At 65.4% G+C, this 56880-nt stretch carries 45 protein-coding genes and 8 pseudogenes (1 of these 53 only partly in view); 23 read left to right on the top strand and 30 right to left on the bottom strand.

The features are described 5' to 3' along the window. From ACFQI8_RS12025 to ACFQI8_RS12010, 4 genes are all read left to right on the top strand, one after another. Positions 1–211, top strand: partial view of an SDR family NAD(P)-dependent oxidoreductase gene (locus tag ACFQI8_RS12025; RefSeq protein ID WP_390245068.1) — the 3' end only. It extends 563 nt beyond the left edge of the window; the window shows 211 of its 774 coding nt (coding positions 564–774); the start codon falls outside the window, past its left edge; it ends in the stop codon at positions 209–211. Positions 212–805: 594 nt separating this feature from the next. After that, positions 806–1675 (top strand): fumarylacetoacetate hydrolase family protein, encoded by an 870-nt coding sequence (locus tag ACFQI8_RS12020; RefSeq protein WP_390245066.1) that lies wholly within the window; start codon positions 806–808, stop codon positions 1673–1675. After that, positions 1672–2790: a D-xylose 1-dehydrogenase Gfo6 gene (gfo6, locus tag ACFQI8_RS12015; RefSeq protein ID WP_390245064.1), complete on the top strand. Its 1119-nt coding sequence runs from the start codon at positions 1672–1674 to the stop codon at positions 2788–2790. The genes ACFQI8_RS12020 and gfo6 overlap by 4 nt, the downstream gene beginning before the upstream one ends. 60 nt (positions 2791–2850) lie before the next feature. Continuing rightward, complete coding sequence (locus tag ACFQI8_RS12010) at positions 2851–3828, top strand: D-xylose 1-dehydrogenase (protein ID WP_390245062.1); 978 nt, start codon at positions 2851–2853, stop codon at positions 3826–3828. Positions 3829–3885: 57 nt separating this feature from the next. Here ACFQI8_RS12010 and ACFQI8_RS12005 read toward each other — a convergent pair whose 3' ends face one another. Further along, positions 3886–4647 carry an SDR family oxidoreductase gene (locus tag ACFQI8_RS12005; protein WP_390245060.1) on the bottom strand — a complete coding sequence of 254 codons (762 nt, stop codon included), beginning with the start codon at positions 4645–4647 and terminating at the stop codon, positions 3886–3888. A gap of 155 nt (positions 4648–4802) precedes the next feature. Then, complete coding sequence (locus ACFQI8_RS12000) at positions 4803–6041, bottom strand: xylonate dehydratase (RefSeq protein ID WP_390245058.1); 1239 nt, start codon at positions 6039–6041, stop codon at positions 4803–4805. Between the two features lie 156 nt (positions 6042–6197). Between ACFQI8_RS12000 and xacF the strand changes: the two genes are divergently transcribed. Next, a complete protein-coding gene (gene xacF, locus ACFQI8_RS11995; protein ID WP_390245056.1) occupies positions 6198–7646 on the top strand; it encodes a 2,5-dioxovalerate dehydrogenase in 1449 nt (482 codons plus the stop codon). Positions 7647–7932: 286 nt separating this feature from the next. Here xacF and xacR read toward each other — a convergent pair whose 3' ends face one another. The 11 genes and pseudogenes from xacR to cobN form a co-directional block, all read right to left on the bottom strand. Further along, positions 7933–8688 carry an HTH-type transcriptional regulator XacR gene (gene xacR, locus ACFQI8_RS11990; protein WP_390245054.1) on the bottom strand — a complete coding sequence of 252 codons (756 nt, stop codon included), beginning with the start codon at positions 8686–8688 and terminating at the stop codon, positions 7933–7935. A gap of 529 nt (positions 8689–9217) precedes the next feature. Next, complete coding sequence (locus ACFQI8_RS11985; protein WP_390245052.1) at positions 9218–11056, bottom strand: IucA/IucC family protein; 1839 nt, start codon at positions 11054–11056, stop codon at positions 9218–9220. Between the two features lie 8 nt (positions 11057–11064). Next, on the bottom strand, positions 11065–12438 hold the full coding sequence (locus ACFQI8_RS11980) for a lysine N(6)-hydroxylase/L-ornithine N(5)-oxygenase family protein (protein ID WP_390245050.1): 1374 nt from the start codon (positions 12436–12438) through the stop codon (positions 11065–11067). After that, entirely contained in the window at positions 12435–13076 is a 642-nt protein-coding gene (locus ACFQI8_RS11975) for a GNAT family N-acetyltransferase (RefSeq protein ID WP_390245048.1), read from the bottom strand. The genes ACFQI8_RS11980 and ACFQI8_RS11975 overlap by 4 nt, the downstream gene beginning before the upstream one ends. Then, positions 13073–14854: an IucA/IucC family protein gene (locus ACFQI8_RS11970; RefSeq protein ID WP_390245046.1), complete on the bottom strand. Its 1782-nt coding sequence runs from the start codon at positions 14852–14854 to the stop codon at positions 13073–13075. Before ACFQI8_RS11970 ends, ACFQI8_RS11975 begins: the two co-directional genes overlap by 4 nt. Then, entirely contained in the window at positions 14851–16401 is a 1551-nt protein-coding gene (locus tag ACFQI8_RS11965; protein WP_390245044.1) for a pyridoxal phosphate-dependent decarboxylase family protein, read from the bottom strand. Before ACFQI8_RS11965 ends, ACFQI8_RS11970 begins: the two co-directional genes overlap by 4 nt. Then, positions 16398–17801: pseudogene (locus tag ACFQI8_RS11960) on the bottom strand (diaminobutyrate--2-oxoglutarate transaminase); the annotation flags it as partial. The pseudogene ACFQI8_RS11960 and the gene ACFQI8_RS11965, both read right to left, overlap by 4 nt. 421 nt (positions 17802–18222) lie before the next feature. Next, positions 18223–19431 (bottom strand): ABC transporter substrate-binding protein, encoded by a 1209-nt coding sequence (locus ACFQI8_RS11955; protein WP_390245042.1) that lies wholly within the window; start codon positions 19429–19431, stop codon positions 18223–18225. Between the two features lie 88 nt (positions 19432–19519). Continuing rightward, entirely contained in the window at positions 19520–20350 is an 831-nt protein-coding gene (locus ACFQI8_RS11950) for a cobalt-precorrin-7 (C(5))-methyltransferase (RefSeq protein ID WP_390245040.1), read from the bottom strand. Then, positions 20343–21023 (bottom strand): precorrin-8X methylmutase, encoded by a 681-nt coding sequence (locus ACFQI8_RS11945; protein ID WP_390245038.1) that lies wholly within the window; start codon positions 21021–21023, stop codon positions 20343–20345. The genes ACFQI8_RS11950 and ACFQI8_RS11945 overlap by 8 nt, the downstream gene beginning before the upstream one ends. Further along, the gene (gene cobN, locus ACFQI8_RS11940) at positions 21016–24864 is read right to left on the bottom strand and encodes a cobaltochelatase subunit CobN (protein ID WP_390245036.1); all 3849 of its coding nucleotides are present in this window, start codon (positions 24862–24864) and stop codon (positions 21016–21018) included. Before cobN ends, ACFQI8_RS11945 begins: the two co-directional genes overlap by 8 nt. A 44-nt stretch (positions 24865–24908) precedes the next feature. Between cobN and ACFQI8_RS11935 the strand changes: the two genes are divergently transcribed. Further along, positions 24909–27083: a VWA domain-containing protein gene (locus ACFQI8_RS11935; protein ID WP_390245034.1), complete on the top strand. Its 2175-nt coding sequence runs from the start codon at positions 24909–24911 to the stop codon at positions 27081–27083. Positions 27084–27119: 36 nt separating this feature from the next. On the opposite strand, the gene ACFQI8_RS11930 is transcribed toward ACFQI8_RS11935, so the two are convergent. Genes ACFQI8_RS11930 through cbiT form a run of 11 tightly spaced genes read right to left on the bottom strand, consistent with a single transcriptional unit; the run spans position 27120 to position 35933 of the window. Then, positions 27120–28358, bottom strand: a complete 1239-nt coding sequence (locus ACFQI8_RS11930) for an outer membrane protein assembly factor BamB family protein (protein WP_390245032.1) — start codon at positions 28356–28358, stop codon at positions 27120–27122. Positions 28359–28364: 6 nt separating this feature from the next. Continuing rightward, positions 28365–28748 carry a DUF3209 family protein gene (locus ACFQI8_RS11925; RefSeq protein ID WP_390245030.1) on the bottom strand — a complete coding sequence of 128 codons (384 nt, stop codon included), beginning with the start codon at positions 28746–28748 and terminating at the stop codon, positions 28365–28367. 2 nt (positions 28749–28750) lie between these two features. After that, positions 28751–29971, bottom strand: coding sequence for a CbiX/SirB N-terminal domain-containing protein (locus ACFQI8_RS11920; protein ID WP_390245028.1), 1221 nt, complete (start codon positions 29969–29971; stop codon positions 28751–28753). Further along, positions 29968–30690, bottom strand: coding sequence for a cobalamin biosynthesis protein (locus ACFQI8_RS11915; protein WP_390245026.1), 723 nt, complete (start codon positions 30688–30690; stop codon positions 29968–29970). Before ACFQI8_RS11915 ends, ACFQI8_RS11920 begins: the two co-directional genes overlap by 4 nt. Beyond that, entirely contained in the window at positions 30687–30944 is a 258-nt protein-coding gene (locus ACFQI8_RS11910) for a ferredoxin (protein ID WP_390245024.1), read from the bottom strand. The genes ACFQI8_RS11915 and ACFQI8_RS11910 overlap by 4 nt, the downstream gene beginning before the upstream one ends. Position 30945: 1 nt before the next feature. After that, positions 30946–31971 (bottom strand): precorrin-3B C(17)-methyltransferase, encoded by a 1026-nt coding sequence (cobJ, locus tag ACFQI8_RS11905; RefSeq protein WP_390245022.1) that lies wholly within the window; start codon positions 31969–31971, stop codon positions 30946–30948. Positions 31972–31974: 3 nt separating this feature from the next. Continuing rightward, positions 31975–32847, bottom strand: a complete 873-nt coding sequence (locus ACFQI8_RS11900; RefSeq protein WP_390245020.1) for a precorrin-3B C(17)-methyltransferase — start codon at positions 32845–32847, stop codon at positions 31975–31977. Then, positions 32844–33836: a cobalt-precorrin 5A hydrolase gene (cbiG, locus tag ACFQI8_RS11895; RefSeq protein ID WP_390245018.1), complete on the bottom strand. Its 993-nt coding sequence runs from the start codon at positions 33834–33836 to the stop codon at positions 32844–32846. Before cbiG ends, ACFQI8_RS11900 begins: the two co-directional genes overlap by 4 nt. Further along, on the bottom strand, positions 33833–34678 hold the full coding sequence (gene cobM, locus ACFQI8_RS11890) for a precorrin-4 C(11)-methyltransferase (RefSeq protein ID WP_390245016.1): 846 nt from the start codon (positions 34676–34678) through the stop codon (positions 33833–33835). The genes cbiG and cobM overlap by 4 nt, the downstream gene beginning before the upstream one ends. Then, complete coding sequence (locus tag ACFQI8_RS11885) at positions 34675–35382, bottom strand: cobalt-factor II C(20)-methyltransferase (RefSeq protein ID WP_390245014.1); 708 nt, start codon at positions 35380–35382, stop codon at positions 34675–34677. The genes cobM and ACFQI8_RS11885 overlap by 4 nt, the downstream gene beginning before the upstream one ends. Further along, positions 35379–35933 (bottom strand): precorrin-6Y C5,15-methyltransferase (decarboxylating) subunit CbiT, encoded by a 555-nt coding sequence (gene cbiT / locus ACFQI8_RS11880; protein ID WP_390245013.1) that lies wholly within the window; start codon positions 35931–35933, stop codon positions 35379–35381. The genes ACFQI8_RS11885 and cbiT overlap by 4 nt, the downstream gene beginning before the upstream one ends. Before the next feature lie 170 nt (positions 35934–36103). Here cbiT and ACFQI8_RS11875 point away from each other — a divergent pair, with 170 nt between their 5' ends. The 4 genes from ACFQI8_RS11875 to ACFQI8_RS11860 all read left to right on the top strand — a co-directional run bounded on the left by ACFQI8_RS11875 (position 36104) and on the right by ACFQI8_RS11860 (position 38088). After that, positions 36104–36289, top strand: coding sequence for a CbtB domain-containing protein (locus tag ACFQI8_RS11875; protein WP_042664716.1), 186 nt, complete (start codon positions 36104–36106; stop codon positions 36287–36289). Positions 36290–36291: 2 nt separating this feature from the next. Beyond that, entirely contained in the window at positions 36292–37128 is an 837-nt protein-coding gene (locus tag ACFQI8_RS11870; protein WP_390245010.1) for a CbtA family protein, read from the top strand. Then, positions 37128–37469, top strand: a complete 342-nt coding sequence (locus ACFQI8_RS11865) for a (2Fe-2S) ferredoxin domain-containing protein (RefSeq protein ID WP_390245008.1) — start codon at positions 37128–37130, stop codon at positions 37467–37469. The genes ACFQI8_RS11870 and ACFQI8_RS11865 overlap by 1 nt, the downstream gene beginning before the upstream one ends. Positions 37470–37593: 124 nt before the next feature. Continuing rightward, on the top strand, positions 37594–38088 hold the full coding sequence (locus tag ACFQI8_RS11860; RefSeq protein ID WP_390245006.1) for an Lrp/AsnC family transcriptional regulator: 495 nt from the start codon (positions 37594–37596) through the stop codon (positions 38086–38088). Positions 38089–38218: 130 nt separating this feature from the next. Here the strand turns inward: ACFQI8_RS11860 and ACFQI8_RS11855 are convergent, their stop codons facing one another. Beyond that, positions 38219–39631 (bottom strand): APC family permease, encoded by a 1413-nt coding sequence (locus ACFQI8_RS11855; protein WP_390245004.1) that lies wholly within the window; start codon positions 39629–39631, stop codon positions 38219–38221. A 276-nt stretch (positions 39632–39907) separates the two neighbouring features. Then, the gene (locus ACFQI8_RS11850; RefSeq protein WP_390245002.1) at positions 39908–41287 is read right to left on the bottom strand and encodes an NAD-dependent succinate-semialdehyde dehydrogenase; all 1380 of its coding nucleotides are present in this window, start codon (positions 41285–41287) and stop codon (positions 39908–39910) included. Between the two features lie 258 nt (positions 41288–41545). Here ACFQI8_RS11850 and ACFQI8_RS11845 point away from each other — a divergent pair, with 258 nt between their 5' ends. Next, the gene (locus ACFQI8_RS11845; RefSeq protein ID WP_390245000.1) at positions 41546–42856 is read left to right on the top strand and encodes an aspartate aminotransferase family protein; all 1311 of its coding nucleotides are present in this window, start codon (positions 41546–41548) and stop codon (positions 42854–42856) included. Between the two features lie 164 nt (positions 42857–43020). Here the strand turns inward: ACFQI8_RS11845 and ACFQI8_RS11840 are convergent. The 3 genes and pseudogenes from ACFQI8_RS11840 to ACFQI8_RS11830 all read right to left on the bottom strand — a co-directional run. After that, positions 43021–44004, bottom strand: a pseudogene (locus tag ACFQI8_RS11840) (zinc-binding dehydrogenase); the annotation flags it as partial. 18 nt (positions 44005–44022) lie between these two features. Beyond that, positions 44023–45264: an RNA-guided endonuclease InsQ/TnpB family protein gene (locus tag ACFQI8_RS11835; RefSeq protein ID WP_390244998.1), complete on the bottom strand. Its 1242-nt coding sequence runs from the start codon at positions 45262–45264 to the stop codon at positions 44023–44025. Positions 45265–45431: 167 nt separating this feature from the next. Beyond that, the gene (locus ACFQI8_RS11830; protein WP_058365185.1) at positions 45432–45920 is read right to left on the bottom strand and encodes a helix-turn-helix domain-containing protein; all 489 of its coding nucleotides are present in this window, start codon (positions 45918–45920) and stop codon (positions 45432–45434) included. Positions 45921–46035: 115 nt separating this feature from the next. Here ACFQI8_RS11830 and ACFQI8_RS11825 point away from each other — a divergent pair, with 115 nt between their 5' ends. Together ACFQI8_RS11825 and ACFQI8_RS11820 are read left to right on the top strand one after the other, a co-directional pair. Further along, a complete protein-coding gene (locus ACFQI8_RS11825) occupies positions 46036–46836 on the top strand; it encodes a DUF8170 family protein (RefSeq protein WP_390244996.1) in 801 nt (266 codons plus the stop codon). Positions 46837–46940: 104 nt separating this feature from the next. Further along, positions 46941–47353 (top strand): annotated as a pseudogene (locus ACFQI8_RS11820) (PadR family transcriptional regulator). A 33-nt stretch (positions 47354–47386) separates the two neighbouring features. On the opposite strand, the pseudogene ACFQI8_RS11815 reads toward ACFQI8_RS11820, so the two are convergent. Continuing rightward, a pseudogene (locus ACFQI8_RS11815) lies at positions 47387–48202 on the bottom strand (transcriptional regulator TrmB); the annotation flags it as partial. Between ACFQI8_RS11815 and ACFQI8_RS11810 the strand changes: the two are divergent. The 10 genes and pseudogenes from ACFQI8_RS11810 to ACFQI8_RS11765 all read left to right on the top strand — a co-directional run. Further along, positions 48188–48631: pseudogene (locus ACFQI8_RS11810) on the top strand (DUF7342 family protein); the annotation flags it as partial. The pseudogenes ACFQI8_RS11815 and ACFQI8_RS11810 overlap by 15 nt on opposite strands. Next, the gene (locus ACFQI8_RS11805; protein WP_390244994.1) at positions 48632–49081 is read left to right on the top strand and encodes a toxin-antitoxin system TumE family protein; all 450 of its coding nucleotides are present in this window, start codon (positions 48632–48634) and stop codon (positions 49079–49081) included. A gap of 63 nt (positions 49082–49144) precedes the next feature. Beyond that, positions 49145–49422, top strand: a pseudogene (locus ACFQI8_RS11800) (IS6 family transposase); the annotation flags it as partial. A gap of 108 nt (positions 49423–49530) precedes the next feature. Next, a pseudogene (locus ACFQI8_RS11795) lies at positions 49531–50457 on the top strand (IS630 family transposase). A 149-nt stretch (positions 50458–50606) separates the two neighbouring features. After that, complete coding sequence (locus tag ACFQI8_RS11790; RefSeq protein ID WP_390244992.1) at positions 50607–51779, top strand: outer membrane protein assembly factor BamB family protein; 1173 nt, start codon at positions 50607–50609, stop codon at positions 51777–51779. A gap of 783 nt (positions 51780–52562) precedes the next feature. Further along, the gene (locus ACFQI8_RS19485; protein ID WP_465261714.1) at positions 52563–53015 is read left to right on the top strand and encodes a DUF8071 domain-containing protein; all 453 of its coding nucleotides are present in this window, start codon (positions 52563–52565) and stop codon (positions 53013–53015) included. A gap of 265 nt (positions 53016–53280) precedes the next feature. Continuing rightward, positions 53281–54654 carry an ATP-binding protein gene (locus tag ACFQI8_RS11780; protein WP_390244988.1) on the top strand — a complete coding sequence of 458 codons (1374 nt, stop codon included), beginning with the start codon at positions 53281–53283 and terminating at the stop codon, positions 54652–54654. Positions 54655–54781: 127 nt separating this feature from the next. Further along, positions 54782–56065 (top strand): outer membrane protein assembly factor BamB family protein, encoded by a 1284-nt coding sequence (locus tag ACFQI8_RS11775; protein WP_390244986.1) that lies wholly within the window; start codon positions 54782–54784, stop codon positions 56063–56065. 101 nt (positions 56066–56166) lie between these two features. Then, complete coding sequence (locus ACFQI8_RS11770; protein ID WP_390244984.1) at positions 56167–56679, top strand: metal-dependent hydrolase; 513 nt, start codon at positions 56167–56169, stop codon at positions 56677–56679. Then, positions 56660–56880 (top strand): annotated as a pseudogene (locus ACFQI8_RS11765) (GDP-mannose 4,6-dehydratase); the annotation flags it as partial. The gene ACFQI8_RS11770 and the pseudogene ACFQI8_RS11765, both read left to right, overlap by 20 nt.

Here is a 56880-nt window from a genome sequence, read left to right as displayed (position 1 = left end):
TCCGGGCTTCGTCATCACCCCGCAGAACGCCGACACCTACGCCGAGGGGACCGACAAACGCGAGCGAATCGACGAGCGAACGCCGCTCGGCCGGGTCGCCGAGCGAGAGGAAATCGTCGGCGCGGCGGTGTTCCTCGCGAGCGACGCCGCGTCGTTCGTGACCGGAGAGGTCGTCACCGTCGACGGCGGGTTCGCGGACAGCGCGTTCTGACCGGTCGCTTCGCTTTTGCGTCGCGGATCGTCACTCGTGACCGCGGCCGCCTCTCGGTTTGTCCACGGCCTCGGGCTTGCCCGCCAGTGATGGAGCGTCGCCGCTGACTCCGGTCGTCGCTGGCCGGCAGTTCTGTCATAGGGAACACGCTCGCCGGAGCGCATTCCCACGCCTGCGTGTGCTCGCCGCCGCAAGCGCTGAACCGCACCTTGACTCTCCGTCGTCGGCCGTTTGAATTACAGAATTAGTCGCGTAATCTTAGCCGGAATTACCGCACGTCGAACGCGGTGGTCCCGCGATTTTCTGTTCGAGTCCGGCGGGGTCCTGTTCTGAGATACGAAATACGGTTAGTGCTGTACTCTCCCGCCGATTAGCCCCGCTACCGGCGTCTGTGGACGACACAGTCGAACGCCTCGGTCCAGCGAGTCCCGGTCGGCAACGGCCTTTCGACTCTCTGTGGTGTGCCGGGACGGCCGTATCCGAAGTCGCCCGGTCGACGATTCCCGTCACGTCAGTCCGTTCTGTCTCTCACCTCGCGGCACGTTGTGACGCCGAAACGTACCTTTATCACAATTGCTAGTAATATGCTACTGAATGCATTACCACCAGCTAGCGGTGTCGGGAGAGCGCCGCCTCACGGTGAGCCGCGACTCCACGACGTACGACCTCACGAGCGCCGACGCGGACCTTCAGACGTTCGGGGATTTGGCCCGAGTTGCGAGTATCGCCCGGACCCCCATCGACCGTCTCGCCGCCGAGCTCACCGAGGACGCCGACGAAGTCGACGACGCGTTCGTCGACCGGCACGCGACTGTCCCCGTCGACGCCGAGGAGGTCTGGGCCGCGGGCGTCACCTACCAAATCAGCGAACAGGCGCGCGAGGAGGAGAGTTCGATGCCCGATATGTACTTCGACGTGTACGACGCCGACCGGCCGGAGATTTTCTTCAAAGCGACGCCCTCTCGCATCGTCGAACCGGGCGACGCCATCGGCGTTCGAGACGACTCAGAATGGGACGTGCCCGAACCCGAACTCGGTATCGTCCTGCGGCGCGGCGAAATCGTCGGCTACACCGTCGGCAACGACGTGAGCAGTCGGTCGATAGAGGGCGAAAACCCGCTGTATCTCCCACAGGCGAAAGTGTACGACCGCTGTTGTTCTATCGGTCCGTCCGTGGTCACGCCCGAAGACATCGACGACCCCCACGAGTTGGAGATGCGCATGACTATCGAGCGCGAGGGGGAGGTCATCTACGACGACGCCACGAACACGAGCGAGATGGTCCGCAGTTGCGACGAGCTCGTGTCGTACTTCACGCGTCATAACACGGTCCCGGAACTGGCGGTCATTCTGACGGGGACATCGATTGTGCCTGACCACCCGTTCGACCTCCAAGAGGGCGACCGCGTCGACATCACCGTCGAGGGAATCGGCACCCTCTCGAACTCCGTCACCACCGTATGAGTTCCACACCCACCGACATCACAGAGGCGTTCACGCGCCGCGATTGGCAGGACGACGACGTGACGGGCACCGTCAGGGTCGCCATGATCGGCCTCGGCTGGTGGACCCGCGACGAGGCGATTCCCGCCGTCGAGGCGTCCGAGTTCTGCGAGACGACGGTCGTCGTCAGTGGCTCGAAGGAGAAGGCGGAGAGTGCGACGGAGTTGGCCGAGTCGATAACCCGCGGGCTCACCTACGACGAGTTCCACGAGGGCATCGCCGCCGACGCCTACGACGCGGTGTACGTCGTCACGCCGAACGGGTTACATCTCCCGTACGTCGAGACCGCCGCCGAGTTGGGGAAGGCGGTCCTCTGCGAGAAACCGCTCGAAGCGTCGGTCGAGCGGGCCGAGAAGCTCGTCGCCGCCTGCGACCGCGCCGACGTGCCCCTGATGGTCGCCTATCGGATGCAGACCGAGCCGGCCGTCCGGCGCGCCCGCGAACTCGTCGAGGCCGGCGTCGTCGGCGAGCCGGTGTTCGTCCACGGCCACATGTCCCAGCGCCTGCTCGACGAGGTCGTCCCCGACCCCGACCAGTGGCGGCTCGACCCCGAACTCTCCGGCGGTGCGACCGTCATGGACATCGGGCTCTACCCGCTGAACACCGCGCGGTTCGTCCTCGACGCCGACCCCGTTCGCGTCAGGGCGACCGCCCGCGTCGACGACGAGGCGTTCGCGGCCGTCGGCGACGAGCACGTCAGCTTCGGCGTCGACTTCGACGACGGCACGCTCGCGGTCTGCACCGCCAGCCAGTCGGCCTACCAGTCGAGCCACCTCCGGGTGACCGGCACCGAGGGGGAACTCGAAATCGAGCCGGCGTTCTACAACCGACAGGAACGCGGCTTCCGGCTGTCGTGGGGAGACCAGTCCGCCGACTACGACTTCCAGCAGGTGAACCAGATGACAGAGGAGTTCGACTACTTCGCGTCCCGGCTCCTGACGGAGACCGACCCCGAGCCCGACGGCGACCACGCCCTCGTGGACATGCGCGCGATGGACGCGATTTACGCCGCGGCGGAGCGCGGTACCGATGTCGCTGTCGACGCCGACATCAACTCCGCCTCCGACGAGGCGTAGGCCCCGATTCGGCGCGTCGTCGCCCGCAGTTTTATCTGCTGGGTCGCCACAGTTCCCCGTATGCAGTTCGGCATCCTCGGCACGGCAGGCATCGGCGTCAAATCGGTCATCCCCGCGGTGCAGGCGAGCGACCACACGGCGGCCGCCATCGCGTCCCGCGACGAGGCGCGGGCGAGCGCGGTCGCCGACGAACTCGGCATCCCCACCGCCTACGGCAGTTACGAGGCGCTGTTGGCCGACGACTCCCTCGACGCGGTCTACATCCCGCTCCCCAACGGCCTCCACGCCGACTGGGTTCGAGCGGCCGCCGACCGCGGTCACCACGTGCTCTGTGAGAAGCCGCTGACCGCCAGCGCCGACGAGACGGCGGCCCTCTTCGACTACTGCGAGGACGCGGGCGTCACGCTGATGGAGGCGTTCATGTACCGCTTCCACCCGCGGACCGAGCGGGCCGCGGAACTCGTCGCGTCGGAACTCGGCGAGGTCGTCTCTGTCACGTCGAACTTCTCGTTCCGCCTGCCCGACGGGGCCGAGGACATCCGCATCGACCCCGACCTCGCCGGCGGGAGCGTCATGGACGTGGGCTGTTACGCCGTCAGCGCGGCGCGGCTCTTCCTCGGGACGCCCGACCGGGTGTACGCGACCACGACCGACACGCGCGACTGCGGCGTCGACACGCGGATGTCGGGCGTCTTGGAGTACGACACCGGCGCGACCGCCCGCGTCGAATCGTCGTTCGACACGCCCGAGACGCAGTACTACCGTGTCCAGACCTTCGACGGCTGGCTGGAGGCGAAGCCCGCGTTCAACGTCGGGCCGACGGCCTCGGCCGAACTCACCTACGCCACCGACGGCCGCGTCGTCACGGAGACGTTCGACCCGACCGACAGCTACCGCCGCGAGGTCGAGGCGTTCGCCCGCGCCGCCGAGACCGGCGAGACGCCGCGGGTCGACCGCGAGGAGTCCGTGGCGGTCATGCGGACTATCGACGCGATTTACGAGAGCGCCGACACCGGGCGCGCGGTCGAGTTGGACTGACCGGACCGCCCGCAGAACGCGCGACCCGGTCGTCAGATTCCCCGACTTTCCGTCTCGCTAGAAGTGTGAGAGCTTGTCGCGCCGGTAGAGGTCCAGCGACAGGACCGTGTTCGGCGACCGCTGGCGGACCGCGTAGGCGATGGCGTCGGCGACCTCTATCGCCTCCGTCACCTCACCCTCGTCGAACGACTCCGCCTGCGTCTCGCCGCTCTCGGAGCCGAACTCGGTTCGCACCTCGGTCGGGTTGACGCAGGTCACGCCGACGTTCTCCTCGCCGATGGACCCCTGCAGGCTCGACGCGAACCCGCGGACCCACCACTTCGTCGCGGCGTACACCGGGTTGTGGGGTCGCGGGTGGTTCCCGGACATGCTCCCGAGGAAGACGAGGTTGCCCTCCGACTCTTCGAGGTGCGGAATCGCCTCTCTGGCCGTGTAGAACATCCCGTCGACGTTGACGCCGGTCATCAGCCGGTACTCCTCGTCGGTCAACTCCGCGACCGACTTGTCGATGCCGAGACCGGCGTTGCAGACGACGATGTCGAGCGATCCGAACCGCTCGACGGTCGCGTCGACGAGCGCCCGGACCGCGTCGGAGTCGGTCACGTCCGTCGGCACGACGCTCACGGCGGCGTCCGTCGTCTCGCGAATCTCGTCCGCAAGCGATTCCAGTCGTTCGACTCGGCGGGCGGCGAGACACACGTCCGCGCCGTCCTCGGCGAGCACGCGCGCGGTTGCCGCGCCGATTCCCGAACTCGCGCCCGTGATGAGCGCCGTCCGTCCGTCGAGCGGGTCTTCCAAAGCGGTTGGTCGGTCGACCATACCCCGTGATTATCACCCTGTGTGATACGTGTTTCCCCGTGACGCTCACCGGTCGGGTGGCGAAAATCCGTTTCGGGGGCTCGATTCAGACGAGGCGCCGGAGGGTTGTCAGGCTGTCGCGGCCGCCGTGGGAGAGTCTCGCTCTCGGTGGCGGATTACTCCTCGTCGAAGAGGGTCTCCCCTTCGACCATGTGTTCTTCGACGGCGTCGAGGTCGAGCGTCAACCCGAGGCCGGGCGTTTCGGGAATCTCCATCCGACCGTTCTGAATCAGGCCGTCTTCCTCGACGAGGTCTTCCCACCAGCCGAGTTGGTAGGAGTGGTACTCGACGGCCAGCGAGTTCGGGATGGCCGCGGCGACCTGCGCGGAGGCCATCGTCCCGATGGGCGACGAGACGTTGTGCATCGCCACGGGGATGTAGTACATGTCCGCGAGGTCGGCTATCTTCCGCGTCTCGCGCATGCCGCCGACGCGGGGCAGGTCGGGCGCGACGATGTCCACCGCCTGGGGTTCGAGTAGCGTCCGCTGGCCGAACTTCCGGTAGACGTTCTCGCCGACCGCGATGGGCGTCGTCGTGGACTGGGTCACGAGCTTCTGCACGTCGTGGTTCTCCGGCGGGACGGGGTCTTCGAGCCACCACACGTCGTAGTCTTCCAACTCGGATGCGAGGCGCTTGGCGCTCCCGCCGGTAAAGGACCAGTGGCAGTCGAACGCCACGTCCGCGCGGTCGCCGACGGCCTCGGTGACCGCCTCGACGATTTCGACCTTGTGGTCGATTTCGGGGTTGCGGAGGTGGCGGTTCGCGCGGTCCTTCTCGTGGCCCGAGGGCACGTCGAGGTCGAATTTGATGGCGTCGTAGCCGAGTTCCTCGACCACGCGGACGCCCTCCTCGGCGCAGGCCTGCGGGTTGGCCTCGTCTTCGGTGTGGAGGTCGCAGTAGACGCGCACCTCGTCGCGGTACTTCCCGCCGACGAGCTGATAGGCGGGCACGTCGAGGAGCTTCCCGGCCGCGTCGTGAAGCGCGATTTCGATACCCGAGATGGCGGAGACGGTCTTGCCCGAAATCGACCCCTCGCCGGACATCTTCTGGACGAGGTGCTCGTACAGGCGGTCGATGTCGAGGGGGTTCTCGCCGATGATGAACGGCTTCATCCGCTCGATGATGGCGGTGTCGCCGCCGCCCCAGTAGGCCTCGCCGGTGCCGACGACACCCGCGTCGGTGTAGACGCGGACGAGAATCCACGGGTAGGTGCCGTCGACCATCGTCGTCTGTACGTCCGTGATTTCGGCGTCGCGGACGCCGCCTCGCGGATTCGTGATATTCATCGTCTCCGCGGACAGGTCGCGCATCGTGTACTCCGCGTTCGGGTCGCTAAGCTTCGCTTGCTCAACCATTTCGCACGTATATGCCGAAAGCCACTACAAAAGTGTGTGGGTCGGTAGTCCGTCGCTCACCCCGACGCGCGCTCCCGAACTCGCCCCGTCGACGACAGCCAACAAATAGTGACCGCTTCGCAAGAGTTGTATGTCGGAAGACAGAACGTGTACTCGATGACGGACCCCAGTAAAAACTACGTTAACGGCGAGTGGGTGACCTCGGAGACCGGCGAAACGGCCGAGGTAACGAACCCCGCGAACCCGAGCGACGTGGTCGCGACGTATCAGCACTCGAACGAGAACGACGCCGCCGCGGCCGTCGACGCCGCCGCCGCGGCCGAAGACGAGTGGCGAAACACGCCCGGTCCCGAGCGCGGGCGCATCCTCCGCGAGGCGGGCACGCTCCTCGCCCAGCGCAAGGAGGAACTGACGGAGATTCTCATCGCCGAGGAGGGGAAGGCGCGGCCCGAAGCGGCGGGTGAGGTACAGCGCGCCATCGACATCTTCCACTACTTCTCGACGAAGGCGGCGGACCTCGGCGGCGCGAAAAAGGGTGCGAGCGGGCCGAACACGAACCTCTACACGCGGCAGGAGCCCGTCGGCGTCGCGGCGCTCATCACGCCGTGGAACTACCCCATCGCCATTCCGGCGTGGAAGCTCGCCCCGGCGCTCGCCGCCGGCAACACCGTCGTTCTGAAGCCCGCCTCCATCGCGCCCGGCGTCGTCGTCGAAATCGCCCGCGCGCTCGACGAGGCCGGCCTCCCGGACGGGGTCCTCAACGTCGTCACCGGCCCCGGAAGCTCGGTCGGTTCCGAGTTCATCGCCAACGAGGGCACGGACCTCGTCTCCTTCACCGGGAGCAGTCAGGTCGGTGAGATGGTTTACGAGCAGGCCACAGACGCCGGCAAGCGCGTCCAGACCGAACTCGGCGGGAAGAACCCGACGCTCGTCGCCGACTCCGCGGACCCCGCCGAGGCCGCCGACATCGTCGCCAACGGCGGGTTCGGAACCACCGGCCAGTCGTGTACGGCCTGTTCCCGCGCCATCGTCCACGAGGACGTGTACGACGACTTCGTCGCCGAGCTCGTCGACCGCGCGGAGTCCCTCGACGTCGGCCCCGGAACCGACCACGAGATGGGGCCGCAGGTCAGCGAGTCCGAACTCTCCTCGACGCTCGAATACATCGACATCGCTGAAGGCGAGGGCGCGACGCTCGTCGCCGGCGGCGGCGTCCCCGAGGGCGAGGCAGTCGAGACGGGTCACTTCGTGGAGCCGACCGTGTTCACCGATGTCGACCCCGACATGCGCATCGCACAGGAGGAAGTCTTCGGCCCGGTCATCGCCGTCATCGAAGTGAGCGACTTCGACGAGGGGCTGGCGGTCGCGAACGGCGTCGACTACGGCCTGTCGGCCAGCGTCGTCACCGACGACCACACCGAGGCGAACCGCTTCGTCGACGAGGTCGAAGCCGGCGTGGTGAAGGTCAACGACAAGACGACTGGCCTCGAACTCCACGTCCCCTTCGGCGGGTTCAAGCGTTCCTCGTCCGAGACGTGGCGCGAGCAGGGCGACGCCGGCCTCGACTTCTACACCATCGAGAAGACCGTCTACGACAACTACTGAGCGTCCGCACCGGTCGCCCGCGGCGACCGCCTGACCACCTGCTCTCGTTTCGTTTTCTTGCTCTCTTCTCCTCTCGTCTCCTCTCGTATACTCGATAGTGGCAACCCACTCACCGCCAATCAAATTCTCTATAACAGAACACGATTCTGGACTCGGGCGCTGTATTCGTTACGGGATTAGCTGTGTAATCTCTGACCGCGATAGCACAGCGAAAACTCTGCGACTTCGACTCAGAACCGACAAATCGGTCGTCTCGAATCTCGTTCCGAGATAGCGAACGGAAGCGTCAGTAGTTGATGTTGAGTTCGACGACGTTCGCCGCGCTCAGGACGCGCTCGGGGAGCGCCCCGTGGAGGTCTTCGTCGCTGACTCGGCTGGCGGGAGCGGAGACGCTGATGGCACCGAGCACCTCGCCGGACGAGGATTTGATGGGTGCCGCGAGACAGCGCAGGCCTTCGAGACGCTCGCCGTCGTCGATGGCGTAGCCCCGCTCGCGGACCGCTTCGAGCACCTGAAATAGCTCCTGTCGCGTGCCGATGCTCTTCGGCGTCTTCTGTTCGAGTCCGTGACGCTCGATTATCTTGTTGACCCGAGACTCCGGGAGATTCGCGAGAATCGCCTTCCCGAGCGCCGTCGTGTGCAGGTTCGTTCGCAGGCCCGCGTAGGTATCGAGGTCCACGGCGTCGTCGCCTTTCGCCCGCATCAGGTAGACGCCCATCCCCTGTTCTTCGACGAGGAGGTTGGCGAGTTCGCCCGTGTCGGCGGCGAGCGACTTGACCTCGGGTTCGGCGATTTGATACACCTCCATCGACTTCCGACTGTGGCCGCCGACTTCGAGGAACTTCAAGCCGACCCGGTAGTCGTCGCCGTCCTTGAGGACGTACCCGTGTTTCTGGAGCGTCGTCAAGTGGTTGTGCACCGCGCTCTTTCCCATGTCGAGGTCACCGGCCAGTTCCGTGACCCCACAGGGTCCCTTCCCCATCAACTCCTCGACGAGCGCCAGCGTCTTTTCCGTGGTTCGAACCGGGTGTTTGGCGTCCATGATTATTCGTTATTAACTATCTGAATAAGTGTTCTGGTCGGGAGAACAGAAGACTGTGAACGTGGAACGTCGTTTCAGCGGGCCCTCGTCTGTCACGCAACTGCTCTGACTTTTCGACTGTTGTTCTGTTATGGTGCAATACTTCGTGCGGTACTTCTTCACTTTCTCTATCTTACGTACTCGTCGTCTGTTCTCTGCCGCTCCCTCGAAACGAGGTTGTATTCGGACTCTCTAATTTGGAATTTTTTTTGTTAACGCTTCGGGGCGTCCATAAAAACGTCAGTTCCGTTCGCCTCTGAGGCCGCTGTTTTCGTCTCGACGACCGGTCGTGACTGGCGGACGCCGACGTTCCGTCTTCTTCAGATAGTTGTTCAATATGTACAATATCAATTCGCGTTCTCTCGCGGATCAGTTCCACGGTTCGCACTCGTCGTGTCTCACGGCCGAGGACGAACGGGGAGGGCCACAACGGGTCGGCGTCGGTGACGACCCGCCGTCGGAGTCCACGGTCCAGCCTCTCGTTATCGGTTCAGTCGTCCGCCGTACTCGTCTGAGTCGCGTCGTCAGCTCGCTCGCCCGCGACTTCGGCGAGGGCGTTCGTCACCGTTCCGTGTTCGGCGGCGTGCGGTCGACCGGACGAGTCGTCGTAGCCGTAGTCGAAGATGCGGTTCCGGTTGAGACTGAGCTTCGTGAACTCCGGTCGGAGCATGTCGAACAGGTCGAACCGCGCTTGGAGTTCGGGGAACTGCGCCTGATAGTCGAGAACCGCGCGTCGCGCGTGCGCCCAGAACTCCCGCTCGGCGTAGTCTTCGTGCTCTTCGAGCACGTCGGCGACGTACCGGAGGACACAGACGAACAGCCCGGAGAAGATGAACTGGCAGAGACCCTCCGGCGGTTCTTTTCGGAGTACGTCGTGCACGTCGTCGGGAAGCGATTCCAACTCCGGGAGCGACTGGTCGCTCACGTTTACGTCGTCCGCGAAGTCCTTGACCGCGAGTCGGGTGGGAACGCCGTCTTCGACGACGAGGATGGTGTTTTGGCCGTGTGGAGAGAACACCGTTCCGTAGCGGTAGAGGAAGTGCAACAGCGGTGGCAAGACGGTGTCGAAGAACTCGGCCAGCCACTCGTCGAGAGTCAGTCCCGACTGTTCGACCAGCCGCGAGACGAAGGGTTCGCCGGCGCCGTCGACGTGCATCAACGACGAGAGCGTAATCGCCCGCTCGCCGTCTTCGAGGAACGTGTCGATGGACTCCCGCCAGACCGCGCCCAACAGTTCGTGGTACTGGTACGGCGAGCCGTCGATGTCGGTGAACTCTCTGTGGTCGTAGTTGAGGCCCGCAATCTCGCCGGGGAGAATCAATCCCTGTTCCTGCAGGAAGTCGTCCCGCTCGTAGATGCCCTTGATGTATTCGGTGACCGTCGGTGCGAGTTCGGTCCGCTCGCCGGGAAGTCCCCGCCAGACCAGCGTGTTGAGAATCCGCATCGGCACCTTCACGTGGTGCTTGTCGGCGTCGTCGACGTTGACGAAGGTCCGGACCGACTGTTGCGGGAGGTACTCGTCCGGCCCGTCACCGAGCGGGACGATGTCACCGGCCGCGATGTGGTCGGGAAACAGCGGGACGACGCTGTGTTCCCACTGCCAGTCGTGGACCGGCATGAAAAAGTAGGCGTCCGGGTCGTACCCCTTCGCGTCGAGACGGCTTCGGAATCGCTCGTAGTAGTCGCCGAGTTCGCCGCGGACGAGCGAGTCGTGGTCGACCCCCTCGGCTCCGACGAACGTCGCGTGTCCCTTGCGGACCGCCGCCCACGAGAGCGTCACCGGCGATTTGCGCTCCGGTGCGTACTGCTTGTAATCGTCGTACCCCCAGCCGAGCCGCCCCTTGTTGTACGTAATCCACGGGTGGCCCTCCATCTCGCCTTCGAGACGGGCGTAATCGAGATCCGTCGGGTCGAACCCCTCCCGGTCCCGTTTTCGCGACTCGATGTGGGCGTCCGCGAGTAGCGTCCGCTTGTACTCGCGGACCAGGTTTCCCTCGGTGAGGCCGTCGAGGGCCGTCGTCTCGCCGAGGTCGCGCAGTAGTCGAAGGGGGTCGCCGAGCGGTTTCCACGGCCCGACGGTCCGCCGCTCGACCGTGTCGCCGTAGACGTGGAGACTGTCCATCAGTCGGTCGGCGGCCTCGAACCGGTAGCTCATCTCGCCGAGGTCGAACCGGTAGACGTGGCGGTCGTCGCCGGCGTCGACTTTCCGCGGCTCGATTATCTCCTCGTAGGCGAACTCTTCGAGCATCTTCGTCAGGAGGCGGCGCTCGACCGTCTCCCAGACGTCTGCGTCTAGTGCGTCCCGTAGCGTGGTGTCGTTCGGATTCATCGGTATCGTTAGTCGTTCTGCGTCGGCGTGAGTCGCGTTTCGATCCCGCCCGCGCGGGTGGCGTTCGGTGCGTGTTCGAGGAACTGCGCCACCGAGAAGTCCTGAAAGACCGTGTCGACGTCGTCGGGATAGACCTCGCGCCCGACGAGTCGGTTGACGAACTTCGCGTTCCGGTGGCATCCGAGGCCGAGGTCCGGAACCCCGACGCCGTGGGTGTGGACCTCGGCGTTCTGGAGAAACACGTCTCCGGGCACGTCGACCGCGAGTCGGTGGTCTTCGGTCACTTCGAACCGGTTCTTTCCGTCCCATTCGATGACGCCTTCCATCGGTTCGAGGAACTCGGGAATCGGCCGTTCGTAGCCCGTGCCGAGAATCACGACCTCGCTTTCGTGGACGAACGGCTCCTCGGCCTGCCACTGGCGACAGTCGAGGGCGTACGCGTCGCCGACGGGCTCGATATCTCGGACCTCGGTCATCGCAAAGAGGCCGACGTCGGGGTGCCGACCGCCGATGGAGCGCCGGTAGAGCAGGTCGTATATTTCGGCGCTCGTCTCCGGGTCGATGCCCTTGTACAGCAGGTCCTGATTCGGGATGAGGTCGTCTCTCACCGCCTGCGGCAGGTCGTAGACGTACCGCTCGTACTCGGGCGTGAAGTGCTGGAGACCGAGCTTCGAGTACTCCATTGGGAAAAAGCCGTCCGAGCGAGTCAGCCAATCCAGCCGGTAGCCGTGGTCGGACTGTCGCTCCAGGAGGTCTTGGAACACTTCGGCGGCGCTCTGTCCGGACCCGATGACGGTGACTGTATCCGCGTCCACGACGCGCTCGCGGTGGTACCGATACCGCGCCGTGTGGTGGACGTCTTCGGTCGGGTGTCCACGAAGGTGTTCGGGGACGTGCGGCCGAGAGCCGATTCCGAGCGCGAGGCTCTCGGCGCGGTACTCGGAGCGGTCGCCGGTTTCCGGATTCCGAGCAGTGACCGCGTAGCACCCCTCGCGTTCGTCCCAGCGCACTTCGGTGACCTCGCGGCTGAACCGGCAGGCGTCGAGTCGGTCGACCACCCATCGGAGGTAGTCGTTGTACTCCCGCCGGGGAATCTGGAACGTCTCGTAGAAGTAGAACTCGTAGATGCGACCGGTCTCCCGCAGGTAGTTGAGGTAGCTGTGGGGACTCGTCGGGTCGGCCAGCGTCACGAGGTCCGCGAGGAACGGGACTTCCAGCGTCGTCCCCTCGATGAGCATCCCCTCGTGCCACGCGAACTCGGCGTCCCGTTCGAGGAACGCCGCGTCCACGTCCTCGGGCGCGCTGTCGAGCAGGGCCGCCAGTCCGAGGTTGAACGGGCCGAGACCGATTCCGACTACGTCGTGGACGTGCGACTCGCTCATCGGCTCACCTCCGCCTCTGCGTTCTCGACCACCGTATCGAAGAACCGGTCGCGCTCGCAGTGCATCAACAGCGCCTCCTTGTCGGGGAGGTCGATGCGTTTCTGCGCCTCGTAGCCGCACCGCTCGAAGACGTGGATGACCCGTTCGTTTCGCACGTCCGGTTCGCTGACGACGCGAGTCGCGTCGGTCGCGCGGAACTGAAACGCCGTCATCGCCCGCAAGAGCGGTATCGAGTAGCCCCGCCCGCGATACTCCGACGGCCCGATGAGCAGGTGGACGCCTCGGTCTTCGGGAGCGGCGTCGTAGCACTCCGCGACGACGTCGTCGGCCGCCCGATACGCCTCCCAGTAGCTCATCGGCGTGTGATCGAGCAGGCCGACGTACGGCGTCAGGTGGTCGTCGGCCAACTTCTCGTCGAGCCGTTTTCGAAACGTCGGTTCCGGGAGGTCGAGTTGCCAGTACGGCTTCACGTGGTCGGAACCGAGCCACGCGTGAAGACTGTCGAAATCGAGGGCCGGGTCGACTTCCGCGAAGCCGATGGTCCGGTCGATGGTTTCGTCGCGGACGCGATACGCGTATTTGCGGCCTGCGTCGTCCGTCGCGGGGTCCGCCGCGGCGTTTACCGACGCGTCGGTCATGGCGCTGGCACCTCCAGTTCCGTGACGAGCGGATTGTCGATGTCGGCGTACACCGACTGGTTCGCCAGCGACCCCTCCAGTTCGTCCATGTCGTGGAACCGCGTGAGTAGGTTCGCCTTGCATGGAACCGTCGCTTTCGTGAGGAGGTCGTCGAGAAGCGACGACGATGGCCGGTCGTACCGGCGAAGCGATTCGAGCTCGTCGCGGAGGACGCTCAAGAGGCGTCGCTCGTCGACCAGACCGGCCGTGCCGAAGGCGTTGACGAGGCCGAAGGCGTTGTTGATGACGACGTAGTATCGGATGCGCTCGTCGGCGACGGCGTCCGGGCAGACGGTGTCGGCGCGCTCGCCGATGCCGGGCAGGAGCGCGTCCACCTCGTCGCACATCGACTCGGGGAGGTAGTAGCCCTGGTTGTCGCGGTAGCGGAACGTCTCGGGGTAGCCGCCGTCGAGCGTCAGCACGCTGTTCTGCTGGTGGGCCTCGACACCCAGCCCGCGTTCGAGATACAGCCACAGCACCGGCCGAACCGACAGTTCGAGGTACTGTCGGAACCAGTCTTCCGCCACCGCCGCAGTGGTTCGTCCCTCGTGATCGGCGATACCCTCCACGAGCGTCGCCAGCCGCGACGAGCCGTCGCCGAGGTGGTCCTGGCAGAGGCCGACCACGGGCGTCGCGTTCGTCGCCGCGTTGCCGCGGAAGGGATTCTCGCGGAGGACGGTCTCGAAGCCGGACTCGCCGTCACCGAGGTCCACCGTCAGGTACGCCGGGTCGCGGACGACGTCGAACGCCGGGAACCGGGATTCGAGGTCGTCGCCGAGCTCGGTGTCCAGCAGTTCGGTGACGGCGACGCCGCGCTCCAGTTCGGGGCGTTTGTTCGTCCGCTCGGAGTTGGTGATTTTGACGTTCAGCGACGCCTTGACCATGAACGGCGAGTCGGGGGCGTACAGGGTCCGCACCGACGAGGTCGGGTAGAACTCCCGGCCGACTTGGCCGACGTATTCGAGGCCGTCGCCGAGGTGCGCCCGCACCTCGGGTTGCCCGCGGAGGTAGTCCGCCTGCCACGGGTGGACGGGAATCAGCACCTCGTCGCTATCGACGCGTTCGGCGACGAACGCTTCGGAGACCGAGTCGTCCGCGCGGAGGGCCGACGCGACCCACTCGGCCGCCGAGTCGTCGCGGGCGGAGTCCTGTGAGACGAGTTCGGGGTCGGCGCTGAAGTACGCCAGCGGGAACGACCCGCAGAGCTCGGGCGCGTAGCTCCGCGACTCGTGGGCCGGGATGCCCTGTCTGCTCTTGGGCGTCGGGTGGAGCGGGTGGCCGAAGACGAGCGACTGCTCGGCGTCGCGGAAGGTGGTGTCGAAGCCGTACAGTCGCTCCTCGTCGCCGCGGCGGGCCTCGACGAACCGCTCGATGTTCTGGCAGCTCTTGACGACTCGCAGGAGGAGTTCGTCGGCCGCGCCGGTGTCGTCGCGGTCGAGTCTGAGTTCGGTCGTGACGAGCGTCACGAGCATCGTGTACTCGAGGGGGAACGCCTCGCCGTCGGGGAGTCGGTAGACGCCGGGCAGGTCGAACAGGTGGCGGTCCGTCGCCGAGCGGTACGAAAGCGGGACGTAGAGGTCCCCGCCCTGCCGGGAAAGCGGCGCGTGGACGACTTTCTCGACGTCCGTCCCGACCGGCGCGTCCTCAGCGGGGACGATGGCGTAGTCGCCGGTCTCCCGGAGGTAGCAGTTCAGGAAGCTGTGTATCGTCGCTGACTCGGCTGTGTCGTTCGGGTTCATTCGTGTCGGTCGTCGGTCGTCGTTTCGAGTGCGGTGCCGCGAGTCGAAATCTCGCGCAGGAGGTCTCGGAGGTCCTCGCGCGTCGTTCGGGGGTTCAGGAGCGTCAGCTTCAGGCACGTCTCGCCGTCGACGGTGGTCCGGGCCACCACGGCCTCGCCGTCGTCGAGGAGGGAGTCGCGGATGGCCTCGTTCAGGTCGTCGGCGCTCGGGCCGTCGGCCGAAGCGCCGCCGTCTCGTTCGTGGTCGGGGACGTACCGGAAGACGACGACGTTCAGTTCGGACTCGTGGACGAGTCGGAGGTCGGGGTCGGCCTCGACGAGCCTCGCGCCGTCGTCGGCGAGGTCGACGGTGTACTCGACCATCGACGCCAGCCCCTCGCGGCCGAGCGCCTGCATCGTGACGAAGGGTTTGAGCGCGTCGAACCGCCGGGTGGTCTGGGCCGACTTCGAGACGAGGTTCGGCACGCCGGCGTCGTCGTCGCGCTCGGGGTTCAGGTAGGCCGCGTTGCGGTCGATGAGGTCGTACACCGACGCGTCGCGGACGAGAACCGCGCCGCAGCTAATCGGTTGGTAGAACAGCTTGTGGAAGTCGACCGCGACTGAGTCCGCGGCCTCGATGCCGGCGAGCTTGTCGGCGTGGTCGTCGCTCAGGGCGAGCGCGCCGCCCCACGCGGCGTCGACGTGGTACCAGCAGTCGAGTTCGACCGCGCGCTCGGCCAGCGGGCCTAACGGGTCGATGCTTCCGAAGTCCGTCGTCCCCGCGGTGGCGACGATTGCGAACGGGCGTTTGCCGCGCTCGCGGAGGTCCGCGACCGCCTCGTCGAACGCTTCTATCGACAGGCGGCGATCGTCGTCGGTCGGGACGGTGACGACGGCGTTCTCCCCGAGACCGAGGTGCGAGGCCGCCTGCGTGGCGGTGAAGTGGGCGTCGGCTGAGCAGAGGATTCGCAGGTCCCGCGCTTCCAGCGGGAGGCCCGCCTGTTGTACGTCGACGCCGTACTCCTCCAGGACGACCCTGTTGCGCGCGAGGAGCAGGCCGACGAAGTTCGACTGGGTGCCGCCGCTGGTGAACACGCCGTCGCCGTCCTCGTAGCCGAACAGGTCGCACAACTCGTCGACGAACCGCCGTTCGAGTTGCGTCGCGGCGGGACTCTGGTCCCACGAGTCCATCGACTGATTCGTCGCTGTCAGGAGCACCTCGGCCGCGAGCGCCGGAATCGTCGGCGGACACTGGAGGTGCGCGACGCAGGTCGGGTCGGAGACGCCGACGGAGTTCCGCAGAATCGGCTCGGTGCGGTCGAGCGCCGCGGCCACGCCGTCGCCCTCGTGCGGGAGCATCTCGAACCGGGCGAGCGCGTCGTCGAGTTCCTCGGGCGTCGCCCCCGAGTACGGCGTCGCCTCGTCGGCGAACTCGTCGAGGACGAGGTCGCGTGCCCGCCGAATCGCGTCGCGGTAGCGCGCTCGGTCGCCGTCGTTGCCGCTCAGGAACCACTTCGCGGCGTCCGGTCGCGGGTCGCGGCGCTCGCCGACGCCGCCGACGCCATTCATGCGGTGACCTCCCGGCGACCGCCGGCGTCGACTTCCTCGATTGCGGCCTCCACGGCGTCCGCGAAGATGCTTCCGATGGCGTCCACGTCGCTCGGGGTGACGACGAGCGGCGGGAGGAACCGGACGACGCTCCCGTGGCGGCCGCCGAGCTCGACGATGAGGCCGCGGTCGAAACACGCCGCGCGGACGGCGTCGGCGAGGTCAGGATGCGCCGGGAAGCGCCCGCAGGCGTCGGGTTCACCCGCGGGGTCGACGAGTTCGACGCCGAGCATCAGCCCGCGACCGCGCACGTCGCCGACGGCGTCGTGGGCGCGTTTCGTCGCGTCGAGGTGGCCGCGGAGTCGGTCACCCATGCGCGCGGCGCGGTCGTCGAGGTCGTGTTCGAGCACGTGTTCGATGGTGGCGATGCCGGCGGCCATGGCGAGTTGGTTCCCCCGGAAGGTGCCGGCGTGCGCGCCCGGCTCCCAGACGTCGAGCGACTCGTCGTAGACGACGACCGAAAGCGGGAGCGACCCGCCGATGGCCTTCGAGAGCGTGACCGCGTCGGGGACGATGTCGGCGTGTTCGAAGGCGTACAGCTCGCCGGTCCGGCCGAGGCCGGTCTGAATCTCGTCTACGACCAGTGGGATGTCGCGCTCGCGGGTCATCCGCCGAATCTCGCGGGTCCAGTCGTCGGGCGCGGGAATCGCGCCGCCCTCGCCCTGCACGAGTTCGACCACCATCCCCGCGGGTTCGGTGATGCCGCTTTCGGGGTCGTCGAGGGTGCGCTCGACGTATCGGGCGGCGAGTTCGCGGCACTCCTCGCCGCCGACGCCGAACGGACACCGGTACTCGTACGGGTACGGCAGGTGGTGTACGTTGGGCATCAGGCCGGGTACGTCCGCCTTCGGGTCGGTGTCGCCCATCAGGCTCAGCGCGCCGTTGGTCATGCCGTGGTAGCCGCCCTGAAACCCGAGGACGCTCCGGTTGCCCGTCGCGGTCTTGACGAGCTTGAGCGCGGCCTCGACGGCGTCGGTCCCGGCGGGGCTACAGAACTGTACCCGCGCGCTGTCGGCGAACTCGTCGGGGAGGCTGTCGAACAGCGTGTCGACGAACCGCTCCTTGACGGGGGTCGTGATGTCGAGGGTGTGGAGCGGCCGGTCCTCGGCGAGGACGCGCTCCATCGCCTCGACCACCTTCGGGTGGTTGTGGCCGAGCGCGAGCGTGCCGGCCCCCGCGAGGCAGTCGTAGTACTCTTCGCCGTCCATGTCGGTGACGGTGACGCCCGAGGCCTCCCGTATCGCGTGTGGGAGGTGTCGGGGATAGGTCCGCGCGCTCGACTCGCGGGCGGCCTGCTGTTCGAGTAACGCCTTGTTGCCGGCCGTCGGGTCGGTCATCGCGCTTCCCTCCGTTGATTCGTCGTCGGTCTGTCGCTGTCGAGCATCAGATTTTAGGTTGGCCTAAACATACAAAAGTTTTACTGCAAGAAAAATATTAGTGAAAATATCTGGACAGCGCAGTGGCTCGTCGGCCGCGGCAACCGACTCGCGGCGGCCGGTCCCACGGCCCAGCGGCGCGCTCCCTCGCGGACGCCGCCGGCGGTCGGACGCGTGCCGAGGTCCGCTTCGCCGCGAACTCACCTCGTTTCCGCTCGGCGGAACACCTCCATGAGCGGGGGTTCACCCTCGGCGAACCGCGACGCGGTGGCCGCCGGGACCCCGCCTATATCTCGGCTCACTGCTATATTTTTAGGCTAGCCTAAAACATCATAAGCGTTCTGGCGGGACGCGCCGCTCGACGGCTGGGCGAAGAGAGAAAGCGGGGCCGCGAGCTCGGGGCGAGTTACAGGTCGCCGTTAACGATGTCCGCGACGCGCTGGGCGTCGAACAGGCGCTCGTCGGCGTCGTACAGCGCCCGTGCGAGGCGGTCGGTCACGACGAGGTTCGTGATGGGGCCCTGATAGAGCGCGCCGGCGCGGTAGACGTCGCCGTTCTGGACGGCGGTGAGTTCGCTCGCCACCTCGTGGTTCTCCATGAACGAGATGACCGTGTTCTGGAACTCCTCGCGGGTCTTAGCCTCCTGTCCACGCACGAGGAGCACTTCGGGGTCGACTTCCAGAAGCGTCTCGAAGTCGACCGCGCCGCGGTTGCTGTAGAAGTCCCGCACGTCGGTCGCCGCGAGCGCGTCGTTTATTTGGAGGTCGTTGAGGTGCTTGAAGCTCGTTCCCTCGTCGATGACGTAGGGGTAGAACTCCTCGGGTTCGTCGCCGCCGCCCCAGACGACGGCGGCCGAGGGCCGCTCGCCCTGCGCGGGGACGACCGGCGCGAGGTTCGACTGGAACTCCTCGTGGACCCCCTCGAACGCCTCGAAGCGGTCCTCGCGCTGGAACACCTGCGCGAACTTCTCGAACGCCTCGTAGAGGCTGTAGTAGCGGTAGTCCTCGTGCCACGCGTAGCCGCGCGAGAAGATGCTGTTACCGAAGAACGGCCCGACCTGCGTGCTAATCTCCTCGATGTCGGCCTCGCTCCACTGGCCGCGGTTCAGGAGGAAGTTCGGGTCGGCGACGTGCACGTCCGCGTTCAGCTCGTAGAACTGCTCTTTGCCGACGCCGCTGTCGCCCCACAGCTGACGGATGGACGACTTGTCGACGCTCACGTCCGGAATCTCGTCGTAGTACTGCGTGTGGTACCGGCCGGGGAGCCAGAGGCCCATCGGCGCGTCGAGCCCGAGCGCGACGCCCATGTCGGCCCAACTGCCGTTGTTCGCGACCCACGTCTCCGGGACCGAGTCGAAGGTGACCTCGCCGACCGGCTCTATCGACACCGAGTAGGACTCCGCCGCCTCGGTCGTCGTCTCGGTTTCGGTCTCCGTCGCTGTCTCGGTCGCCGCCTCGGTCGTCGCGGCCGCGGTCGTCTCGGTTTCGGACTCCGTCGTCGTCTCCGACCCGCCGCCGGTACAGCCGGCGAGCAAGCCGCCGGCGACGACCGCGCCGCCGTACTGGAGGTACTCGCGCCGCGTCGATTCCCGTCCGCTTTGTCCGTCGTTTGCCATGTATTTTAGGCTTACCTAAATAGTTAAAACGTCTTCGGAATTTAGGTGAGCCTAACTACCTCCGCGCGGGGCGGGGGAAGGAGGCGACTCAGTCCGCCGCGTCGACGGGCGCTCTGACGGCGAGCACCGAGAGGTCCGAGTACGGCGTCGAGTCGGGACCGTTCCCCCCGGCCGAGTCGCGCAGGTCGCCGAGCGTCGTTCTGGTGATTCGCTCGTCGTCGTGGGTCAGTCGTTCGAGCACGAGCGCGTCCAGCGAGGGGTCAGCGCCCGAATCGAGGAGGTATTCGGCGATGTCGCCCGGCATCCAGTCGAACGGCCGCGGCAGGACGAGCAGGTGGCGCTCGCCGACCGCCTCGGCCAGTCGGTCGAGGTCGGCGTCGAGCGACCCGCTTTTGTGGAGCGTGACGAACCGCGTGTCCTCCATCGGCGTCCGGGCCCGACTCGCGGCTATCTGGAGCGACGAGATACCCGGAATCACCCGCACCGGTCGCTCGACGGTCCGCTGGACCTTCCCGAGGAACTGGTAGCCCGAGTGGTTCGGGTCGCCCATGAGCACCGCCGTCCCCCGGTCGCCGGCCGCGACGCGCCGCCCGAACTCGGCCAGCGCGTCGGCCTCGTCGGCGTAGCCGCAGGTGAGCAGGTCGGCGTCGGTTTCGTCGGCGACGAAGTCGACGACCGTCTCGAAGCCGACGACCACGTCGGCCTCCCGAATCGCCCGCCGCCCGCGGGGCGTCAGGTACTCCGGATTTCCGGGACCGACGCCGACTGCGTAGACCGGCGGGTCGGCGGCCTCGGAGTCCGTGGCGTCGTCGCCGCCCCCGTCGATTTCGTCGATGCTCGGTTCGGGTGCGGCCGCGGCGAACGCCGCCGGGTCCGGCCCCGAATCGAGGTCGTACGGGTCGCTTTCGCCCTCACTCATGATTTGCGAGGTCTACGTCGCCGTTGCGAACGTCGCTCGCGACGTGAATCAACTCGTTCGTGAGCGCGGCCGCGAGGCCGCTCCCGCCGCGTTTCCCGACGTTCGTCACCGCTGGAACGCCGTACTCCTCGGCGATTTCGCGGACGCGCTTCCGACTCTCTTCTGCCTTGACGAACCCGACGGGCGTCGCCACGACGGCCGCCGGTCGGGTGCCGTTTTCGATGCAGTCGCAGAGCGCCAACGCGGCGGTCGGCGCGTTGCCGACGACCGCGATTGCGCCGTCGTAGACGCCCTCCTTGTCGAGTTCGAGCACCGCGGCCGCGGTCCGGGTCATGCCCGTCTCGGCGGCGAGCTCGGCCCCGTTGCCGATTGCCTTCCGGACCGGGCAGTCGTGGCCGCGGCCCGTGATGCCGGCTTTCGCCATCGTGATGTCGGTCACGATGGGGCGCTCGTCGAGGACGGCCCTCGCGCCCGCGACAACGGGGTCGTTCTGGCACCGGATGAGGTGCTGGAACTCGATGTCGCCGGTCGAGTGGACCGCCTTCTGCCGAAGTCGGTCGGTCAGCGTCTCGTCGGGGACGAACGTCCGGACGATGTCCATGCTCGTCTCCGCGATGTCCATTGCTTCCTGCGTCGTCGCGCCGAGGTCGGCGTAGGCGTCTCGTTCAGTCATCGGATTGGGTCTGTGTCATCGCGTTCGTCGTGTTCGCTTCGAGGTCGCCTTCGACGGAGAGGTTGATGTCCTGCAACCGCTCTCGGACGTCGTCGTCGGCGTCCCACAGGTCGCGGTCGATGGCTTCGAGGAACGTCGCGGTGATGCTTTCGAGCGCCCACGGGTTCACCTCGCGCATCCACTCCTGTCGGTCCCCGTCGAAGGCGTAGGCGTCGGCGAGGTGCTCCCAGAGGGTGTCGCTGACGACGCCCGTCGTCGCGTCCCAACCGAGCGCGACATCGACCGTGGTCGAGAGGTCGCCCGCGCCCTTGTAGCCGTGTTCTTCCATGCTGTCGAGCCAGTCGGGGTTGAGGACGCGCGCCCGCATCGCCTTGCGGACCTTCTCCTCGTTCGTGTAGACGCTGACGTTGTCGGGGTCGCTGGAGTCGCCGACGTACGAGGCCGGGTCGCTCCCCGAAATCTCGCCGACTGCGGAGACGAACCCACCGTGGAAGGCGTACCAGTCGGACGAGTCGAACTCGTCCTGCTCGGCGGTGTCCTCGATTTTCACGGTCGCCTCGACGCCGCTCAGGCGTCGCTCGAAGGCGTCGTGGGCCTCGGTCACCTTGCCGCGACTCCCGAGGGCGTAGCCGCCCCACTGGACGAACACGTCCGCGAGGTCGCTTCGGTCGTCCCACTCGCCCTCGTCGACGGCCTTGTTCGTCCCCGCGCCGTAGCCGCCGGGCGTCGTCGTGAACACGCGGTGTTTAGCCAGTTTCTCGGCCTCGTCGGCGTCGACGCCGTCGGCCTCGAACTCGGCGGCGTCCTCCTCGACGTGCTTTTTCACGTAGTTCATCTCGTGGGGTTCGTCGAGTTCGACCACCGCGTCGACGGCGTCGTTGACGACGCTCGCGGCCTGCGGGAACGCGTCGCGGAACAGCCCCGAGACGCGGGTCGTCACGTCGATTCGCGGGCGGTCGAGTTCGTCCAGCGGAATCGGCTCCACGTCATCGACGCGGCCCGCGTCGGTCCACACCGGCTCGACGCCCATGAACGCGAGCACCTGCGCGATGGTCTCGCCGCGGGTCCGAACCGTCGGCGTCCCCCACGCGACGACCCCGAACTCCTCGGGGTACTCGCCGTGGTCGTCGTAGTGGCGGTCGAGAACGCCCTCGGCGACGCGCTCGCCGACGCTCCACGCCGGTTTCGCGGGCACTTTCCGCGGGTCGAGCGTGTAGAAGTTCCGCCCGGTCGGCAGTAGGTCCACCCCGCCGCGGGTCGGCGCGCCGGAGCCGCCGGGTCGGACGTACTCGCCGTCGAGCGCGTCGGCGGTCTGCGGAATCTCGTCTTCGGCGGCCGCGATTCGCGGGGCCGCCTCGTCGCAGATGAACGCCAGCACCTCGCGGAGCTCGTCGTGCGCGCCGCGTTTCGCCCGCGCGTCGCCGAGTTGGTCGATATCGACGATGAGCAGGTTCGTGTTCACCTCGTCGTCGGGGCCGGCGTCGACCTCCGACTCGGGCACGTCGAAGTCGCGTTCCGCGAGTGCGGAGACCAGTTCGACACACTGGTCGTAGACGCGGTCGGCGGCCTCCGAGAGATACATCCCGAGGTCGTCGTCGTACGTCCCCGGCTCGTCACGCATCCGGTCGTAGTCGACGCCCATGACGCCCGCAACGCTCTCGCGGAGGCTCGGCGTGTCCGCGTTCGGCAGTCGGGTGAGCGCGACGAGGTACTCCACGAGCCGGTCGCGCTCGGGCGGCTCGCCCATCGTGTGGAGGCCCATCCGAATCTGCGTCGTCTTCACGTCGGTCAGGTACTCGTGGACGCGCTCGACGAGTTCGTCGAAATCGACCTCATTGGAGACGACATCGCCGTCCGCGTCGCCGATGGCGTCGGCGTCTTCGAACCCGAGTTCGACCGCGAGGTCGAGGTCGTCGACCGCGTCAACGAGGAGTTCGCGGAGCTGGTCGCCGCGCTCCGGTCGGGCCTCGTCCATGCCCGCCTCGCGGTACTCGCGGGCGAGTTCTTCGAGGTCCGCGAGGTCGTCGTAGGTTCCCGCGGTGCGCATGACCGGCGTGAGGTAGTCCACGATGGCCGCGTACGACCGGCGCTTGGCCTGCGTCCCCTCGCCGGGGTTGTTGATGATGTACGGGTAGACGTTCGGGAGGTCCGAAACCAGTTGGTCCGGCGCGCTCTCGCCGTTCAGGCCGACGGTCTTGCCGGGGAGCCATTCGAGGCTCCCGTGGGTGCCGAGGTGGACCACGGCGTCGGCCTCGAACGCCTCGCGGAGCCACGCGTAGAACGCCACGTAGTCGTGCGGCGGCTGGAGGTCCGAGTCGTGGTACACCTTCGAGGGGTCCATCCCGAACCCGCGCGGGGGCTGGACGGTCACGAGGACGTTCTCGAACTCGACGCCCGGAATCGCAAACGGTCGCTCGGGCGGGTCGCCCCACTCCTCGATGACGTTGTCGCGGAAGCGGTCGTCGGCGTCGGCAAACCAGTCGGCGTACTGGTCGGGTGAGACCACGTCGACGCTCAGGTCCCGCACGTCTTCGGGCGCGACCCAGCGGTCGTCAAGCGTCAACTGCGAGGTGAGGTCGTCGATGAGCGCCTGCCCGTCCGCGGGGAGGTCGCCGACGGCGTAGCCCCGCTCCCGGAGTTCGGACAGGAGGTTGACCGTGCTCGCGGGGCTGTCCATCCCGAAGGCCGTTCCGATGCCGTCGTCGCTCGGCGGGTAGTTGTGGAGGACGACCGCGACGTTCTTCTCGTCGTTCGGGAGGTGGCGGAGCCGCGCCCAGTTAACCGCGAGCCGGGAGACGCGGTCCACGCGGTCCTCGATGGGGAAGTGCTGTTTCGGCGCGCTCCCGACGCCCGCCTCGTCTTCCATCCGTTCTTTCCCGCTTATCGGGTGGGTGATGACGTTGCCGTCGAACTCCGGGAGCGCGACCGACAGCGCGAGTTCGAAGCCCATCACGCCCGTGTCGCTCGACTCGTACCGGCTCCGAGAGCGCATGGTCGTGATGGCCTGCAACACGGGGACGCCGAGTTCGGTGAGGAACACGTCCTCGGCGGCCGAACCCTCGTCGTCGGCGTCGCGGCCCCGCTCGCTCATCGACAGCGAGAACATGAAGGAGCTGACGACGGCGTCGACGACGGGGCCGTCGTCGTCCGAAAACCAGTTTCGGGCGACCCACTCGGCGTTCTCCTGTCCTTCCTCGTCGGTCGCGGGGTTGCAGAACGCGGGCAGGACGTTCGCACCGAGCGATTCGAGGCGCTCCACGAGCGCGTCCACGTACCGGGTGTTCGCGTGCGTCCAGTGGGACTCGTAGAACCAGACGCCGATGGTCGGCTTGTCGGGGTCGTGGCTGTCGAGCAGTTCGTCGTACTCGACGCCGGGGTAGTCGGGGTGATAGACGCCCTCGGTCGGGAGTTCGACCGGGTCGTCGACCGCCGTCTCGACGCCGGCGTACTCGGCGGCGAGGAACCGACAGAGGTTCTCGACGTTGACCGCGCCGCCACGGTCGAGGTACTCGCAGACGCGCTCGCGGTCCACGTCGGCGACGGTCGTGTCCCGGCGCGCGAAGGCATCGCCCGTGGCTTTGACGACGAGCGGCACGCCCGCGGATTCGAGTCGTTCGACCGCGTGGTCGTAGCCGGGCATGCTGTCTTCGGCCCCGTGGAGCCAGAAGACGGCCGCCGTCGCCGACTCCAACTCGTCGACGAAGGCGTCCGCGTCGGTCACGTCGTCGATGTCGCTCGCGGAGCGGACGACGAGGTCGATTCCGTCGAGTCGGCGCGCGGCCCGCTGGACCGCGCCCAACTCGTTTTCGGTCGCTGTGTACAGTCCGATTGTCGGTGTCATTGATAAAGTGTTATTGTCTTACTGCAACTACGGTTTCGTATTCGATGACGACTCAGACGCTTCCGTTCTCGGCTATCGTCGGGCAAGACGAACTGAAACGGGCGTTGTTGGCCGTCGGAGCCAACGACGACCTCGACGGTCTGCTCGTCCGCGGCGAGAAGGGCACCGCGAAGTCGACCGCGGTCCGCGCGCTTTCCGACCTCCTGCCCGAACAGGCGGTCGTCGCGGACTGTCCGTACGGCTGTCCGCCGGACCCGGACGACCCGGCCCGCCAGTGCGACTCGTGTCGCGCCCGCGACGACCCCGCGGTCGAGCGCCGGCCGGTCCCGCTCGTGACGCTCCCGCTCGGCGCGACCCGCGACCGGGTCGCGGGCACGCTCTCTGTCGCCGACGCGCTCGACGGCGAGGCGTCGTTCGACCCCGGTCTCTTGGCCCGCGCGAACCGCGGCATCCTCTACGTGGACGAGGTGAACCTCCTCGACGACCACCTCGTCGACCTGCTTTTGGACGCGGCCGCGAGCGGCGTCAACCGCGTCGAGCGCGACGGGGTGAGCGTCGAGCACCCCGCCGAGTTCACCCTCGTCGGGACGATGAATCCCGAGGAGGGCGACCTCCGCCCCCAGCTTCGGGACCGCTTCGCCCTCCAGGCGACCGTCGTCGGGAGCCGCGACATCGACGAGCGCGTGGATATTATCGACCGGGTGCTGGGGGGCGGCGACGACGCCGAAACGGCCAACGACGCCCACCGCGAGGAGACCGCGGCGCTCGAAACCGCGCTCCGCGAGGCGACGGCCCGCCTCGACTCGGTTGCCCTCCCGACCGAGTTCAAACGCGATATCGCCGAACTCTGCGTCGACGCCGGCGTCGAGGGCCACCGCGCCGACATCGCTATCGCCCGCGCGGCCCGCACCCTCGCGGCGCTCGACGGCCGGACGAAAGTGCTCGAAAGCGACGTGCGCGAAGCGGCCGCCCTCGCGCTCCCGCACCGACTCCGGAGCCGCCCGTTCGACGACGACCCCGACCTCGACGACGTGCTCGACGACCACTTCGACGCGGACGCGGACCGGGACGACGACGGCGAGGACGCCGGCGGAGATAGTGACGACGCGGCCGATACTGATGGTGACGGCACCGACGAGGGTGGCGATAGTGACGACGGCGGAGACGGTGGCGACGATGGGGGCGATGGAAACGGGGAAGCGCGCGGCGAGGGAGGCGATTCCGACTCCGACTCCGACGACGACGCCCCGGGACAGGCACCCGACTCCGACACCGGGGATGACGACGGTGGTGACGACCGAGGCGGCGAAGTCGACGGAGCCGACGAGAGTGGCACTGAGAACGGCGATTCTGAAGACGGAACTTCCGAAGACGGCGATACCGACGACTCCGGAGACGGCGACCCCGACGAGGCCACGCCGCTTCTCCCCGGTCAGCGCCGGGCCGGTATCGGCGACTCCGAGCGCCCGCCGGTCGAGGACGCCGCCCTCGACGCGGAGACGCCGGGTGACGGAAGCCGCGCCGCGGTTCGGGAGTCGCGACAGGGACGCGGTTCGCGGGTGCGAACCGAACCGGCGACGGAGACCGACGACATCGACGTGCCGGCGTCGGTCCGGGCCGCGGCCTCGGCTGGTCGGTCCCGCGTCACCCGGTCGGACCTCAGAACCGCGGTTTCCCGCGGGTCGGCCGCGACGCTCGTCGTGTTCGTCGTGGACGCGAGCGCGTCGATGCGCGCCGCGATGCGGCGGGCGAAGGGCACCGTGCTGTCGCTCCTCGAAGACGCCTACGAGAAGCGCGACGAGGTCGCCTTCGTCGCGGTCGCCGGCGACGACGCCGAGGTGTTGCTCCCACCGACCGACAGCGTCACGCTGGCGGCGCGGCACCTGAAGGAGCTTCCGACGGGCGACCGGACGCCGCTTCCGTCCGGGCTGGACGCCGCCCGTCGGGTCATCGACCGCTCGGACGCCGACGCCGCGCTCGTCGTCGTCGTCACCGACGGCCGGGCTAACGTCGCGGACGGGAGTCCGACCGGACAGACCCGGTCGGCGGCGCGGGGCCTCGCCACCGCCGACGCCTCGGTCGTCGTCGTCGACGCCGGTGACGACGGTATCGGCGTGACCGACATCCTCGTCTCCGAGACGGGCGCGCGGCGCATCCCGCTGTCCGACCTGTCGGCCGAGCGGGTCGCCGAGGCCGCGCGCTCCGCGGACGGGCAGTAGCCGGGGGTCGGTCGTCTCGTTTCGCATGGTGTGCTCCTATCGAATCGGTCGCGTGCGGAGTCGGTACGCCCCGCGCGTGACGCCCTCGTCGTGGTACTCGACCGGTTCTTCGACCACCGCGAGAACGCCCCCGCCCGCGGCGACCGCGGTCGGGATGCCGGGGAGCCCCTCCGTTTCGACGTGCCCCGCCGTCGAATCGAACGTGTGGACCCCGTGGCGGTCGGCCTCCCGCTCTCGGAAGTGCTGGGCGGACGGCACGAACACCCGTGAGCCGGCCGCGACGGCCGCCCGTGCGAACCCGCCGGTGTCGCGGGTCCACAGGCGCTCGCCCCCGTCGAGGTCGACGCCGACCGCGGTGTGTTCGTCGGGGTGTCGCGCGTCCGGGTCGCGGGTCGACTCGGCGAACGTGTTCCCCGTGACGAAGACGGCGGCTCCGTCGGCGACGCAGACGTGGGTCGGATAGGCGTAGACGGTCTCGTCGCCGACGCGGCGCTCGGTGGCGAGGTCGAGCCGCCACCGTTCGTTCCCCTCTGAATCGAGGAGGTAGCCGCGTTTGTCGCCGTGGCTGGCGACGGCCAGCGCGTCGCCCGCGAAAGCCACGTCGCCGACGCGTCGGTCGCCGTCGGTTTCGGGGTCCCACGACGCGACTCGCCCCCCGGTGTGGGCGTCGAGGAGGACGAGGCCGTCCTGTTCGGGGTTCGGACAGCGGTTGTACGCGACGGCGACGCGGTCCCCATCAGCGTCGACTGCGATTGGTGACGCGTGGACGCGTCTGCGCCACGCGAGCCGACCGCCGCGGTCGAATCCGAGAACGACGCTCCGCCAGCGTCGCTCCTCGCCGTCGCGTTCGTACCGCCGGGCGGCGACGACGATTCTGTCGCCGGTCACCGCGAGGTCGACGACGTAGGGCCGGAAGAAAAGCGAGTCTCTCGCCGCGGTGCCCACGTCGTCGGCCGTCGCGTACGTCCAGCGCGCGTCGCCCGTCTCGGTGTCGAGGACGCGAACCAGTCCGTCGCCGCCGCGCTCGCCGACGACGAGGAACTCGTCGGTGGCGGCCATCGATACCACGGAGTGCTCGCCGCGCGTCTCCCAGCGTTCGCCGTCGTCGGATGCGAAGTCGGTAGCAGTCTCCAGCGCGACGACGCGGCCGTCCGCGGTTCCGACGAAGACGGCGTCTTCGGTCGCGGCGACCGCCGAGCGCGCCCAGTTGTGGCGACTGCTCGCGGGGTCGACTTCGCCGAGGTCGCGGCGGGCCGTGAGTGGGGACGATGTCATCGCGGCTCAGTCCTCGACGGGGAAGGCGTCGTGGAGCGTGTGATGAGCCTCCCCGAGGTCGTCGAGGAGCGCGTCTGTGCCCTCGCGAAGGCGGCGAAGCGACCGCTCGGCGTCGCGGACGGCGACGAGTCGGCCGCGGAGGTAGCCGGCTCGCGGGTCGTCGTCGTCGATTCGCGTCGCCTCCTCTTCGAGGTCGACGAGCGCGGCGTCGAGATGTCGCTGGGCCTCGTCGAGCGTGGTCGCGTTCGCGAGCGCCTGAATCGGGCCGGGGTCGGCGTCGCCGAGGTAGTCTTCGAGTTCGGCTTCGGCGTGTCGCTTCGCGTGTTCGTCGGTCGTTCCGGTGATGTTCAACAGCGCCAGTCGGAGCGCTTCGAGTTCTGCGCAGGCCATGATTAGAGTGATTGGTGGACGAGGTTCGAGACGATGCGGTCCCGTTCGAGGTGGGACGAGACGATGCGGTCGGTGTCCTCGGGCGTCACGCCGCCGTACCAGACGCTGTCGGGGTAGACGGCGACGATTGGGCCGTCGCCGCACTGTCCGAGACACGAACTCCGCGAGACGTGGACGTCGCAGTCGTCGGCGTCGCGCACGCCCTGTCTGAGCTGTTCGAGGACGGTCGCCGCGCCGCTCGCGGCGCAGGTCTGGTTCGTGCAGACCGCGACGTGTTTCTCGGGGGCGTCGTGGACGTGCGGGTCGTCGTCGACGTCGCTCCGGTCGGCGTGCTCCGCCTGATGGACGAGCGAGCGGAGCATCGCGCGAGCGCCCCCCTCGTCGTCCTCGTAGCCGGCGAGTTCGACCTTGTATTTGCAGGTGTCGCAGGACATCTCGACGCTCCCCGAGCGGGCCTCTCGGTAGCGGTCGGCGAGCGTCTCGACCACCCGGTCGTCCGCGCCGAGCGGTCCCGACGCGCCGGCGTCGACGTAGGGGTACTCCTCGTCGAACGTCTCGGCGGTGTCCACGATTCGCCCCGTTAACACGCCGTCGCCGAGCATGTACGGGAGGACGACGACGGCGTCCGGGCGGTCCTTGGCGACGGTGTGAAGCGTCTCCTCGAGTCGGGGCGTGGTGACGCCGATGAACGCCGATTCGACGCGGGTGAACTCCCGACCCTCGTACAGCAGGCGCGCCAGTTTGTGCACGTCGCCGTTCGAGTCGGGGTCGCTCGACCCGCGGGCGCAGAGGACGACCGCCACGTCGTCGTCATCGCGGTCGACGCCGAGGTCGGACTCGACCGCCCGCGCCCGCTCGTCCAGCAGGTCGACGACCGACGGGTGGATGCCGAGGTGCGAGCCGAACCGGAACTCGGTGTCGTCGTGGGTCGCGCGGGCCCGCTGAACCGCCAGCGGCACGTCGTTTTTGACGTGGCTCGCGGCGAACAGCGACAGCGGGACGACGGTCATCGTCCGGCAGGTCGGTGCCATCGACTCGATTGCGTCGTCTATCGACGGTTCGGCGAGTTCGATGTACGCCGCGTCCACCGGGACCGACAGCCGCGATTCCAACTTCGCGGCGAGCGTCCGCACCTGCTCGTTAGACTCCTCGCGGCGCGAGCCGTGGCCGACGAGGAGCACCGCGTCGTCGTCGAGCGCCGGGTCGGGCCGTTCGAGACTCATGCGTTCTCCGCCTCTTCGAGGCTTCTGACGAGCTTTCGACGCCGCGTCGGCGCGAACAGGTTCGTCTCGTCGCTCCCCTCGTAGATCCATTCACCGAAGCCGGCGGCCGCGTCGTCGTCGACGCCGAACCAGTAGCCGCCCGACGAGGTCTCCCCAATCTCGCCGGTCGGCGCGTCGACCGGGCAGGCGTCGAGCAGTCGGTCCACGGTTTCGAGGAGCGCTCGGTCGTCGTGGACGAACGAGATGCCGACCGTCCCCGACGAGGACTTGAAACAGACCGTCCCGCAGGATTCGAGCAGGCCGCGGAGGAGCTGTTTTCGCCGGGCGTCGAACACGTCGAAGCGGTAGCCGCCGGCGTCGTCGCCGACGGGGAGACCGAACGCGGCGCTCGCGCTTCGCACCACGCCGCCTTCGACCGTCACGCGGTACTCGTCTTTGACGCGGGTGACGGCCGTGTTGTGGGCGTAGGCTCGCTCCGTCTCCCGGCGGTCGATTTCGCCGCCGCCGGCGATGGCCGCGAGGCGGTTCGCGCAGGTCTCGTCGCTCGTCAAAACGGTGAACTGCTCCCGCTTGATTCGGCCGCCGCCGGCGACGTGGCCCCAGAGATAGGCCGTCTCCGGCGCGCTTTTCAGGAGGTCGTCCGCGGGGGCGACGCGGGAGTCAACGCTCGCGTCCGAGTCGGCGTCCGCGGACGAGTCGTCGGCGTTCGCGTCGCTCACGCGTCCACCTCCCGGACCGAAATCGCCCCCGGCGGGCAGGCTCGCGCCGCGAGCGTCGCGTCGTCGTCGTCCGCCTCGGCGTCACCTTCGAGGAGGGCGACGACCCGCTCGTCGGTGCGCTCGACGCGCACGACGCCGGCCGCGTCGGGGTCGATTGTGGCGAGTCCGTCGTCGTCCTCGACGAATCGCTCGTCGCGGGCGAGACAGGCGAAGATGCCGTCGCAGGCGTCTCGGTCGATTGCGATTTCGAACATCTCAGTACTCGTACTTCTGCTCGTAGCCCCGCGGGGTCACCATCCGGTCGTCCCAGACGTACGTCTCCTCGTTGCCGACGAGCAGGGTCGTCGTCATGTCCACGAGGTCGGTCTCGCCGAGTTCGGGCAGGTCGCCGAGTTCGACGATTTCGACTTCCTCGTCGTCGCGGCCCGCGCCGTGAACGACGCCGACGGGGGTGTCGGGCGCGCGGTGTTCGAGGAGAATCTCACAACACTTCTCGTAGTTCGACCGGCGCTTGCGGCTCCACGGGTTGTAGATGGCGATGGTGAAGCCCTCCTTGGCGGCCGCGTGAAGCCGCGATTCGATGGTCGGCATCGAGGTCAGGTGGTCCGAGAGGCTGATGGTCACGGTGTCGTTGACGAGCGGCGCGCCCAGCCGGGCCGCGCAGGACTGCGCCGCCGGGACGCCCGCGACCACGTCGAACTCGACCATGCTCGCGGTCGCGCCCTTCGATTCGAGGATTTCGAGCGCGAGGCCGGCCAGCGCGTAGACGTTGGGGTCGCCGCTCCCGACGATGGCCACGTCGTTCCCGGCGAGCGCTCGGTCGACCGCCTCCTCGGTCCGGGAGACCTCGCCGCACATCGGCGTCGAGTAGACGTCGTCCGCGCCCTCGACGACGTCGTCGGGGAGGAGTTCGATGTAGGTCGTGTAGCCGACGATGTGGTCGGCCTCGCGGAGCGTGTCTTTCGCCAGCGTCGTCATCTCGCTCGCGCGGCCGGGGCCGAGGCCGACGGCGACCAACTGGCCCGGTTCGCCGTCGAAGTCCTCGATGGTCGCTTCGACCTTCTCGGCGGTCTGTTCCTGCTTCGATTCGCCCGAACTGCCGCCGCACTTCGAAGCCGACCCGCCGTCTGACTTCGCGGACGACGCGCCGCACTTCGAGGTCGTGTCCGACTCGGCCTCCGTCTTCGTCCCGCCGCAGTTCGATTCCGATTCGGTCGCGTCGGTCGATTCCGCCGTCGCTCCGCCACAGTTCGATTCGGTTGTCGTGTCTGAGTCGCTCATGGATTAGAAGTCGTCGACGTCGCGCCCGCCGCGGGGCGTGACGAGATACGTTTCGTAGTCGTTGCTCCAGGGTTCGGTCTCGTGGGTGCCGATGAGAATCGAGGTGCCCATCCCGCCCACGTCGTCGTCGTGGGCTTTCGCGTCGCCGAGGGTCGTAATCGAGAACGTCTCGTCGTCCAGATTCCGGCCGGCTTCGCCGCGGCCGGCGTCGTTGAAGATGCCGACCGGCACGTCGTCGGCCCGCTCCTCGCGGACCACGTCGATGGCGCGTTCGTAGTTCCGCCAGCAGTTGTACAGGACGATGACGAAGCCGCTGATGGCGGCCGCGCGCAGTTTCTCCTCGATTTCGTCCCAGCCGCGCCACTTGTCGGACAGCGAGACCGTACAGAAGTCGTTCGACAGCGGCGCGCCCATCATGGCCGCGCCGCCGAGCGCCGCGGTGACGCCGGGGACGATTTCGATCGGCACGTCGGTCGCCTCGTCCGTCTCCGCCATCGTGAACACGAGGTCGGACTTCCCGTAGACGTTGGGGTCGCCGCCGGAGACGTGCACCACGTCCTCTCCGTTTCGGACGCGCTCGAACGCCTCGCGGGTCAGTTCGACCTGCTTTCCCATCGACGAGCGGACGACCTCCGGCCCCTCGTCGCTTTCTTCGGGTGGGAGGGTTCCGTCGTCGCGGAGGAACTCCTGATAGAGGTTCGAGGCGACGACGCAGTCCGAGGTCGAAATGAGTTCTGTCGCCCGCTTCGTCATGTGGTCGGGGAGGCCGGGACCGATGCCGACGACGTAGAGTGTCCCGTAGTCGTCCGGGACCTCGTTTCGGCCGTCGGACGCCGGTTCGGTCGCTGATTCGGTCGGCTCGTCACCGTCGCTCATCGTCCCACCGCCACGGTCACGGCGTCGTCGTAGCGCCGCTTTTCGACGACCAGTTCGTGGTCGCGGCCGCCGGCGATAGCGCTCGCCTCGGCGATGCCGGGCCAGCCGATGAGTTCCTTCGACCGCGAGGGCGTCGGTCCCTCGAACTCGGACAGCGTCTCTTTTTCGAAGTAGACGACGCCCGCGCCGATTTCTTCGGCGGCGGCGAGCATACCGGGTTCGTCCGCCTTCCGCGTGCCGGTGGCGACGAACTCCACGTCGTCCCAGTCGCGGTCGGCGTCGTCGAGGGCGCGCTCCCACGCCGTCAGGAACTGTGTTTCCTTCGCGCCGGAGACGCTCCCGGTTCCGAGGACGACGCCGTCGTCGCCGTTGCGCTTCAGGACGGTCACGTCGTCGCCGACGAGGACCGCCTTCGGGCCGTCGAGTCGGGCGACGGGACCGAGTTCGTCGTTGAGGACGGCGAGGTTCGTCGCCACGGTCGAATCGCCGTTGACGACGTGGGAGTCGAGCGCCTTCGCCTTGCTCTCGACGCCCTGCTTGCCCGCGGCCTCCGAGGCGGTCGTCATCGCCGGGACGGCCCCGAGCTTCGAGAGGTCGTGGGCGACCTGATTCGCGCCGTGGTGGCCGCCGGTGAGCGGAATCGCCCACGTCAGTTCCTCGTCGACGACGACGACCGCCGGGTCCGCCCACTTGTCGTCGAGGAGCCCGGCGGTCTTCCGCATGGCGATGCCGCTGGCCATGAGGCCGACGAAGCAGTCGTAGTCGCCCCAGTGGTCGGCGAACACGTCGCCGTGGTAGGTGAGGATGTCTATCCGGTCGTAGTCGTCCGCGAGGTCGCGCTTGATTTTCTCGGCCGTGTCGAGCTTTCGTTCGAAGCTGACGATGGCGATTTCGTCGGCGACCTCGCCGTCGCTGTCGGGAGTACTACAGTGGCCGCTTCCGGAGTCGGTGTCGGAGTTCGTGTTAGAGTTGGAGTCGGTATCGCTCATTGTGTATCACGCTCCTGCGGTTCGGAATCGGAATCGGGTTCGTCGTTCGGTGCATCGCCGCCGCGGGCCCAGTCGCCGTAGAGGAACGACCGCTCGTAGTCCGAGCCGTTCACCGCCTCGCCGATGATGACGAGCGCCGAGGCGCGGTAGCCCGCGTCTTCGACCCGCTCGCCGATGGTCTCGATGGTGCCCTCGATGACGTCCTCGTCCGGCCACGAGGCGTGGTAGACGACCGCGACGGGCGTGTCGGGGTCGTGACCCTCGTCCAGCAGTCGGTCCATCGTCTCCGAGACGGCGTGGGTGCCGAGGTAGATGCAGACCGTGGTGTCGCCGAAGCCGACGAAGTCGCCGATGTGGTCCTCCTCGGGCGAGAGCGTCCGGCCCTGCGGCCGGGTGAAGACGACGTGATTCGACACCTCGTTCAGCGTCAACTGGGTTCGGAGCGTCGCGCTCGCGGCGAACGCCGAGGTGACGCCGGGGACGAGGTAGCTCGGAACGCCCGCCTCGGCCAGCGCGTCCATCTGCTCTAAGGCGGCCCCGTAAATCGCCGGGTCGCCGCTGTGGAGTCGGACGACGGTTCGGCCCGACTCGTAGGCGTCGGCCATCAGCGGAATCAGTTCTTCGAGGTCCTTGCCGACGCTGTTGACCTGCTCGGCGTCGGCGCAGAACTCGTCCAACAGTTCGCTGTTGACGAGCGACCCCGCGTGAACCACGAGGTCGGCGTCCTCGACGAGCTTCCGCCCGGCGACGGTGAGCAGGTCCGGGTCGCCCGGTCCCGCGCCGACGAAGGGGATTCCCTCCTCGTCGGTGAAGCCGGTGTCCGCCTCGCTGTCCGCGCTCACGCCGACCCCCCCGATTCGACGCCGTCGAACTCGGCGGTCGCCACGTCGCGCTCGACGCCCTCGCGCTCGGCGTAGGCCAGCGTGTAGTAGTCGCGTTCGGCGAGTTCGTCGGGGTCGTCGGTGACGACCGTCTCGCCTTGCTCCATGAACAGCCGGCGGCCGAATCGAACCTCGTAGCCCGCGTCGGTCAGTTTCTCGTGGGTCGCCGGCGCGTCGGTGACCTTGAACAGAATCATCCGGTCGGGGCCGGTCGGCGCGGAGCCGTTGGCGGCCTCGCGGAGCGCGAGCCCGGTTCCGGACTCGATTTCGACGCCGAGCGCGGTCGCGAAGGCCGTCATCGCGCTCACGCCGGGGACGACTTCGAGGTCGACTTCGGGATGGAACGCGTCGAGGGTGCGGCGGAGGTGGCCGAACGTCGAGTAGACGTTGGGGTCGCCGAGCGTCACGAACGCCACGTCCTCGGACTCGGCCCGGGCGGCCACCTCGGCGGCGGCCTCCTTCCACGCGCGGCGGAGTTCGTCGGGGTCCCGCGTCATCGGGAAGTCGAGGTCGCCGATGCGCTCCTCGGAGACGTGGTTCAGCGCGACTGTCCGGGAGAGCCGGCCGGGCGAGTAGACCACCGCCGCCGATTCGAGCAGGCGTTTCCCCTTAACGGTCACGAGGTCGGCCTCGCCGGGGCCGAGACCGATGCCGTAGACGGTCACAGTCCCTCCGCGTCGCGTCGGCCGACAACGACGTAGACCGGGTTGTTCGACCGGAAACTCGTCGCGCCGGCGAGTTCGTAACCGTGGCTCACCTGCATCTGGACGACCGCCGAGAGCAGGCCGCGCTCGCGGAACGCCTCGATGGCGTCGCCGGCGGGTTCGACCCGCGAGACGTTCATCACGACACGGTCGACGCCGGTCTCGACGGCGTGGTCGAGGACGGCCTCGAAGTTCCGACTGCCGCCGACGAACATCGCGTCGGCGTCGGCCGGAAGCCCGTCGGGAGCCTCCGCCTCGCGGAGCGTCACGTCGGCGTCGTACTCGTTCGCCGCGAGGTTCTTCCGCGTCACGTCCAGCCGGTCCGATTTGCGCTCGACGGCGGTCACGCGCTCGACCCGCCGGGCCGCCTCGATGGTGACCGAGCCGGTACAGGAGCCGACGTCGACGAAGTGGTCCGTCGTCCGCAGGCCGAGTTTGTCGAGCGTGACCGCTCTCACCTCCGGTTTCGTGGGTCCCGCCTTGGCGTCGTGCGGGAGCGTTACCTGTGACATTCGACCTGACAATCCCGGCGCTGTTTGAAAACAATTGTGCTTGGAGTATAGCAAATCAACTTTCATAAAATCGACCCGACGAGTTATTAAATCGAAATTGTCGAAACACAACCTCGCTTGTTCCCGAAAGTTTTACAACCGTGCTTGGTTTTCCTCAATCTGAGTTTATCATGGCAACGGCGAACACCGTCAACGGTCGTATCGAACGCGCTCGAACCGAGCTGTCACCCACGCAGATGGCCGCCGGAGCCCTCTTTATCGCCGCGCTGGGCTTTACGCTCCTGTTCGTGCAGGACCCGCTCGTCCACGACTCGCTCCATAACTTCCGCCACGCGGCCGGCATCGCCTGCCACTGAGGATGTTCGCCGAGTACCTGACGCGGGGAGTGAAGGCGGGACTGGTCGCCGGACTGGTCTTCGGGCTGTTCATGGCCGTCGTCGCCAACCCCCTCGTCGCCTACGCGGACGAACTGAACCACGACGCCGTCGAGGAGAGCGGTCACGGCCACGAGGCCGAAAGCGCTCACAGCCACGACTCCGGCGGCGCTCACAGTCACGACTCTGGAGGAACCCACGCCGGCGAAGGCGGCGGCCACCACGACACCGCGGTGTCGATGGCGGTCACGAAAGTCGTGAGCGTCGCGGCCGGCGGCCTGTGGGGCGTCGTGCTCGGCGGCGCGTTCTTCGGGGTCGCCTTCTTCTTCCTCGAACCCGCGATTCCCGGTCCCGACGCCGCCAAGAGCTACCTGATGGGACTCGCGGGATTCGTCACCGTCTCGGGTGCTCCGTGGCTGGTCCTCCCGCCGGCCGCACCGGGCGCGGAACAGTCGCTTTCGGTGTCGACACGGCTCCCGCTCTACGCCGGGATGATGCTCGCCGGCGCGCTCGCTTGCCTCTCGGCGGGTTACGCCTACACCCGCCTGCGTGAGTCGAGCGGCTCCGGCGCGGCCGTCGTCGGCGCGGCCGCCCCGTTCGCCCTGCTCGCGGTGTTCGCCGTCTTCGCTCCCGAAAACGCGGTTCGCGGGGCGCTGTCGCCGACGCTCGAAACCGGGCTCACCGGACTGTTCGCGTTCGGACAGGTCCTCCTGTGGATGGTCCTCGCGGCGGCGCACGCGCGGTTCCGCCCGTCGAGTGAGTCCGAGTCTGAATCGACGATTCCGACCGCGGGCCGGGACTCGGCTCCCGCGGCCGATTGATGCGCGACCGAACCGACGAGGTCCGCGAGCACGGCTTTACGGACCACGTGCTGGTCTGTACGAACAGCCGGGACTCCGAGTACGCCGACTGTGCCGAGGCCGACGGCCCGGCGGTGTACGACGCGGTGACGGCGTGGTTGCGCGAGCGTGGCGTCTTCTGGTCGCGGGTCCACGTCGCCGAAACGAGCTGTCTCGGCCTCTGTAGCGCCGATGGGGCCGCGGTCGCCATCCATCCGCGGAACCGGTGGTACTCGGACGTTCGCCCCGAGGACGTGCCGTCGTTGTTAGCCGACGAGTTCGGCCCCGACGCGTCGAACCTCGGCGTTCGATCCACACGCTGACTACGGGGCCGACGACCTCGGGCGGCCGTCTCGTCACTCTCTTACTCTCGGCTCGTCGTTATCCCTCGACGAAACCGGGGTTGAACGCAGAACAATAATATCGGTGCACTCCTGATTACGGTCCATGGACGAGAAGGACCTTCGAATCCTCAAGGCCATCGGGACGCTCGAATCGGGGAGCCCCGACCGGATAACCGAGGAGACGGGTATCCCGAAGTCGACGGTTCACTACCGCCTCGAACGGCTCCAAGAACAGGGCATCATCAAGAACGACATCTTCGATATCGACTTCGAGAAGGCCGGGCTGAACCTCACGCTCATCACCGAGGTCTGGGCCGAGTACGGCTCTGAGTACCACAAGGAGGTCGGCGACAAACTCGGCGAGGTGCCCGGCGTCAACGAGGTGTACTTCACGCTCGGGGACACCGACTTCGTCCTGATTTCGCACCTCGCCTCGCGCGCCATGGTCGAGGACCTCATCTCCGAGTTCGAGGAGATAGACGAGATTTCGCGGACGAGTTCGACGTTCGTCATCACGACCATCAAGGACGAGCCGAACCCGCTGAACGACTACGAGCTCGAAGAGCTGAAAGCGGCGCTCCTCCCCGACGTGTCGTAACGCGGTCCGCGCCGACTCGCACCCGCGAGTGCGACGATTCGCAGCCGCGCCGGGCCGGGCCCGACCCGCATCCGCGTCCGCATCATTGCTGAATCCGCACCGACACCGCGCTTCGACCGCCGGAAGCGAATCAGTCTTCGAGTTGCTGGGCGCTCAGGTGCGCCTTGGCCTCCGTCCGGGTCGGGAGCCCGCCGGCGACGGCCAGCAGGACGACGCCGAGCAGACACCAGCCGCCGACCATCGCCCACTCGTAGGGCCACGCCAACGCCGAAGGCGAGCCGGGGAGGTAGAGGCCGACGAAGAACACCGTCAACAGCAGTCCGAGCGCGCCGACCGCGTAGCCGGCGGGGAGCTTGAACGGCCGGTCGAAGTCGGGGTCGCGGTAGCGGAGCACGAGGAACGAGACGACGACGAGGAGCCACGCCGTCACCATGCCGAGGCCGCCGGCGTTGACAACCCACACGAGCATCTGCTCGCCGAACAGGGGCGCGAGCGCCGCGAGCCCGCCGACGAGGACGATTGCGGTCGACGGCGTGTCGTGGTCGTCGTGAATCGTCGCGAGTCGCTCGGGGAGCATGTTCGAATCGGCCATCGCGTAGATGGCGCGACTGGCACCGAGAACGAAGCCGTTCCAACTCGTGAGGATGCCCGCGAGGCCCGCCAGCGCCATGATGCGGCCGATGGTCACGCTGTCGAACGCGATTTCCATCGCCGTCGCGGCGGGAAGCGAACTCTCGACGAGCGTCGCGCCCGTGGCGACCTGTCCGGCCGCCCAGATGACGGCGATGTAGAACGCGGCGGCGCAGGCGACCGAGAGCCCGATGAGTCCGCCGAGGAGCTTCGGCGACACGTCGGCCTCGCCCGCGGCCTGCGGAATCACGTCGAAGCCGACGAACATGAACGGCGTCATGATGGCGACCGTGAACACGCCGCCGATGCCGGCCCCCGCGAGCGGCGGCGACGACGGCGAGGTACCGTTGAACAGCGCGCCGAGGAGGAGCGTCAGGCCGGACAGCGTGATGACGAGCGCGAGAATCGCCTGGAACTGCGCGGCCGGGCGGACACCCCGGTAATTGAGGGACGTGATAACCACGGAGCCGATGACGCCCGTCGCGACCCACGTGCCGTAGACCGGCTGGCCGGCGACCGTCCAGAGTTCGAACACGTTGAACCCGGGGACGATGTACGCGAGGGCGCTCGGGAGCGCCACCGCCTCGAACGCGACGACGCTGACGTACCCGAAGATTATCGCCCACGTACAGGCGAACGAGCCGGCCGGTCCCAACGCCCGCATGCTGTAGGCGTGTTCGCCACCGACGAAGGGCATCGCCGAGGCGAGTTCGCCGTAGATGAGCGAGACGACGGACACCATGAACCCGCCGAGGACGAACGCCGAGATAGCGCCGGTGACGCCGCTCTGGTCGATGAAGTACCCCGTCTGTACGATCCAACCCCATCCGATCATCGCGCCGAGTGCGAGCACGAACACGTCGCGCTTCGAGAGGACGCGTGAGAGTTCTCCTGTCATGGTTATGAGTGACATCACCACATTCTAACTTACCCACTATATATCTTACTGTGTTCAATTTTTAGTCTCTATTAGGAACACAGTTCAATAGTTACCCACTATCTGGGACGACAAATCGAGCGACGAGTCACCGGAAAATCGCCAAACGGCCGCCGGTTCGAATAGTAGTCAACTCGTGGAGCAGAAAGAAACGGCGTCCGCACTCGATTCGCGTTCCGGGCGTCGTCGAGGGCGTTACGTTGGGTGTCGCGTCGGGTATTGCTCCGGGTGCCGGGCCGGGCGTCGGAGCGTTTACTCGTCGGTGGGCGCGTCCTCGACCCAGACCGTCTTCGTGTTGACGAACTCCCGAATCCCGTGTCGGGAGAGTTCGGTCCCGTAGCCCGAGTCCTTCGTCCCGCTAAAGGGGACTCGCGGGTCCGACGCGACGACGTGGTTGACGGCGACGTTGCCCGCAGTAAGTTTCGTCGTGAGCGCCTCGCCGCGCTCGGCGTCGGCCGTCCAGACGCTCGCGCCGAGGCCGTAGGGCGTGTCGTTCGCCACCCGGACCGCCTCCGCCTCGTCTTCGACTCTGATGACGGTGGCGACGGGGCCGAACAGCTCTTCGGTCCTCGCGGGCGCGTCTTCGGGCACGTCGGTCAGCACCGTCGGCGGGTAGTAGTGGCCCGGTCGGTCGAGCGGTTCGCCGCCGAGGCGGAGCGTCGCGCCGGCCTCCACGGACGCCGCGACCTGCTCGTGGAGCGTCTCCATGAGGTCCGCCCGGGCCTGCGGCCCCACGTCAGTCTCGGGGTCGGTGGGGTCGCCGACGGTCAGCGCGCGCATCTCCTCGGTGAAGCGCTCGACGAACTCGTCGTAGACGGCCTCGTGGACGAGAAAGCGCTTCGCGGCGATACACGACTGGCCGTTGTTCTGCGTTCGCGCCCGCGCGGCCCGCTCCGCGGTCGCTTCGAGCGGTGCGTCGTCGAGGACGACGAAGGGGTCGCTCCCGCCGAGTTCGAGCACCGTCGGCTTGAGTTCGCGCCCGCTCGTCTCCGCGACGGCCCGCCCGGCGCGGGTGCTCCCGGTCAGGCTGACGCCGCGGACCCGGTCGTCTTCGATGACGCCGGCGACGCGCTCGGCGGGAATCCGTAGCGAGGTGAACACGTCGTCCGGATAGCCCGCCCGCTCGAAGACGGAGGCGATGGCGTCGGCGCACCCGAAGACGTTCGGCGCGTGCTTGAGGACGGCGACGTTTCCGGCGGTGATGTGCGGGGCCGCGAACCGAAACACCTGCCAGAACGGGAAGTTCCACGGCATCACCGCGAGCACCGGGCCGATGGGCTCGTAGGAGACGTAGGTCTTCGACCCCGGCACGGTGCCGATGTGTTCGTCCTGCAGGAACTCGGCGGCGTGTTCGGCGTAGTAGTCGCAGACCCACGCGCACTTTTCGACCTCGGAGACCGCCTGCTCTATGGGTTTGCCCATCTCCGCTGTCATCAGCGTCGCGTACTCCTCGCTGTTTTCGCGCAGCACGTCGGCCGCGGCGGCGAGCAGTTTTTCCCGCCGCGAAATCGGCGTCTCGCGCCACGATTCGAACCGGTCCCACGCGGCGTCCAAGCGCGCGTCGACCGTCGCTTCGTCGTGCTCCTCGTGCGTCTCGATGACTTCCTCGGTTGCGGGGTTGATGGATTTCATGGTCATCTCTCGGGAGCGCGGCGGTCGCTCGCGACTCCCACATGGCCCCACCATCGTCCCAGATGTTGATAAAAGTTCCAGTAACACTCGATTATTCGGACTGTATTCAAAAAACGTCGGTGACGAACGCAATCGAGTACGGGGCCACCAGCTACGTTCGAGTCTGGCGTGACCGAACACGCTCCGACACGACCGACGTACTTTGGACATTATCCCATAAAGAACAATTTATTAGGATTCAGTTTAGACAGTGTCTCTATGAGAGAACAGACGACGAACTCGTCGGTCGAGGCGGCGTACGACGACTACCTCATGCCGATTTGGAAATCGCTGAACGTCCCGGTCGAGCGGGCGTCCGGCTGTACCCTCGAAGACTTCGACGGCAACGAGTACCTCGACGTGTTCTCGGGTATCTCGGTGACCAACGTCGGGCACAACAACGAGGCCGTCGTCGAGGCCGCGACCGAGCAGTTGGAGGAGTTCGTCCACGGCTGTTCGTACGTCCATCCGAACCGGCCGGTGGCCGACCTCGCGGAGACCATCGCCGAGGTGACGCCGGGCGACCTCCAGAAGACCTTCTTCTGTAACTCCGGCACCGAAGCCGTCGAGGGCGCTATCAAACTCGCCCGGAAGTACACCGGCTCGAAGGAGGTCATCTCGCTGGAGATGGGCTTCCACGGCCGCACCCTCGGGAGTCTCGCGCTCACCGGCAACAGGGCCTACAAGCAGGACATGGCTCCGACCATCAACGACGTGGCTCACACCGCGCCGCCGTACGCCTACCGGTGTCCCCGCTGTGACGGCGACACCTGCGGTGCGGACTGCGCCGACGCGCTCGAACGGGTCATCGGCTCGCACACCAGCGGCGACCTCGCGGCGGTCGTCGTCGAACCCGTCATGGGCGAGGCCGGCATCGTCGTCCCCTCGGAGGCGTGGCTCAAGCGCGTGCGGGACATCGCCCACGACCACGGCGCGCTCCTCATCGCCGACGAGGTCCAGACCGGCTACGGTCGCACCGGCGAACTGTTCGCCAGCGAGCAGTTCGGCATCGAACCCGACATCCTGACGCAGGCGAAGGGCATCGCCAACGGCCTGCCCCTCGGCGCGTTCACGGCCCCCGCGGACATCGCGGACGCGTTCGGCTCCGGCGACCACCTCTCGACGTTCGGCGGCAACCCCGTCGCCTGCGCGGCCGCCCTGGCGACCATCGAGGAACTCCAGAACGGTATCATCGACAACGCCCGCGAGAACGGCGAGTGGCTCTCGGCCGAACTCGCCACGCTCGAATCCGACTACGACGTGGTCGGCGAGGCCCGCGGCCTCGGACTGATGCAGGGCATCGAACTCGTCGACTCGGAGACGACCGGCCCGCAACACGTCGCGCCCGCCCCGGACAAGGAACTCGCGGCCGCGGTCGGCGAGCACCTCCGCGAGGAGTCCAACGTCGTCATGGGCGTCGGCGGCTACTACAAGAACGTCATGCGCTTCCAGCCCCCGCTGACGATTTCGCAGGCGCAACTCGGCGAGGCCGTCGAGGCGCTCCGCGCCGCGCTGGACGACTTGGCCTGAGTCGCCTGCGGCGACCGCGACACCCGCTCACGGCCTCGTTTCGATTTCTCTCGGTCTCGCGGCTTACGGTGGTGACAGTTGTGGATTTGAGCCGGGGAGGATGGCCCCTGCTGAAACGGCCGTCTCCGCCGGAAGTGCGTCCCGACCGTCGGTCTGGGTGCGTCTTACTCGTCGATTTTGACCATGACCTTGATGGCCTCGCGGTCGTCCATCGCCTGATAGCCCTCCGGGACGCCGTCGAGGTCGACGGTCTTCGTCAGGATGGGCGACGGGTCGAGGGTGCCCTGCAGTACGTCGTCCATGAGCTCCTCGATGTAGTTCCGGACGGGCGCGCCGCCGGCGGAGAACGAGAGGTTCTTGTAGAATATCGGCTGGAGGAAGTCGGCGGACTCGACGTGCGGGACGCCGACGGCGCCGATGGAGCCGCCGGGGCGGGCGACCTGCGCGGCGGTTTCGAGCGCCGACGCCGCGCCGACGCATTCGAGGACGTGGTTCGCGCCGCCGTGGGTGAGTTCGAGGACTTCTTCGACGGCCTCCTGCCCGCGAGACGAGACGGTGTCGGTCGCGCCGAGTTCCCGAGCGACCGCTAAGCGGTCCTCGTGGTGGCCGACCGCGATGATGCGCTCTGCGCCGATGCGCTTCGCCGCGAGGACGCCGCACAGTCCGACCGCGCCGTCGCCGATGACGACCGCGGTGTCACCGGCTTCGAGGTCCGCCAAGACGGCGGCGTGGTGGCCGGTCGACATCACGTCCGTCAGCGGGAGGAGCGATTCGAGCGTGTCTTCGTCGTCGGCGTATCGCTCGGGGACCCGAACGACCGTGCCGTCGGCGTGGGGGACGCGGACTTTCTCGGCCTGCGCGCCGTTGTCGTCGCCGTGCGGACCGAAGAATCCGCCGTCTACACACGCGGTGTGAATGCCTTTGCGACAGAACTCGCACTCCCCGCAACTGTACGCGAACGGGACGAGTACGCGGTCGCCCGACTGGACGCTCGTGACATCCTCGCCGACTTCCTCGACAATACCCATCGGCTCGTGGCCGACCCCGGCGCCCTCCTCGTGTTCCTCGTGGCCGCGGTAGAACCAGAGGTCGGACCCGCAGATGGCGGTGTGAGTGACGCGGATGACCACGTCGGTCGGTTCGTCAACTACCCCACCCTACTTCGCTCACCCTGGCGGGTTCGCTCGTGGAGGGTGGGGCTTGTCCATGAACTCGGCCTCGAACCCGTCTGGGTGGGCGGTAAACCCGCCGCTCAGCGTCACTGTTCCAGACTTTAGGGCAAGCTGACTGTCGCCCGTCCGCCGAGACGACTGTTGGCCCCGACGGACATACCGCATTCCGATATTCTTTGCCGCGTTATAATCTGCGTTCGCTTCCGACCCGCACTTCACACACTGGAAGTCGTTGCGAGTCGGGCGATTCTCGTCTGCGGTGAATCCACACTCGGCGCACCGCTTCGACGTGTACGCCGACCCCACCTGTTTCACCGCGATGCCTTCCGATTCGGCTTTGTACTCAACTTGCTCGTACAGCGTTCGGAACGCCCACTTGTGTCCCCACGACGCACCCGTGCGGTCGCGGATGTGGGTCAAGTCCTCGAACGCAATCACGTCGCACTCATAACGGCGTGCTTCGTTCACGATGGCGTTCGACGCTCTGTGGAGTACGTCGCGGATGTATCGCAGTTCTCGGCCACTCGACTGTTCGAGCGTTCGGTGAGCACTTCGTGTGCCGGTCTGTTGGAGTCCGGCGCGAACCGTCTCGAACTCGCGGAGGTTGTGGGTCAACTCCCGCTCGCTGACGAATGAGGCGGTGCTGGTGACGGCGAGGTTTTCGATGCCGAGATCGACCCCGAGGACCGTTCCGTCCTCGGCGGTGTTCCGTTCGGTATCGGTCTTGGGTCGGCGGAAGCCGATATGTAAAAAGTAGTCGCCGTTGCGGGCAGTGAGCGTGCTTTCGGTGACGCTCCATTCGTCGGAGTCGAGGTACTGCCGTTGGTAGCCATCGTCGGCGTCGGGGAGCGCAAGCGGACACCGGACGCGACTCTCCGTGGTGGTGAGCGACACCGTATCATCATCGAACAGCGTCATAGTTCGAGTGTCGTACGTCACTGTGGGTGCGGTGAAGGTCGGCTTGCTCACCGTCTTGCCGTTGGACCGGTGTTCGAGACTGCCAGTGATGGCCTCTGCGGCCTGGTGAGTGGCGAGAATCGCGTGCTGACTCCCGAGGCCGGTGTGTTCGCGCACGTCGTCGTAGGCGAGGGGCTGTACGTCGCTTTTCGCGTTGCACCTGCCCCACGCCATGTCGGTGGCGATTTGGCACCCACGTTTCCACTCGGAGATGGTCTCCTCGAGCAACTCGCGTTGCTCACCGTCCACCGAGAGGCGGGTTATTGCTGTCCGACGCACGTAGTCATCCGCTACAGTTTCAATGTAGATACGTGGCTATTTGTAGGTTGGTGGTTGTAGCCAATACGAACGCGCTCCTCCCCCCCCCTACTCACTCGCTTCGCTCGTTCGTTGAGGAAGGGGACTCCGCGCTACCGCTTCAGTTGAAAGCGTGGTTCGCCGACGAACTATCGGGTTGTCCCACCATCAACGGTGCCGAGATCGGGCTCGTCAAACTCGAGGGCTTGCGCGACAGCATCCGGAATCTCCGGCCGAGGCGCCGATTCGTGGCGCTCGATTTTCTCGGTCTTCCGCGTGTTCTCGTAGAGGGCGCGTGCGACCGGGAGGCCACGGAGATACTTGTAGTCGTGGAGGATCTCGACGCCCCGCTCCGTGAACCCGTAGAACTGGGAAGGGAGATCACGTTTTCCCTCACTTGGTTCGTATGTGTAGCGTGCGAGGAGCCCGGCGTCGATCAACGTCTCCAGCTGATCTTTGATAGCTGCTTGGCTCTTCCCAGTCATGTACTCGAGTTCGGCGAGCGACATCAGATGTGCGGGGTGGCCCAGCAGCTCTTGGATGATGAGATGGCGCGTATCCTGGGACAGCAGCTTGAACAGCCGCTGTTGTTCCGCGAACGGCCCTGCATCGGCCGCGCCAGTGTCGGTTTCGCTCATATGTGATGGTACGAGGTAGGGCGCTATAACAGTTAGGGCCATCCAAGTTGGTTAAGTCAGAAAAAACCAAGGTGATTCAGAAAGGATAAGGAGGTGTGGTTTGAATCGGCAGTTAATGACCGACCCAAGCCCTCCGCCGGACGCTGGGGACATTCTGACCGTTGTTCACGAGGCCGTCGGGGGCATCGAACTTGAGCCTGCAGAGAAACGAGAGATTTGGCGGTTCACACAGCGCGAATTGCCGTACCTCTGGAGTCAGCGGACATCGTATTTCATCCTGGGGAGCTATCGCGACCCCTATCTCCGCCGGCTCCGCGCCGTCCAGAACGAACTCACGAAGCAGCTCGGTGCCTATCCGTTCATCATGGGTGATCTCCTCGAACTCCCGACTGACCGGCTCAATACGTTCGATATTATGTTTTCGTTACTCGCGACCTACAGCGACTACATCGTCGGGGTATTCGAGAAGGAGAGTGGTGGGGAGGCTCCTGAATTGGGCGAGATCGATGACCCGCCGTATTTCGACAAGTCGTACGTGTTCCCGCGCGATTACGCGTGGGTGACTGACGAGAACCTTGACTCGAAACAGCACGTCATTCAGGCCGCTCTCGAGATTGCGTTCGCTGACGATTTGTCGGGGGATGAAGTCCAATCAAAGGTTGATTCGCTTGTTGATCGCGCACGAGAGAGCGGGTTTGACATCGACGAACAGGAGGTTTGGGATGTGATCGACGAGCGGCTAAATAAGGGAGTAGAGCCAGCGACGTACAGCTGGGTCCATCTCAACAAGTTCCGCAAATTCGAACTCCACAATCGGTGCTTCCCGTGGACGACAGAGGAGGAACTCCGTACTGTGGTTGGCGGCCTCCCGTCCCCAACACCGCGTCCGGAGTGGGAAGCAAGTGGGGAACGGTGAACGAGCCTACCCTCCTCGCTCGGCTACACACCCATCAGAGTGAGTCGATTTGGTAGTTTACTCTCGAGTAAACTACTTTACTACGCCCGGTTGAACACATCGTTATGAACGCTGGTTGGAGTGTCGGCGACGACACGACATCCCACGAGCTCGTCCACTTCGTTACCCAACAGACGCGGTTCGCGCTGATCAACAATATCCTCCAGCATCCCGAGCAACTCCCCGCGATGTACGAACTCGAGGAACTCAACCCCAGCGTGAGCGACGCTACTGTCTACAAACACATCCAGAAGCTTATCGACGCAGGTATCGTCAAAGAGGTCGCTCTCGATGACGATCAGCGCCGGCAGGGCTACCCTGGAAATTCTACGGGCTCACAGAGGGAGGCCGAACCTTCCTCGACGAGCACAACCTGCTTGCCGCGGAGGAGACGCTCCAGCAAATCTACGACACTATCGCTGACAAGCCCGAGAAGATGGTCAAGTACCAGAACGCCCCCCGGCCGGACGGCGCGTAACTCCTGCAGAATCGGCTCCGTGTCAGCACTTGATCACTGTTCGATTTCGTAGTCAGCCGCCAGCTTCTGGAACTCGGACCACTCAGGGAGCCGGTCGTCGTCGACCTCGCCGTGCGTCTCGAGGTAGCGGAGCAGAGCGTCGATTTCGTCTTCGAGGTCGTACTTCGCCGCCTGCTCTCGGAGGTCGTCCTCGTCGACGTCGACGTGGCTGAGCAGGAGGAGACAGTACGAGCGGTGGCGGCTGCCGTCGTCGATGAGTAGCGTGTGACAGCACAGCTCCGCCGGAGAGACTACGTCGAGTTCCTCGGAGAAGAGGTAGTAGCGGTGGCTGGTGAGCAGAAACTGAAGGTCAAACACGGCAAACCGAGAGAGGCCGGTTTCGTGGAACCCCTCCACATCGATCTCCGTCTCGGTCTGGGTGAGGAATTCGTCGTAGTCCTCCCAGAGAATCGTGCCCTTCGTGGCGACGGCTTCGAGGCGTTGGCGATGCAGATGGTGTGCGAGTTCACGGGCGAACTCGTGGAGACGGTCGAAATCGGCGTTGAAGTCATAGCGGCCGTCGGCCGTCCCGACGAGACCACGGTCACGAAACCGCTTGAGGACGCGGTTAACCGTGTTGCGGTAGTTGTCGCTCCGGGCGGCAATCTCGGAGACGGTTCGCGGCTGGTCGAGGTAGTACAGTACCTCGAGTGTCTTCCCGGTCAGCAGTTCGGGGAACTCGATGTGGGAGTGCTGGCGGACGAGGTCCCGATAGAGTTCGACGGCGCGAGCATCCGACGGGACGACTCGTTTTCGCCGGCCATCGCGTTCCGTGTAGACGAGTCCCTTTTCGACGAGGTCGTCCTCGGCGTTACCTCACCGACTGCCTACACCGAGATCGCTGAGCTTGCCGAGTGCTCTCCGAATGCCGCCAAAAAGCACCTCGACCGCTTGGCGGAGATGGGCATCGCTCGAGCCGATAGCGACAGCCGCCCAGCAACATACGAACGTAACGAGGGGTATCTCGAATGGCAGGACGCCAGTCGAATCGCAGCCGAGCTCTCTCTCGAAGCGATCATCGACCGCGTGGAGGCGCTTGAAGCCCAGCGAACGGAATACGAAGCGCAGTTCGAGACGACAGACCCAACGGCTGTCAATGTGTTTGATCACGATAGCCACGAAACCATTCACGAGCGGATGACCGACATCAGCGAGTGGCAGGGCGTGATTCGGGATATCCGGCTGTACGAACTTGCTCGCCAGCTCTCCCAGAACGACGGGCATCTGATTCCAGCGTAAATGAGTCAGCCACCGGAGGATCCGGCCCCACACTCAACGGGTCCACCGGATCGACAGACGTTGCGCCTGCTGGAGCGATACCTATCGTCGGATTCGCTCATCGCCGAGACTGCGTTCGACCCGGATTCATACGAACCTCGACTGCTTCGTGGACTGCTCGACGCTGGACGATATCCTGACACAGTAACAGCGGCCCGTCTCGACATCCGATGGTTCACGACTGGCGATTTCTCAGTCCACTACGTCGAAGAGCACGAGGACGGGATACACTGGGAGTGTCGCTGGGACTGGCACCCGAACGCGCACAACACCCGGTTGCACTTCCACAAGCCACCGTCTGCCACCGAAATTACCGACCTCGAACTCCCGTCGCTCCATCCACTCGAAGTATACTCCACCATCCTCACGGCGATAGAGCAACGCATAGAGACACTATGGTCGTCACAATGATCTCGTGATGAAGGGTGGTATTCAGATAAGGGTTGAAAGTTGAGGCGGAGCGTTTTGCGAGTGATTTATGCCCGAGCTCGCTTTGACGATAGTCTCGGCCAGATTGAGTTAGAGTTTGTGGAACGAGAAGCGATACCGCAGCTGCTGATGAAGCCCAGTATTCAGCTCCACCTGCAGAACTGTCTATTTCAAATACTGTTCTTATTCTTGATGTATCTGGTGTCGAACGGGCACATGTCACCGTTCACAATTGGGTACACAAGGAAGATTTACAGCCCGACAATGGTTGATTCCCGAATCACGTTGCGGTCGATGAGACCGTGATTCGACTCAATGACGAGTAATACTGGCTGTACGTTGCTCTCGATTCCGAACCAAACAAATTACACGTACGTCACTGTCTATAGTAGCCATTAGAATTTTCACCTCGAAGACTCTTGCAACAGGCAGTGGATCATCTCGACAAGATCTCTGTCGAGGAATTGCAAGCCTCCCTCGACAACGTTGAAGGAAAGAAGCCGACACAGCGGCTGTTGGCGGCTATCGCGTACAAAAACGGTGTGACTCAAACCGAGTTGGCCGAGTGGTATGACGTTGAGCGGCGGACAATCTACGGTTGGCTCAAGCGACTCGATACCGACGAGTCGCTTGAGCACGCCGTAGTCGATGATAAACGAACTGGGAGAAAGCGAAAACTTTCAGAAACACAGCAAGAAGAGTTCGAAGAGACGGTCCACGAGCCACCCGAAAATGTGGGGATTGACGTGCCGGCGGTTGCTGAAAGAGGCGGGATTGAGCTATCAGAAACCACGCCGGACAGCCGCTGAAGCTGACGAAGACGAACGAGAAGAGTTCTACGACAAATTCAAAAAAAGCGGCGGGAGATGGACGCCACCGTAGTCTGTATCGATCAAACCAAGAGATCTGTGCAAGTTGAGCCGCGTGCCGCGCGGAAACCACGCGGCACGCGGCCCTCTGTCGAACTCTCTGGCCAACGCGACTGGACGTGTCTGCTGGGCGCGATCACCGAGGACGGTGATCGCTTCTTCTCGCGATTCGAAGAGTACGTTACTGCCGATCACGCAAAACATTTTATTTTAGCACTATGTGAAGAATTCAAAGATGACTTGCTCGTAGTGCTGGACGGAGTGCCGTACTTTCAGGCGTCGGCCGTCACGGACCTAGCGGCCCGTGACGACCTCGAGTTCGTTACGCTTCCATCGTATTCGCCGGAGCTGAACCCGGTCGAAGAGTGTTGGAGACAGCTCCAAGCAGCTCTGAGCAACCGGTTCTTCGACTCACTCGACGAGTTAACGACGGTGATTGACACTGCTCTCGAGCAACTTTCGATCGCAAAAGTGAGTAACTACTTCTAATAACTACTATATCTGGCTCTGTTGAAACCCTATCTGGACGACGTCAAATCGGATTAGGCCAGTGCGGCAGCCGCTACACATACGCGATTTCGACTTTCGAGCAGCATATCACCCCCGAATTAACGTATTTTCGGAAAGAACCCGCCCTCATGCCCTCCCACACGCGCCGCCAACTCCTCACAACCCTCGGCTCCACAAGTATTGCGCTTGCTGGCTGTCTCTCGCCGTCTCGCCCCTCGGGAGATTTCGGAGACGTCACCGGAACGTGGCCGATGAGCGGTCGAAATCCCGGTCATACTCGACGGGCGGCGTCTGGTCCGACGGACCCGAAGACGGTCTGGCAAACCGACCTCAGTCAGGTACGGGCCACTGGCACACCAGCTATCAGCGCTGGGCACCTCTACCTTCCCGTCGACGCGATCTCCGATACGGCACGCCATCGGTATCGGATTCACGCGTTGCGCGCGGCAACCGGCGAGGAACGATGGCAGGTGCCACTTCGGTCGGAGCCGAACGGACCACCCGCAGTACGTGGTGATCACATCGTCGTGACGGCCAAGCGGGCGCTCGAAAAAGGTCGTATCATCGGCTTCCAGACGCGGTACGGTGACGAGGACTGGCTCGTCGACATCGACGCCAGACTCACTGCCCCACCCACGATTGCCGACGGAGTCGTCTACGTCCCCGACTGGAGCGGTCGCGTCCACGCTCTCTCAGTCGGGGACGGGTCTGTGCGGTGGTCACACAACGTCGATGCGGAGGCTGGTGGGCGAACATTCACCGAACCAGTCGCCGTTCTCGATGGGACGCTCTACCTCGGCTCGCGGTCAGGAAAGACCGGCCTCGTTGCGCTGGACGCCACAACAGGCGAAAAAGAATGGGTCGAATCTACACGCACGGTGACTGGTGGGCCGGTAGCCCATCCCGAGGGTGTCGTCGTGCAGAGTCATCAACTCGTGACGGCGTTCGACACCGATGGAACACGCCAATGGTCGTTCAACATCCCCGATGCTGGGGTGCAACAGATCGCGGTCGACAGTCAACACCTGTACGTGTCCGCCGGAGACACGGTCCAGGCGATCGATTGGAATGGGGAGGACGCGTGGACGTACGAACCTCCCGGAGAGCGGGTGGGAATTCCGACTGTCGCCGGCGAGACGGTACTCATCCGAAGCGAAAAACGGCTTGTCGCGTTATCTCGGGCAACCGGGGACGAGCGGTGGAGCACGACCCCAGGTGGTGCGGGTCGTGTAATCGTGACTCCTGAGGCAATTTTCTCACCCGAGTCAGACGGAAGCGTGGTTGCACTCGGAGAGAGCTAGGAATCTCCCCCGTAGTCGTGCTTCGGCGTCTTCCATTAGAGATGCGCCTCGACGGCCCTCTTGAAACTCTCCTCTTCAGATACGTATTGCCTGAAACAACCGCTCGCTGAGTATTGCGTATCTCGCAGCCGCCCTACATATCACACCGTCCTCGTTCATGAAGACAGATCACCGGCGAGGCCAACGAACCCGACACTCACTCCCAGGACCATAATCAGGAGTCCAATTTGACCAAACGCGTTTGAATCCGCCGCGAATAGGTCTCGACCCGAGATAAGAAACCTCCGAATAAAACGAGAAGAAGACTGAAGTCAAACGCACTATCACTCAGATTTCTCGATTGAGAGCGGTCACTCATGTCTCTCGATTGAAACCGTCAGTTCATATTCTTTTTTGATAGACTCATCCTCTGTACCGTCCACGGCAAGCCAAAGTGTGACTCCTGCTGGGGTTCCAACAGAGCCGTCTCGACCGATCCGGAACTAACGAACCATCGCCTCCTGCTGCTGGTGAAGCGGTACGTCATTCGCAATGGCGAAGTCCTCTCTACAGGCCCCAGTTCCTCCGAACCGATCCACGAGTGGGTTGTTCGTCTCCAAAGAGGGTTGTGGGATGATTCGCAGAAGCCAAAACTATTTCATGTCGATTATACATACGTACTGACATGGCCCCAAGAGAGACGGCCCTTCAGTACTCTCCGGCGGTAGAGTCGCCCTCGGGAAACTCGTCGCTGCCACCTCGGTATTATACACGTGGTTACAAGGAACCGTTACGAGTCGACCTCTGCTCAAGCGAATCTGGCACGGGGTAGTCGGCCGACGACGGAGGACCTCAGTTGCGGCGGTCCTCTCGGCCCCGATAGCGGCGATCGTGACCGGACCGTTGGTGGCCGCAACGTACGGCTACAGTCGCGTTGAACAGTGGGTTCTGGGGAGGTTAAACGTGACGGATCCGAACGCGATTGCGGTCATTGGCATCGTCGTGCTGGTCGCGGTCGCTGCAGCTTTCGCCGCCAGAAATTCCGGGTTAGTGCCCACAATCCTCCACCGACTCTTCGGTGCGACGGGGATGCACTTCGAGACAGTCGGTCCGCTGGAGACCCTCGGAACTGCCGTATTCCTCGCCTGCTTGTTCGGTATTGCCCTCGGGACGGTCGGGTTCACGCTCGGAACGATCAGTCGGAAAATTAGCGGTCTGTTCGGCCGCCGTCGCAACGGTATGCCCTCGAAAGCGTAGCCCGTAGCTCGTTTCTACTTGAACTTCGTCTCCACGGTTCGACGTCGGAAGCACGATGATACGGTACGCGCGAACCCTGTCTTGGCTACAGCCGAGCCAAGTTACGTTCTATGCAGTCCCCGAACTCACATCCGTGTCCGGCCGCTCGTCGAGGTCCACATCGACGACGACGGTGTTTTTCCGCTCCCGATGGCTGCGGGGCGCACCAGGCTGCGTCACGCCTCATCACAATCTTTATGCACGGGATAATATAATCTACTGCATAATGATTAACCGAGAGCGGGAATTAGAATGGCTGACCTCACATCTCAAACGAGATGACCGGCAGTTTCTCGTTGTGTACGGCCGCCGTCGAGTTGGGAAAACGACGCTCGTGACGACAGCACTCGATTCGCTCGAACAGGAGACCCAATATTACCTTTGCGACCAGCGAGGACCGCAACACAATGCAACGCAGTTTGCACGACAGTGCGCGGATCACTTCGACGATGTTCCACCCGATGTGGACACGTTTCTGGATGCGTTTCGATATCTCAAGGGACGGGCTGACGGCCCGTTTGTCGTCGCGTTAGACGAGTTTTCCTATCTCGTAGGGGAGGACGAGACCATCCCGTCGGTATTCCAGACTATCGTCGACGAGGTGCTCGCTGACACAGACATTTCGATCGTCCTCCTCGGCTCGTCGATATCGATGATGGAAGAAGGCGTGTTGAGTTACGAGAGTCCACTCTATGGACGTCGAACTGGACAGTGGCGACTCGAACCGCTCACCATCGGTGACGTCTCGAAATTCTTCCCTCGGTATGATGCTGATGCGATAATCCAGACGTACAGCGTTCTCGGTGGGGTGCCGGCGTACTTAGAGCAATTTGACGGGACTCAAGACCTCTTTTCGAACATCGAACAGCACATCCTCTCCAAGGGTGCGTTCCTCTACGAGGAACCCGAATTCCTTCTCCGACAGGAACTCCGGGAACCGACCACCTACATGGCGATTCTTGAGGCGATTGCCAACGGTGCAACTCGTGTGACCGATATCGCGAATAGCATCGATAAGAAGGCAAGCGGCATCTCACGGTATCTCCAAAACCTGACTCAGTTAGCGCTCGTCGAGCGCGAAACGCCGGTCACAGATCCCGACGGACGCGGTGTCTACAAACTGACTGACCAGTTCGTCCGGTTTTGGTTCCGCTACGTCTCGCCGAACCGGGGAACACTCGAACAAGGGCGAACGGAACCTGTCCGAGAATCGATTGCTGAAACAGTACCGACGCACACGAGCTTCGCGTTTGAAGAGGTCTGCCGACAAGCCGCCCGAGCGCCGTCGTTCCCAGTTTCCAGTTCCCGAGTCGGTCGCTGGTGGTACAGCGAGCAAGAAATCGACGTGGTCGGATTGAATCCGCAAACGAAGTCGCTATTTCTCGGCGAATGCAAATGGACCACTAGCCCCGTTGGCCGGTCACTCCTAGACGACCTCGAAGCGACTGAACCGGACGTGCGTTGGCAAGGCTCCGACCGAGACGTTGCGTACGGGCTCTTTTCGCGGTCCGGTTTCACGGACGGACTCGTGGAGCGTGCAGCACAGCGTGAGGATGTCCATCTATTCACCCCGGCAGATGTGTTGGCGCTGTTCGAGTAGAGTCCCACGTTTTTGTCCTCCGTACGGGACGACCGGTTCGCTGTTCAACATACGCTGATGCCGTACGCCGCTGCATCCCATCAGCCGACCACAAAATATCTAACAGCCAACACGAAACTGCTAGTAGATGCCCTCCTCTCACCGCCGCCGATTCCTTCGTGCTTGTGCCGCCGCCGTTGGGCTCGGAACTGCTGGCTGTCTTGGTTCCGAGGTGCCTGCAGAGACGACGACAGAGACCGAAACCCGGACAGAAACGGGAACGGAGACGACCGCACGTACCCAAACCACGCAGCCAGACTCCCCAGTCGTCTGGCGGCAAACGGTCGGGTCAGAAATCACGACTCCCCCGACGAGTACGGGAGAGAGTCTCTACGTGGGAACGAAGTCCGGATCCCTTGAATCGCTGCACACTACTGACGGAAGCAAACAGTGGTCGTATGACGCGGACACCGAACTCCGTGGTTCGCCGGTCCACGTCGGCGAGACGGTGTTCGTTATTGTTGGAAAGAACGATTTGTTCGAGAACCACGGCGTAGTCGCCCTCAACGCCGAAACCGGAACCGTGGAGTGGACGTTCAGTCCCGAAGCATGGTGGCTGGAGATTCTCGGCGTCACCGAGGATGTGCTGTACGTCGGGACCGAAGACGATGCGATTGAGGAGGCCGGTCAGACACTCTACGCGCTCTCTGTTGCTGACGGAGCAGAGCGGTGGTCCGGAGAGATTGGCGACCCCTCTGGCGGACTGACTACTGAGACGATCTACGTCCCCACGTACGGCCGCCTCTATGCGTACGATACAGCAACCGGTGAGCAGCGGTGGACTGCAGCGGTCGAAGATTATTCGTACCAGACAATTGTAGCGACCGACGAAACAGTCTGTTTCGTTGCCGATGAGGGCGATACCCGTGGAAAACTCATTGCGCTGGATAGCGAGACGGGTGTGGAGACGTGGAGTCACGACGACTGGGTCGCGACGTCGACGACGCTCGATAGTGGCACCCTCTATGTCGGTGGCCAACACATCGCCGCATTCGACCCGGAAAGTGGTGAACAACAGTGGCAGGCAGACGAGTCGGGGTTCGTCCCACGGGTGCCAGTTCAGGACGATGTTCTCTTTGCCGGTGGAGGAACGGTGCGAGCGTTCGATACTGAGGGCGGTACTCTCAGTTGGACGTGGTCCCCCAACGAGGGTGTCGAGGGTGTGGTCCCGTCTGTAACGATAGGTGACTCGTTGTACGTCGACTCGTGGAGGAGAGACGACCCACGGAACCGATTCAAGTTCGCGCTCGATGTAACGGCAGGTGAGCAACAGTGGGCGTTCGAGGACGGAACCCAACTCACTGACCTCTCGGCTGATAGCACTCAGACCTACGTCGGGTCTGCGAAGGGTACGGTCTATTCGCTGCAGTGATTTCCGGTCACGAGTCCGGTGTCCGCTGAGAGGGGATTCGTCACCGGCGAGACTGGGTAGCGAGCGCATTACATAGTTCACCGGTCGCCCAATCTACGTTGATGTGGCCTTGGGGACACCTGTTATTCGGTGCTTTCGCGTACTTCGGCTATCGTCGAATACGACAGCTGGGCACCTCACGGGTCAGCGTCGGACTGTCGCTCACGCTCGGTACGCAGTTCCCGGACCTGGTTGACAAACCGCTCGCATGGTACGTCGGTGTGTTACCAACTGGCCGGTCGCTTGCTCACTCCATCTTCACCTTCTTTCTCGTCGCGGTTGTCCTCACTCAGATCGGGTGGAGAGTGGACCGAGATGAAGCGGTGTTCGCCTTTCTCTTTGGGTACTTCACGCACATCGTCGGTGACATTATCCCGCCATTGCTCGATGGCGAACGCTACTACGCGACGTTTTTCCTTTGGCCTGCACTCCCAGCCGTGGACTACGGTACGGAACTCACGTTGCTCCCCCGACTTCGAGCGTTAGACCCCTCGCCAGTGCTCTTTGTCCAGTTCGGTCTCCTCACACTCGTCGCGATAGGGTGGTATCTCCGGGCGCGCACTGCACACAGCTGACCTCATCTTCCACCAAGCGGCGAAAGTGAGCGTGAGTAAGTCCGTCGATGACCCGTTTAGATGCCATTTTGTGAACACGACTGCGACGCTCGGACTTCTCGAGTCGGCCCGGCGAGAAGACGCGCGAGTCGTTCTCGCGTCAAGCGCGGCAATCTACGGACACCCCAGAACCGTCCCGGTCCCCGAAAACGAACCCAAAGA

The sequence above is a fragment of the Haloferax chudinovii genome, from assembly GCF_042663345.1.
GTDB lineage: Archaea > Halobacteriota > Halobacteria > Halobacteriales > Haloferacaceae > Haloferax > Haloferax chudinovii.
Note: the sequence above shows the minus strand (reverse complement) of the source record. Positions and strands in the feature narration are given on the sequence as shown.

Bases quoted from the DNA above. Each gene is read 5' to 3' on its own strand.
- ACFQI8_RS12020 (WP_390245066.1), top strand. From the start codon at position 806: ATGCATTACCACCAGCTAGCGGTGTCGGGAGAGCGCCGCCTCACGGTG.
- gfo6 (WP_390245064.1), top strand. From the start codon at position 1,672: ATGAGTTCCACACCCACCGACATCACAGAGGCGTTCACGCGCCGCGAT.
- ACFQI8_RS12010 (WP_390245062.1), top strand. From the start codon at position 2,851: ATGCAGTTCGGCATCCTCGGCACGGCAGGCATCGGCGTCAAATCGGTC.
- ACFQI8_RS12005 (WP_390245060.1), bottom strand. From the start codon at position 4,647: ATGGTCGACCGACCAACCGCTTTGGAAGACCCGCTCGACGGACGGACG.
- ACFQI8_RS12000 (WP_390245058.1), bottom strand. From the start codon at position 6,041: ATGGTTGAGCAAGCGAAGCTTAGCGACCCGAACGCGGAGTACACGATG.
- xacF (WP_390245056.1), top strand. From the start codon at position 6,198: ATGACGGACCCCAGTAAAAACTACGTTAACGGCGAGTGGGTGACCTCG.
- xacR (WP_390245054.1), bottom strand. From the start codon at position 8,688: ATGGACGCCAAACACCCGGTTCGAACCACGGAAAAGACGCTGGCGCTC.
- ACFQI8_RS11985 (WP_390245052.1), bottom strand. From the start codon at position 11,056: ATGAATCCGAACGACACCACGCTACGGGACGCACTAGACGCAGACGTC.
- ACFQI8_RS11980 (WP_390245050.1), bottom strand. From the start codon at position 12,438: ATGAGCGAGTCGCACGTCCACGACGTAGTCGGAATCGGTCTCGGCCCG.
- ACFQI8_RS11975 (WP_390245048.1), bottom strand. From the start codon at position 13,076: ATGACCGACGCGTCGGTAAACGCCGCGGCGGACCCCGCGACGGACGAC.
- ACFQI8_RS11970 (WP_390245046.1), bottom strand. From the start codon at position 14,854: ATGAACCCGAACGACACAGCCGAGTCAGCGACGATACACAGCTTCCTG.
- ACFQI8_RS11965 (WP_390245044.1), bottom strand. From the start codon at position 16,401: ATGAATGGCGTCGGCGGCGTCGGCGAGCGCCGCGACCCGCGACCGGAC.
- ACFQI8_RS11955 (WP_390245042.1), bottom strand. From the start codon at position 19,431: ATGGCAAACGACGGACAAAGCGGACGGGAATCGACGCGGCGCGAGTAC.
- ACFQI8_RS11950 (WP_390245040.1), bottom strand. From the start codon at position 20,350: ATGAGTGAGGGCGAAAGCGACCCGTACGACCTCGATTCGGGGCCGGAC.
- ACFQI8_RS11945 (WP_390245038.1), bottom strand. From the start codon at position 21,023: ATGACTGAACGAGACGCCTACGCCGACCTCGGCGCGACGACGCAGGAA.
- cobN (WP_390245036.1), bottom strand. From the start codon at position 24,864: ATGACACCGACAATCGGACTGTACACAGCGACCGAAAACGAGTTGGGC.
- ACFQI8_RS11935 (WP_390245034.1), top strand. From the start codon at position 24,909: ATGACGACTCAGACGCTTCCGTTCTCGGCTATCGTCGGGCAAGACGAA.
- ACFQI8_RS11930 (WP_390245032.1), bottom strand. From the start codon at position 28,358: ATGACATCGTCCCCACTCACGGCCCGCCGCGACCTCGGCGAAGTCGAC.
- ACFQI8_RS11925 (WP_390245030.1), bottom strand. From the start codon at position 28,748: ATGGCCTGCGCAGAACTCGAAGCGCTCCGACTGGCGCTGTTGAACATC.
- ACFQI8_RS11920 (WP_390245028.1), bottom strand. From the start codon at position 29,971: ATGAGTCTCGAACGGCCCGACCCGGCGCTCGACGACGACGCGGTGCTC.
- ACFQI8_RS11910 (WP_390245024.1), bottom strand. From the start codon at position 30,944: ATGTTCGAAATCGCAATCGACCGAGACGCCTGCGACGGCATCTTCGCC.
- cobJ (WP_390245022.1), bottom strand. From the start codon at position 31,971: ATGAGCGACTCAGACACGACAACCGAATCGAACTGTGGCGGAGCGACG.
- ACFQI8_RS11900 (WP_390245020.1), bottom strand. From the start codon at position 32,847: ATGAGCGACGGTGACGAGCCGACCGAATCAGCGACCGAACCGGCGTCC.
- cbiG (WP_390245018.1), bottom strand. From the start codon at position 33,836: ATGAGCGATACCGACTCCAACTCTAACACGAACTCCGACACCGACTCC.
- cbiT (WP_390245013.1), bottom strand. From the start codon at position 35,933: ATGTCACAGGTAACGCTCCCGCACGACGCCAAGGCGGGACCCACGAAA.
- ACFQI8_RS11875 (WP_042664716.1), top strand. From the start codon at position 36,104: ATGGCAACGGCGAACACCGTCAACGGTCGTATCGAACGCGCTCGAACC.
- ACFQI8_RS11870 (WP_390245010.1), top strand. From the start codon at position 36,292: ATGTTCGCCGAGTACCTGACGCGGGGAGTGAAGGCGGGACTGGTCGCC.
- ACFQI8_RS11865 (WP_390245008.1), top strand. From the start codon at position 37,128: ATGCGCGACCGAACCGACGAGGTCCGCGAGCACGGCTTTACGGACCAC.
- ACFQI8_RS11860 (WP_390245006.1), top strand. From the start codon at position 37,594: ATGGACGAGAAGGACCTTCGAATCCTCAAGGCCATCGGGACGCTCGAA.
- ACFQI8_RS11855 (WP_390245004.1), bottom strand. From the start codon at position 39,631: ATGTCACTCATAACCATGACAGGAGAACTCTCACGCGTCCTCTCGAAG.
- ACFQI8_RS11850 (WP_390245002.1), bottom strand. From the start codon at position 41,287: ATGAAATCCATCAACCCCGCAACCGAGGAAGTCATCGAGACGCACGAG.
- ACFQI8_RS11845 (WP_390245000.1), top strand. From the start codon at position 41,546: ATGAGAGAACAGACGACGAACTCGTCGGTCGAGGCGGCGTACGACGAC.
- ACFQI8_RS11830 (WP_058365185.1), bottom strand. From the start codon at position 45,920: ATGAGCGAAACCGACACTGGCGCGGCCGATGCAGGGCCGTTCGCGGAA.
- ACFQI8_RS11825 (WP_390244996.1), top strand. From the start codon at position 46,036: ATGACCGACCCAAGCCCTCCGCCGGACGCTGGGGACATTCTGACCGTT.
- ACFQI8_RS11805 (WP_390244994.1), top strand. From the start codon at position 48,632: ATGAGTCAGCCACCGGAGGATCCGGCCCCACACTCAACGGGTCCACCG.
- ACFQI8_RS11790 (WP_390244992.1), top strand. From the start codon at position 50,607: ATGCCCTCCCACACGCGCCGCCAACTCCTCACAACCCTCGGCTCCACA.
- ACFQI8_RS11780 (WP_390244988.1), top strand. From the start codon at position 53,281: ATGATTAACCGAGAGCGGGAATTAGAATGGCTGACCTCACATCTCAAA.
- ACFQI8_RS11775 (WP_390244986.1), top strand. From the start codon at position 54,782: ATGCCCTCCTCTCACCGCCGCCGATTCCTTCGTGCTTGTGCCGCCGCC.
- ACFQI8_RS11770 (WP_390244984.1), top strand. From the start codon at position 56,167: ATGTGGCCTTGGGGACACCTGTTATTCGGTGCTTTCGCGTACTTCGGC.